Source organism: Frondihabitans sp. PhB161 (assembly GCF_003814635.1).
Lineage (GTDB): Bacteria > Actinomycetota > Actinomycetes > Actinomycetales > Microbacteriaceae > Frondihabitans.
Genome location: NZ_RKQW01000003.1, coordinates 401,875 through 458,848 on the forward strand (window position 1 = coordinate 401,875; position 56,974 = coordinate 458,848).

Annotated in this window: 47 protein-coding genes (2 of these 47 running past the window's edge); 13 read left to right on the forward strand and 34 right to left on the reverse strand. The window is 66.7% G+C overall.

From position 1 onward, the window contains the following. The 4 genes from acnA to dut form a co-directional block, all read right to left on the reverse strand. Positions 1 to 2,509, reverse strand: the 5' portion of a protein-coding gene (gene acnA / locus EDF39_RS13875; RefSeq protein ID WP_055958097.1) for an aconitate hydratase AcnA. It extends 314 nt beyond the left edge of the window; the window shows 2,509 of its 2,823 coding nt (coding positions 1-2,509); its start codon is at positions 2,507 to 2,509; the stop codon falls past the left edge of the window. Between the two features lie 160 nt (positions 2,510 to 2,669). Next, a complete protein-coding gene (locus tag EDF39_RS13880) occupies positions 2,670 to 3,443 on the reverse strand; it encodes a DUF3159 domain-containing protein (RefSeq protein WP_123943966.1) in 774 nt (257 codons plus the stop codon). A 4-nt stretch (positions 3,444 to 3,447) separates the two neighbouring features. Continuing rightward, positions 3,448 to 4,053 carry a DUF3710 domain-containing protein gene (locus EDF39_RS13885; protein WP_055961857.1) on the reverse strand — a complete coding sequence of 202 codons (606 nt, stop codon included), beginning with the start codon at positions 4,051 to 4,053 and terminating at the stop codon, positions 3,448 to 3,450. Between the two features lie 137 nt (positions 4,054 to 4,190). Beyond that, positions 4,191 to 4,691 (reverse strand): dUTP diphosphatase, encoded by a 501-nt coding sequence (gene dut, locus EDF39_RS13890; protein ID WP_123944253.1) that lies wholly within the window; start codon positions 4,689 to 4,691, stop codon positions 4,191 to 4,193. Positions 4,692 to 4,762: 71 nt separating this feature from the next. On the opposite strand from dut, the gene EDF39_RS13895 reads away from it, so the two are divergent. Next, positions 4,763 to 5,218 (forward strand): DUF3093 domain-containing protein, encoded by a 456-nt coding sequence (locus EDF39_RS13895; protein ID WP_055958100.1) that lies wholly within the window; start codon positions 4,763 to 4,765, stop codon positions 5,216 to 5,218. Here EDF39_RS13895 and EDF39_RS13900 read toward each other — a convergent pair. Beyond that, complete coding sequence (locus EDF39_RS13900) at positions 5,193 to 5,486, reverse strand: DUF4193 domain-containing protein (RefSeq protein ID WP_055961860.1); 294 nt, start codon at positions 5,484 to 5,486, stop codon at positions 5,193 to 5,195. The genes EDF39_RS13895 and EDF39_RS13900 overlap by 26 nt on opposite strands. 228 nt (positions 5,487 to 5,714) lie before the next feature. Here EDF39_RS13900 and sepH point away from each other — a divergent pair, with 228 nt between their 5' ends. Both sepH and EDF39_RS13910 read left to right on the forward strand, forming a co-directional pair. Further along, the gene (sepH, locus tag EDF39_RS13905; protein WP_123943967.1) at positions 5,715 to 6,917 is read left to right on the forward strand and encodes a septation protein SepH; all 1,203 of its coding nucleotides are present in this window, start codon (positions 5,715 to 5,717) and stop codon (positions 6,915 to 6,917) included. Between the two features lie 89 nt (positions 6,918 to 7,006). Next, positions 7,007 to 7,612 (forward strand): HD domain-containing protein, encoded by a 606-nt coding sequence (locus EDF39_RS13910; protein ID WP_123943969.1) that lies wholly within the window; start codon positions 7,007 to 7,009, stop codon positions 7,610 to 7,612. A gap of 334 nt (positions 7,613 to 7,946) precedes the next feature. On the opposite strand, the gene EDF39_RS13915 is transcribed toward EDF39_RS13910, so the two are convergent. Next, the gene (locus EDF39_RS13915; protein ID WP_199726215.1) at positions 7,947 to 9,119 is read right to left on the reverse strand and encodes an alkaline phosphatase family protein; all 1,173 of its coding nucleotides are present in this window, start codon (positions 9,117 to 9,119) and stop codon (positions 7,947 to 7,949) included. Positions 9,120 to 9,184: 65 nt separating this feature from the next. On the opposite strand from EDF39_RS13915, the gene EDF39_RS13920 reads away from it, so the two are divergent. Beyond that, on the forward strand, positions 9,185 to 11,668 hold the full coding sequence (locus EDF39_RS13920) for a DNA topoisomerase (ATP-hydrolyzing) subunit A (RefSeq protein WP_123943971.1): 2,484 nt from the start codon (positions 9,185 to 9,187) through the stop codon (positions 11,666 to 11,668). Between the two features lie 617 nt (positions 11,669 to 12,285). On the opposite strand, the gene EDF39_RS13925 is transcribed toward EDF39_RS13920, so the two are convergent. Next, positions 12,286 to 14,397 (reverse strand): type IIA DNA topoisomerase subunit B, encoded by a 2,112-nt coding sequence (locus EDF39_RS13925; RefSeq protein WP_123943973.1) that lies wholly within the window; start codon positions 14,395 to 14,397, stop codon positions 12,286 to 12,288. A 256-nt stretch (positions 14,398 to 14,653) separates the two neighbouring features. Between EDF39_RS13925 and EDF39_RS13930 the strand changes: the two genes are divergently transcribed. Then, the gene (locus tag EDF39_RS13930) at positions 14,654 to 14,881 is read left to right on the forward strand and encodes a hypothetical protein (RefSeq protein ID WP_055958115.1); all 228 of its coding nucleotides are present in this window, start codon (positions 14,654 to 14,656) and stop codon (positions 14,879 to 14,881) included. Positions 14,882 to 14,966: 85 nt separating this feature from the next. Here the strand turns inward: EDF39_RS13930 and EDF39_RS13935 are convergent, their stop codons facing one another. The 5 genes from EDF39_RS13935 to EDF39_RS13955 form a co-directional block, all read right to left on the reverse strand. Continuing rightward, positions 14,967 to 15,710: a type 1 glutamine amidotransferase gene (locus tag EDF39_RS13935; protein WP_123943975.1), complete on the reverse strand. Its 744-nt coding sequence runs from the start codon at positions 15,708 to 15,710 to the stop codon at positions 14,967 to 14,969. Then, on the reverse strand, positions 15,707 to 16,987 hold the full coding sequence (locus tag EDF39_RS13940) for a MurT ligase domain-containing protein (RefSeq protein WP_123943977.1): 1,281 nt from the start codon (positions 16,985 to 16,987) through the stop codon (positions 15,707 to 15,709). The genes EDF39_RS13935 and EDF39_RS13940 overlap by 4 nt, the downstream gene beginning before the upstream one ends. 150 nt (positions 16,988 to 17,137) lie before the next feature. Beyond that, entirely contained in the window at positions 17,138 to 18,427 is a 1,290-nt protein-coding gene (locus EDF39_RS13945; RefSeq protein ID WP_055958124.1) for an RNA polymerase sigma factor, read from the reverse strand. 292 nt (positions 18,428 to 18,719) lie between these two features. After that, a complete protein-coding gene (locus EDF39_RS13950) occupies positions 18,720 to 20,054 on the reverse strand; it encodes a nitrate/nitrite transporter (RefSeq protein ID WP_055958127.1) in 1,335 nt (444 codons plus the stop codon). Between the two features lie 25 nt (positions 20,055 to 20,079). After that, positions 20,080 to 20,994, reverse strand: coding sequence for a proteasome assembly chaperone family protein (locus EDF39_RS13955; RefSeq protein ID WP_055958130.1), 915 nt, complete (start codon positions 20,992 to 20,994; stop codon positions 20,080 to 20,082). 92 nt (positions 20,995 to 21,086) lie between these two features. Here EDF39_RS13955 and EDF39_RS13960 point away from each other — a divergent pair, with 92 nt between their 5' ends. The 3 genes from EDF39_RS13960 to sucB all read left to right on the forward strand — a co-directional run bounded on the left by EDF39_RS13960 (position 21,087) and on the right by sucB (position 25,739). Then, a complete protein-coding gene (locus EDF39_RS13960; RefSeq protein WP_123943979.1) occupies positions 21,087 to 22,577 on the forward strand; it encodes a leucyl aminopeptidase in 1,491 nt (496 codons plus the stop codon). Positions 22,578 to 22,693: 116 nt separating this feature from the next. Continuing rightward, complete coding sequence (gene lpdA, locus EDF39_RS13965; protein ID WP_055958135.1) at positions 22,694 to 24,067, forward strand: dihydrolipoyl dehydrogenase; 1,374 nt, start codon at positions 22,694 to 22,696, stop codon at positions 24,065 to 24,067. An 88-nt stretch (positions 24,068 to 24,155) separates the two neighbouring features. After that, positions 24,156 to 25,739: a 2-oxoglutarate dehydrogenase, E2 component, dihydrolipoamide succinyltransferase gene (sucB, locus tag EDF39_RS13970; protein WP_123943981.1), complete on the forward strand. Its 1,584-nt coding sequence runs from the start codon at positions 24,156 to 24,158 to the stop codon at positions 25,737 to 25,739. Between the two features lie 80 nt (positions 25,740 to 25,819). On the opposite strand, the gene EDF39_RS13975 is transcribed toward sucB, so the two are convergent. Then, complete coding sequence (locus tag EDF39_RS13975) at positions 25,820 to 27,238, reverse strand: hypothetical protein (RefSeq protein ID WP_123943983.1); 1,419 nt, start codon at positions 27,236 to 27,238, stop codon at positions 25,820 to 25,822. A gap of 135 nt (positions 27,239 to 27,373) precedes the next feature. Between EDF39_RS13975 and EDF39_RS13980 the strand changes: the two genes are divergently transcribed. After that, positions 27,374 to 28,093 carry a DUF4191 domain-containing protein gene (locus EDF39_RS13980; RefSeq protein WP_055958144.1) on the forward strand — a complete coding sequence of 240 codons (720 nt, stop codon included), beginning with the start codon at positions 27,374 to 27,376 and terminating at the stop codon, positions 28,091 to 28,093. Positions 28,094 to 28,167: 74 nt separating this feature from the next. Here EDF39_RS13980 and EDF39_RS13985 read toward each other — a convergent pair whose 3' ends face one another. Beyond that, positions 28,168 to 28,596, reverse strand: a complete 429-nt coding sequence (locus EDF39_RS13985; RefSeq protein ID WP_055958147.1) for an RDD family protein — start codon at positions 28,594 to 28,596, stop codon at positions 28,168 to 28,170. Between the two features lie 193 nt (positions 28,597 to 28,789). On the opposite strand from EDF39_RS13985, the gene glnA reads away from it, so the two are divergent. Next, entirely contained in the window at positions 28,790 to 30,214 is a 1,425-nt protein-coding gene (gene glnA / locus EDF39_RS13990) for a type I glutamate--ammonia ligase (RefSeq protein WP_055958150.1), read from the forward strand. Positions 30,215 to 30,548: 334 nt separating this feature from the next. On the opposite strand, the gene EDF39_RS13995 is transcribed toward glnA, so the two are convergent. The 5 genes from EDF39_RS13995 to EDF39_RS14015 all read right to left on the reverse strand — a co-directional run bounded on the left by EDF39_RS13995 (position 30,549) and on the right by EDF39_RS14015 (position 40,164). Continuing rightward, the gene (locus tag EDF39_RS13995; protein WP_123943985.1) at positions 30,549 to 31,982 is read right to left on the reverse strand and encodes a UDP-glucose/GDP-mannose dehydrogenase family protein; all 1,434 of its coding nucleotides are present in this window, start codon (positions 31,980 to 31,982) and stop codon (positions 30,549 to 30,551) included. Positions 31,983 to 32,074: 92 nt separating this feature from the next. Further along, positions 32,075 to 33,730, reverse strand: coding sequence for a glycoside hydrolase family 26 protein (locus tag EDF39_RS14000; RefSeq protein ID WP_233573133.1), 1,656 nt, complete (start codon positions 33,728 to 33,730; stop codon positions 32,075 to 32,077). Beyond that, a complete protein-coding gene (locus tag EDF39_RS14005; protein ID WP_123943987.1) occupies positions 33,723 to 35,282 on the reverse strand; it encodes a glycosyltransferase in 1,560 nt (519 codons plus the stop codon). Before EDF39_RS14005 ends, EDF39_RS14000 begins: the two co-directional genes overlap by 8 nt. A gap of 497 nt (positions 35,283 to 35,779) precedes the next feature. Continuing rightward, positions 35,780 to 38,776, reverse strand: coding sequence for a bifunctional [glutamine synthetase] adenylyltransferase/[glutamine synthetase]-adenylyl-L-tyrosine phosphorylase (locus tag EDF39_RS14010; protein ID WP_123943989.1), 2,997 nt, complete (start codon positions 38,774 to 38,776; stop codon positions 35,780 to 35,782). A gap of 50 nt (positions 38,777 to 38,826) precedes the next feature. Beyond that, positions 38,827 to 40,164, reverse strand: coding sequence for a glutamine synthetase family protein (locus EDF39_RS14015; protein ID WP_123943992.1), 1,338 nt, complete (start codon positions 40,162 to 40,164; stop codon positions 38,827 to 38,829). Positions 40,165 to 40,212: 48 nt separating this feature from the next. Here EDF39_RS14015 and EDF39_RS14020 point away from each other — a divergent pair, with 48 nt between their 5' ends. Beyond that, positions 40,213 to 41,949, forward strand: a complete 1,737-nt coding sequence (locus EDF39_RS14020; protein ID WP_055958163.1) for an NAD+ synthase — start codon at positions 40,213 to 40,215, stop codon at positions 41,947 to 41,949. 118 nt (positions 41,950 to 42,067) lie between these two features. Here the strand turns inward: EDF39_RS14020 and EDF39_RS14025 are convergent, their stop codons facing one another. Continuing rightward, entirely contained in the window at positions 42,068 to 42,244 is a 177-nt protein-coding gene (locus EDF39_RS14025; RefSeq protein WP_123943994.1) for an SPOR domain-containing protein, read from the reverse strand. 201 nt (positions 42,245 to 42,445) lie between these two features. Here EDF39_RS14025 and EDF39_RS14030 point away from each other — a divergent pair, with 201 nt between their 5' ends. Next, positions 42,446 to 42,832: a hypothetical protein gene (locus EDF39_RS14030; RefSeq protein ID WP_123943996.1), complete on the forward strand. Its 387-nt coding sequence runs from the start codon at positions 42,446 to 42,448 to the stop codon at positions 42,830 to 42,832. Next, positions 42,829 to 43,008, forward strand: coding sequence for a hypothetical protein (locus EDF39_RS14035; protein WP_123943999.1), 180 nt, complete (start codon positions 42,829 to 42,831; stop codon positions 43,006 to 43,008). The genes EDF39_RS14030 and EDF39_RS14035 overlap by 4 nt, the downstream gene beginning before the upstream one ends. Here EDF39_RS14035 and EDF39_RS14040 read toward each other — a convergent pair. The 14 genes from EDF39_RS14040 to EDF39_RS14100 form a co-directional block, all read right to left on the reverse strand. Then, positions 43,005 to 43,406 carry a hypothetical protein gene (locus EDF39_RS14040; protein ID WP_123944001.1) on the reverse strand — a complete coding sequence of 134 codons (402 nt, stop codon included), beginning with the start codon at positions 43,404 to 43,406 and terminating at the stop codon, positions 43,005 to 43,007. The two genes, EDF39_RS14035 and EDF39_RS14040, sit on opposite strands and share 4 nt — an antisense overlap. A gap of 10 nt (positions 43,407 to 43,416) precedes the next feature. Further along, positions 43,417 to 45,825 (reverse strand): hypothetical protein, encoded by a 2,409-nt coding sequence (locus tag EDF39_RS14045; RefSeq protein WP_123944003.1) that lies wholly within the window; start codon positions 45,823 to 45,825, stop codon positions 43,417 to 43,419. After that, positions 45,822 to 46,205, reverse strand: coding sequence for a hypothetical protein (locus EDF39_RS14050; RefSeq protein WP_123944005.1), 384 nt, complete (start codon positions 46,203 to 46,205; stop codon positions 45,822 to 45,824). The genes EDF39_RS14045 and EDF39_RS14050 overlap by 4 nt, the downstream gene beginning before the upstream one ends. Continuing rightward, positions 46,202 to 47,653: a hypothetical protein gene (locus tag EDF39_RS14055; RefSeq protein ID WP_123944007.1), complete on the reverse strand. Its 1,452-nt coding sequence runs from the start codon at positions 47,651 to 47,653 to the stop codon at positions 46,202 to 46,204. The genes EDF39_RS14050 and EDF39_RS14055 overlap by 4 nt, the downstream gene beginning before the upstream one ends. Positions 47,654 to 47,656: 3 nt before the next feature. Further along, a complete protein-coding gene (locus tag EDF39_RS14060; protein ID WP_123944009.1) occupies positions 47,657 to 48,145 on the reverse strand; it encodes a hypothetical protein in 489 nt (162 codons plus the stop codon). A gap of 2 nt (positions 48,146 to 48,147) precedes the next feature. Beyond that, positions 48,148 to 48,561, reverse strand: a complete 414-nt coding sequence (locus EDF39_RS14065; protein ID WP_123944011.1) for a hypothetical protein — start codon at positions 48,559 to 48,561, stop codon at positions 48,148 to 48,150. Further along, positions 48,558 to 48,962: a hypothetical protein gene (locus EDF39_RS14070; protein WP_123944014.1), complete on the reverse strand. Its 405-nt coding sequence runs from the start codon at positions 48,960 to 48,962 to the stop codon at positions 48,558 to 48,560. The genes EDF39_RS14065 and EDF39_RS14070 overlap by 4 nt, the downstream gene beginning before the upstream one ends. Continuing rightward, entirely contained in the window at positions 48,952 to 49,596 is a 645-nt protein-coding gene (locus EDF39_RS14075) for a hypothetical protein (protein WP_123944016.1), read from the reverse strand. The genes EDF39_RS14070 and EDF39_RS14075 overlap by 11 nt, the downstream gene beginning before the upstream one ends. Before the next feature lie 32 nt (positions 49,597 to 49,628). Beyond that, positions 49,629 to 51,245, reverse strand: a complete 1,617-nt coding sequence (locus EDF39_RS17840) for a hypothetical protein (protein WP_123944018.1) — start codon at positions 51,243 to 51,245, stop codon at positions 49,629 to 49,631. Between the two features lie 5 nt (positions 51,246 to 51,250). Beyond that, entirely contained in the window at positions 51,251 to 52,297 is a 1,047-nt protein-coding gene (locus EDF39_RS14085; protein ID WP_123944020.1) for a phage portal protein, read from the reverse strand. A 33-nt stretch (positions 52,298 to 52,330) separates the two neighbouring features. Next, complete coding sequence (locus tag EDF39_RS14090; protein ID WP_123944022.1) at positions 52,331 to 53,533, reverse strand: hypothetical protein; 1,203 nt, start codon at positions 53,531 to 53,533, stop codon at positions 52,331 to 52,333. A 969-nt stretch (positions 53,534 to 54,502) separates the two neighbouring features. Beyond that, positions 54,503 to 54,628 (reverse strand): hypothetical protein, encoded by a 126-nt coding sequence (locus tag EDF39_RS17800; protein WP_255410129.1) that lies wholly within the window; start codon positions 54,626 to 54,628, stop codon positions 54,503 to 54,505. A gap of 163 nt (positions 54,629 to 54,791) precedes the next feature. After that, positions 54,792 to 56,711: an AAA family ATPase gene (locus tag EDF39_RS14095; RefSeq protein WP_123944024.1), complete on the reverse strand. Its 1,920-nt coding sequence runs from the start codon at positions 56,709 to 56,711 to the stop codon at positions 54,792 to 54,794. After that, on the reverse strand, positions 56,708 to 56,974 hold the 3' portion of the coding sequence (locus EDF39_RS14100; protein WP_123944026.1) for a hypothetical protein. It continues 48 nt past the right edge of the window; only the last 267 of its 315 coding nucleotides appear in the window; the start codon falls outside the window, past its right edge; its stop codon occupies positions 56,708 to 56,710. Before EDF39_RS14100 ends, EDF39_RS14095 begins: the two co-directional genes overlap by 4 nt.

Consider the following 56,974-nt stretch of genomic DNA (forward strand, 5'->3'; position numbering starts at 1 on the left):
TGATGACGGCCTTGACGCCGAGGAGCGATGTGCCCTTGGCGGCCCAGTCGCGCGACGAGCCGGAGCCGTACTCTTTGCCGGCGAGCACGACGAGGGGGGTGCCCTCGGCGCGGTAGTTCTCGCTGGCGTCGTAGATGAACGACTGCGGGGCGTCGGGCTTCGTGAAGTCACGCGTGTAACCGCCCTCGACGCCGTCGAGGAGCTGGTTGCGGAGACGGATGTTCGCGAACGTGCCGCGGATCATGACCTCGTGGTTGCCGCGGCGCGAACCGTAGCTGTTGAAGTCTTTGCGCTCGACGCCGTGGTCGGCGAGGTACCGGCCGGCCGGGCTGTCGACCTTGATGGTCGACGCGGGGCTGATGTGGTCGGTCGTCACCGAATCGCCGAGCTTCGCCAGCACGCGGGCATCGGTGATGTCGACGACGGGGGTCGTCTCGATCGTGAGGCCATCGAAATACGGGGGCTTGCGAACGTAGGTCGACTCGCTGTCCCATTCGAAGGTCGCGCCCTCGGGCGTCGGGAGCGAGCGCCAGCGGTCGTCACCGTCGAAGACGGCGCCGTACTCGCGGGTGAACATGTCGGTGTCGATCGACTCGTCGATCGTCTTCTGCACCTCGGCTGCCTCGGGCCAGATGTCTTTGAGGAAGACCTCGGTACCGTCGGATCCCGTGCCGAGCGCGTCGTTCTCGAAGTCGAAGTTCATCGAGCCGGCGAGAGCGTAGGCGATGACGAGGGGCGGCGACGCCAGGTAGTTCATCTTGACGTCGGGGTTGATGCGTCCTTCGAAGTTGCGGTTGCCCGAGAGCACCGCCGTGACGGCGAGGTCGTTGTCTTGCACCGCGGTGGAGATCTCGTCAAGGAGCGGCCCTGAGTTGCCGATGCAGGTGGTGCAGCCGTAGCCGACCGTGTAGAAGCCGAGGTCTTCGAGGTAGCTGGTCAGACCGGCCTTCTCGTAGTAGTCGGTGACGACCTTGGAGCCAGGAGCCAGGGTGGTCTTCACCCACGGCTTGGCCTTGAGGCCCTTCTTGCTGGCGTTGCGAGCGAGCAGCCCGGCCGCGAGCATCACTGAGGGGTTCGAGGTGTTGGTGCAGCTCGTGATGGCCGCGATGGCCACGGCGCCGTGGTCGAGCGTGAACTCGGATCCGTCGGCCAGGGTGACCGGCGAGGGCTTCGAGGCGTGCGACGGCGTGGCGGACGAGGCGTGCGTGTGGCTGTGTTCGTGCGCGGTGTCTTCGTCCTGGGGCGTGAGCCCGACGGGGTCGGACGCCGGGAACGTCGCCTCGACGGCCTCGTCGACGCCCGAGTGCGCTTCGGCGTCGGCATAGTTGCCGAGGTCGATCTCGAACTGGCTCTTGGCGACGGACAGCTCGATTCGGTCTTGGGGGCGCTTCGGGCCGGCGATCGACGGCACGACGGTCGCGAGGTCGAGCTCGAGGTACTCGGAGTAGCTGGGCTCGACCGAGGGGTCGTGCCAGAGGGTCTGCTCCTTGGCGTAGGCCTCGACGAGAGCGACCTGCTCGTCACTGCGCCCGGTGAGGCGCAGGTAGTCGAGGGTGACGTCGTCAATGGGGAACATCGCGGCGGTCGAGCCGAACTCGGGGCTCATGTTGCCGATCGTGGCGCGGTTCGCGAGGGGCACTGCTCCGACGCCCTCGCCGTAGAACTCGACGAACTTGCCGACGACGCCGTGCTTGCGGAGCATCTGCGTGATGGTGAGCACCACGTCGGTCGCCGTGACGCCGGTCGGGATCGCGCCCGACAGCTTGAAGCCGACCACCTTGGGGATCAGCATCGACACGGGCTGGCCGAGCATCGCGGCCTCGGCTTCGATGCCGCCGACGCCCCAGCCGAGCACACCGAGGCCGTTGACCATCGTGGTGTGCGAGTCGGTGCCGACGAGCGTGTCGGGGTACGCGCGAAGCACGCCGTCGACGGTGCGGGTGAACGTCACCTGCGCCAGGTACTCGATGTTGACCTGGTGCACGATGCCCGTTCCCGGGGGAACGACCTTGAAGTCTTCGAACGCGGTCTGGCCCCAGCGCAAGAACTGGTAGCGCTCTCCGTTGCGCTCGTACTCGAGCTCGACATTGCGCTCGAGGGCGTTCTCGCTGCCGAACAGGTCGGCGATGACGGAGTGGTCGATGACCAGCTCGGCCGGCGACAGAGGGTTGATCTTGGTGGGGTCGCCGCCGAGATCCGCCATCGCCTCGCGCATCGTGGCGAGGTCGACGATGCAGGGCACGCCCGTGAAGTCCTGCATCACGACTCGGGCCGGTGTGAACTGGATCTCGGTGTCGGGGTCGGCCGACGGCACCCACGACCCGAGGGCCTTGATCTGCGACTCGGTCACGTTCGCACCGTCTTCAGTGCGAAGGAGATTCTCGAGCAGGACCTTGAGGCTGAAGGGCAACTTGTCGAAGCCGGGTACCGCGTCGATGCGGTAGACCTCGTACGTCTTCTCACCGACGGTGAGGGTGCTCTTCGAGCCGAAACTGTTTACGTCTGACACGTGCCGTCTCCCTTGCGCTGACTCGCCCCATCTTCGCCGTGGAGCGAGGAGCTCCACCAGCAAGGCCAGCCTAAGTCCGTGCGTGTGGGGCGGACCGGCCGGAGGCTCAAATTCGAACCCAACGATCTATCTTGATGTCAAGACAAATCTAGCACTCGAATCAGGATCCGGGCGCAGCGCCGTCGGCAGCCACGTCAGAGGCCGACCGGGCCGAATACACCGTCCGCACCAGCAACCACGTCACCCAGAGCATCGCGGCGTAGAACGGCACGCCGAGCAGGAGCTTGAGGGCACCGAGCAGCGCGACGTCGCCGGCGAGGAAGAGCGGCACCTCGACGGCGAGGCGGATGCCGAACAGGAGTACCCACAGCCACGTCGTCAGCGTCAGCACGCGGCGCTTCGCCCGGTCGGCGCGCCAGGCCGAGCCCTCGTTCGTGAGGAGCCCGACGACGATTCCGATCAGCGGCCAGCGGGCGGCGAGCGAGACCAGCAGCACCAGCGCCGACACTGAGTTGATGACGATGCCGGGAATGAAGTTGTCGATCGTGCGCCCCGAGATCAGGGCGAGGAGGGCGGAGAGCAGGATCCCGAGGAGCCCCGCGATTGCCTGAGGCACCGGGCCTCGCTGCACGGCCCTGACCACGACGAACACGACGCCGAGGGCGACGGGCGCCAGCACCGAAGGCAGGAGCTCGTGCGTGATCGTGTAGATGACCAGGAAGCCAAGGCCGGGGAGAATCGACTCGATGAGGCCGCGGACTCCCCCGATCGCCGTCAGCAGAGCATGGCCGGTCGGCACCTCGCCCGGCGCGACCTTGCCGATGCCCGCCCGCTGGGCTGCGGCACGGAGCTGCCCGCTCAGCGTCGCCGCAGGAGCCTCGTCGGCACCCGTGCCGTTCGCCTCCGGCTGCACGCCGTGCGAGTCGCTCGTCACCGGATCAGACCGTCGTCGTGCCGGGGTCGCCCGGGGTCGACTTCGGCATGTGCAACGGGATGAGGTCGCGGGGCGGCATCGGCTCGGTGCCACGGACGACGACGACGCTGCGGAAGAGCTCTTCGATCTTCTCGGCGGCCTCCGGGTCGACGGTCGCGTCTCCGGCGATCACGCCGCGGAGGAACCAGCGGGGGCCGTCGACGCCGACGAAGCGTGCGAGTCGGGTGGTCTGCCCGGGGACGGCGCCTTCGGAGCCCGCCGCGATCGGGATCTCGGCGCGGATCTCCGGCCCGAAGGGGCCGTCGACCTCGGCCGTCGTGCCACCCTGCTTGCGGATCTGGTCGGCGATCTGCTCGCGGATCTCGTGCCAGAGGCCCGTCGACCGCGGGGCCGCGAACGGCTGGACCTGCAGGGTCGACTTGGCGAAGTCGAGGCCTACGGCCACAACGCGCTTGGAACCCTCCTCGACCTCGAGTCGGAGGTGGAGCCCCTCGCGGGGAACGATCTTGACGCCGCCCAGGTCGACGTACGGGCGCACCGGGTTGGCTTCGCTCTCGTCGAGCGGTCCCTCCTCGGCGCGGTCGTCGGGGGCGGACTTGTCTTCGAGGATGAGGTCGGTCTCGGCTTCTTCAGCTTCGACGAGGTCGACTACCTCGTCACCCTCCGTGACCTCGGTCGTCTCGAGCTCGACGGCGTCGACCGACGCCGTCTCTCCGAGTGCTGCTGCCTCGCGGCGGCTCTTTCTGCTCACTTGGTGCCTTCCGTAGTCGTGTCGGTGGTGCTGCCGGTCGTGCCGGCGTCATTTGCCACACCGTAGGCCGTTGCGGCGACGCTGAAGCCGCTCGTACCCGTCGAACCGAATCCGCCTTCTCCGCGGACGCTCTCGGGGAGGGTGTCGACCGGAACGAACGTGGCTCGGACGACCGGCATGACGATGAGCTGCGCGATCCGGTCTCCGATGGCGATGTCGAACGGCGTGCGGGCGTCGGTGTTGAGGAGGGTCACCTTGATTTCGCCGCGATAGCCCGCGTCGACCGTGCCGGGCGAGTTGACGACTGTGATGCCGTGCTTCGCCGCCAGACCCGAGCGGGGTACGACGAAGGCCACGTGCCCGTCGGGGAGGGCGATCGAGACGCCGGTCGAGATGAGCGCCCGCTCTCCGGGGAGGAGTGTGAGGGCCTCTCGACTGGTGAGATCGGCCCCGGCGTCGCCCGGGTGGGCGTAGAACGGGGCTTCGACCTCGCCCAGTGGGGCAAAGGGAACGTCGAGGCTCTGAGTCACGTGTCGAGGGTAGTGCAGAAGTCTGGTCGAATAGTCTCATGACCTCGTACCGCGAACGCCTCTCCCCGCCCCCGCAAGTCTTCGTGGCTCTCCTGCTCGTGGTGCCGGCGTCGGTGCTGGTCTTCCTACCCATCAACGTGCCCGTCGGCTGGGGTGTCGGAATCGCCCTCTTCGTCGGATTCGGGCTGGCGCTCTGGTTCGGCTCCCCCGTGCTGACGGTCGCCGAGGAGGGCTTCCGGGCCGGCCGGGCCATTCTCTATCCCGGTGAAATAGGAGCGGCCGCCGCCTTCTCGGGTGAGGAGGCGACGGCCGAACGCGGTGTGCGTCTCGATGCTCGTGCGTGGACCTTGTTTCGCGGCTGGGTCAAGCCGGTGATCAAGATCGGGCTGACCGACCCCAGCGACCCGGCTCCTTACTGGCTCGTCTCGACGAGACATCCGGAGCGGTTGTCGCTCGCGATCGACGCGATCAGGCCGCGCACTCCAGGCAGATAGGCCCGAGTTTGGTCTCGTGGTCGAGCTGCGAGCGGTGCTTCACCAGGAAGCACTCGACGCAGGTGAATTCGTCGGCCTGAGGGGGCAAGACGACGACCTCGAGGTCGAGGTCGCTGAGATCTTGCCCGGCGAGTTCGAAGCTCCCGGGGTTGTCGGCGTCGTCGACGTCGACCACACCCGACATCTTGTCGGGAACCCGCTCTTTCAGCGCCTCGATCGACTCAGAATCGTCGTCGTTCTTTCGAGGTGCGTCGTAGTCGGTGGCCATGCCCATCCAGTTCTGTACTCATATTCGCCCGAAGATCAGGGTCTGATACCCAAATCGGCGGGCACAGTTTGCACCAATCGATGATCAATAGCAAACCAGCCCGCGCGGCCGTCTTTGTCGTCTCACGCCGCAGCAAATGAACTTGCGGCGCGCCCGCGTTATTCCCCGGAATTCCGGGAGTTCCGTGGCATCCTCACTGGTGAATCGCGACGGCGGAAGGCGTGAGGCATGCAGGAGTTAAAGGTCATCGGAGTGGAGAGCGGCGCGCTGCTCGTCGCCACCGACGCCGGGAGCGAATTCCGGTTGCCCGTCACGCAGTCCCTGCAGTCGCAACTGCGGCAGGCCGGGCCCGACCAGGCCCCCGTCGTGCAGAAGGTCTCGCCCCGTGAGATCCAGTCGAGCATTCGCGCCGGCCGTACCGCCCAGCAGGTCGCCGACGAGACGGGTGCCGACGTCGTCTACGTGCGTCGTTTCGAAGGCCCTGTGCTCGACGAGCGCAATTTTGTGCTCGAATCGGCCCGATCCGTGCCGGTGAGCGTCGCCGGTGGCGTGGACGCCCTCGGTGAGTCCTCGCGGTTCGGCGAGGTCATCGATTCGCGCCTCGACGAGTCGAGTGCCACTGACCGCGAATGGACGGCGTTCAAAGACGCCTCGGTCGGCTGGATCATCCGTGTCACCTACACGACCAGCGAGGTGGAGCGCGACGCCGCCTGGCGTTTCGAGCCCAAGAAACAGTCTCTCGCCCCGCACGCCGGAGACGCCCACACTCTTTCCCGTCAAGACGCCGACCACTCGAGCCTCGTGCCCCGCCTCCGCGCGGTAGCAGCCCAGGCTGAGCCGCAGACCCGGGGTTCGGTTGACACCGAGGCCGCGGCCGGCTCCGACGAGCACACCGGAGACACGGGGCGGTTCGACAGCGGCGCGTTCGAGCCTCTGCCGGATGTGCCCGAGACGGTCGTGCCGGATCCTTCGGTCGGTTCTGCCTCTGCGCGCGCCCGTGACGGTTGGAGTGCCGCGTCGGTGGCTGCGATGAACCGCGCTCCCGAGAGCGAGTCGTCTCACAATCAGACCGCCGACCTGCTCGAGGCCCTGCGTCGACGCCGAGGCGAACGCGAGGCCGCGCGCTTCGACGACGACTCCCCGTCTCGCGCCGCTCATCCGTCGACCGGCTCGATCCGGGTCGTGGACGTTCCGCTCGACGAGTTCGACGACGGTAGCGAGTCCGAGACGTCGAGTGAGCCTGTGCGCCCTGCCGTCCTCCGACCGAAGGTCGTGCCCGATGGGCGACGAGGATCCGAGGCGCCGGCCTCGTCTCCGGCGCCCGAGCCTCGACAGAAGTCGATCCAGTCGCGCGGCCGCAAGGGTCGCGCGTCGATGCCGAGTTGGGACGAGATCGTCTTCGGTGCCCGCTCGGACGACGATCCGGCCTGAGCCTTCTCTGGCGTCCTTTGGCAGGATGCCGACGTTGAGTGGCGTGCCTGCCAGTCGTGGTCGACTTCGTGTGTCCCTACGGTGAGGGCATGACCGATCTCCTCACGCCGCCTACGCCGATCGCAGCGGCTTCCCTCGATGTCGCCCGCCGCTGGCTCTCCCCCGAACTCGTGAACCACTCCGTGCGTTCGTGGGCCTGGGCCTCGCTCCTGGCTCGCGCCGAGGGGCGCTCTTTCGATGACGAGCTCCTGTTCGTCGCGGCCATGCTGCACGATGCCGGTGTCGCGCCGCACTTCGACGCGCACGAGGTCGCATTCGAGGAGGCCGGAGGTGCAGTCGCGGCGGTCTTCGGGGCGGGAGCCGGCTGGTCGCCCGCGCGCTCGGAGCGGGTGCGCGAAATCATCGAGCGGCACATGTGGCGTTCCGTCGACCCGGCGCTCGACGTGGAGGGCTACCTGCTCGAACTCGCGACGACAGTCGACGTGCGGGGAGACGGTGCGTCGCGGTGGCAGGAGGCCGACCTCCGCTCGATCACGGCCCGGGTGCCTCGCCTCGACTTCGGTCGATCCTTCGACGCGTCGATCGCCGCGCAGGCGGCGCGCAAGCCCGAAACGGCTGCTGTGCGGCTGCACGCGAGCGGTGGTGTGGCGGCGGGGACGGCGTTCTGGGATGCGTTCGCGGCGACGGGTTCGTGATGCCGATGCGGGCCGGTGACGTTTCGTGGTCGCTGTGTTCTAGGCGTCAGGTTCCGCCAGCCCGCCAGCCCGCCAGCCCGCCAGCCCGCCGCACCGACCCGACGATCCGCACGAGCGCCCCCCGCCGCCACCGGAGTCGGCCGGCGCTCCTGAATTCAGGTGCCCTCTCGGAGGCGACCTGAACTCCGGTGAATACGAGTCGGTGAATCCTGACGGCCTTACGCTGCCGCCTCACACTCCTGAATGAGTGCCATGGCCTCCTGAGTGGTGACAGCGCACCTCAATTCAGGAAGCAGGCGATGCGCCGCCCACCGCCCTACCAAACCGTGCCGACCTACGCGAACGCCCCGAAACGCGCCAAGGGCACCTGCGTCTCTTCCGCCGACCACGACCCGTGCTGCCCGACCATGCCGCGGCCACGCACGTCGGCGTCGGCGTAATAGGCGATGCCCTTTCGTGCGGCGACGAGCAGATCACCGATCCGGGGCCTCACCGAGGTATCAACCGGGCCGAACCATCCGGCCTCGATCGCCTCGTCGCGCGTGACCACCCACGAGCGGGCGTCCTCCGACTCGTGCCAGGCGGCAACGAGCCTTGAGCGAGCGTCGTCGTCGAGGCCTGGCTCGAAGTGTAGCTGCAGGCAACGCGGCTCTCCCGCGAAGTGCCGCACGCCCTCGACCAGCTCGGGGCGGTGGCCGTATAGAACGTGCTTCGCCGGATTGATGTCGACCATGCCGTGGTCGGCCGTGACCACGACAGCCTGATCGCGCTTGAGGCCCGACACGAGGGTGCGTAGCTGCGAGTCGACGAGCTCGAGGGCGGCCGACCACTGCGGCGACTCCCACCCGTACTTGTGACCGGCGACATCGAGCTCGGGAACGTAGAGGTACGACAGCGAGGGCGCCGCCTCGCGGAGCACCGCGCCCGCCGCCTCGAACCGTGCTTCGACCGATTCGGCCGAGCGGTATTCCGCGCCGCGCAGGATCGCCTTCGTGAGACCGGAGTGGGCGTAGCGGGAGGGGCCGATCGCGAACGCTCGGATGTTCTGCCCGGGCGAGCCGTCGGATCCTGCGCTCGTCTCTGTGCTCTTCTCAGCGGTCACCCGCTCGAAGATGGTCGGCACGCGTTGCCAGGTCGCCGGATCCATTCGCGAATCCCAGCCCGACAGCTGCTTGACCACCCGATCGTGCTCGGGGTCGAGCACGCTGTAGCCGACCAGGCCGTGCTCGCCGGGCAGCACGCCCGTGGTGATCGTGGCGATCGACGAGGCCGTCGTCGTCGGAAAACCAGAGAAGAGAGGCGTCGCGGCCGCTGCCAGAGTGCGCGCGTAGCCGGCGCGCTGCTTCAGAGCCGAGGATCCGAGCCCGTCCACGATCAGCACGACCACCTGGCGCGCCGGCGCGAACCCCAACCTGTTCTCCACACCCCTGAGGGCCGCTACGCAGCTGGGGAGAACGTCGGCCAGGCTCCAGGCCGAGGGGTCTCTCGCCGGTACCATGGTGCTCATCGGCCCCAGTCTGGCACAGCGCTCGGCCGCCGGTTTCGCCCCCGATCCCCCTGCAGTGAGAGTTCATGACGACGACCGACAGCACCGGCTCCTCCCCCACGGGCGAGCGCATCGAAGAGATCGATGTCTCGAGTGAGATGCAGGGGTCGTTCCTCGAGTACGCGTACTCGGTCATCTACTCCCGCGCCCTGCCTGACGCCCGTGACGGGCTCAAGCCGGTGCAGCGCCGCATCCTCTACATGATGAGCGAGATGGGCCTCCGCCCCGAGCGCGGTCACGTCAAGAGCGCTCGCGTCACCGGCGAGGTCATGGGCAAGCTCCACCCGCACGGCGACTCGGCGATCTACGACGCCCTGGTGCGACTCGCCCAAGACTTCACGATGCGCCTGCCGACCATCGACGGGCACGGCAACTTCGGTTCGCTCGACGACCCGCCCGCCGCCGCCCGCTACACCGAGGTTCGACTCGCCCCTGCTGCGATGGCGATGAACGAGGGGCTCGGCGAAGACGTCGTCGACTTCGTTCCCAACTACGACAACCAGCTGATGCAGCCCGAGGTGCTGCCTGCGGCGTTCCCGAACCTTCTCGTGAACGGCGGCTCGGGTATCGCGGTGGGCATGGCCACCAACATGGCGCCGCACAACCTCGTCGAAGTGATCGGAGCCGCCCGGCACCTCATCGAGCACCCGGAGGCGACCCTTGACGACCTGATGGCCTTCGTGCCCGGGCCCGACCTGCCGACCGGAGGCACCATCGCCGGGCTGGCCGGAGTCCGCGACGCGTATGCGACCGGGCGCGGCAGCTTCAAGGTCCGCGCCAAGGTCTCGATCGAAAACCTTACGGCCCGCAAGAAGGGGCTCGTCTTCACCGAGCTGCCCTACATGATCGGCCCCGAGAAGATCATCGAGAAGGTCAAAGACGGCGTCAACGCGAAGAAGCTCACGGGCATCTCCGACATCAACGACTTCAGCGACCGCCACCACGGCATGCGCTTGATCATCGACATCAAGACCGGGTTCAGCCCCGAGGCCGTGCTTGAGCAGCTCTACCGGCACACGCCCCTCGAAGACGGCTTCAGCATCAACAACGTGGCGCTTGTCGAGGGGCAGCCCCGCACACTAGGTCTGAAAGAGCTCCTCGAGGTCTACGTCGCGCATCGACTCGAGGTCGTCACCCGCCGGAGCCGCTACCGCCTGCAGAAGCGCGAAGACCGCCTCCACCTCGTTGAGGGCCTGCTCATCGCGATCCTCGACATCGACGAGGTCATCCAGGTCATCCGCACGAGCGACGACTCCGAGGCGGCGAAGACGCGGCTCCGCGAGGTCTTCGATCTCTCCGACCTGCAGGCCGAGTACATCCTCGAGCTCCGTCTGCGTCGCCTCACGAAGTTCAGCCGGATGGAGCTCGAGGCGGAGCGCGACGAGTTGCTGGCCGCGATCGCGTCGCTTCGCGAGCTGCTGTCCGATCCCGCCAAGTTGCGGGCGCTGGTGTCGAGCGAACTGGCCGACATCGCCGACGAATACGGCACCCCGCGCCGCACACTCCTCACCGAGGCAGCGCCGTCGGTCGCCTCGACTCGCAAGAACGCCCCCGTCGTCGAAGTCGCCGATGTCCCGACGCGCGTGTATCTGTCGACCACTGGCCGTCTTCTCCGAGTCGACCTCCAGGATCCCGCGGCCGCCGACACCGAGTCCGGCGCAGGGCCCGTCCCCCCGTCGCGCCGCACCAAGCACGACGCGATCCGCTCCAGCGTCACGACGACGACCCGGGCCGAGATCGGCGCGGTCACCTCGACCGGTCGTCTCATTCGCTTCTCGCCCGTCGATCTACCGGCCGCTCCCCCGACGTCGGTGCAGCTCGGCGCGGGCGTGCCGGTCAAAGATTATCTGGGCCTCTCGTCGGCGAGCTCTCCCGCCTCCGAGAAGGTGCTCGCCCTCGTCTCGCTCGACTCCGCCGACCCGGTCGCTCTCGGCACGGCTCAGGGCGTCGTGAAGCGAGTCACGCCGGGCGCCTGGCCGTCGAAGCCGGAGTTCCCCGTGATTGCGCTCAAGCCCGGCGACTCCGTGGTGGGCGTGGCGCAGGGCCCCGACTCCGACGAGCTCGTCTTTGTCACCACCTCGACGCAGCTGCTGCGCTACCCCGCTGCCCTCGTTCGCCCCCAGGGCACGGCCGGTGGCGGTGTCGCCGGTATCTCGCTGGCGGCCCGGGCGACCGTGCTGTTCTTCGGCGCCGTCCCCGCCACGGCATCCGCCGTCGTCGCGACCATCTCGACGTCAGCTGCGACCATCGCCGGCGCCGACCCGGGCCGGGCCAAGATCAGCGACTTCGCCGACTACCCCGCGAAGGGTCGAGCCACGGGTGGCGTTCGGGCCCATGCTCTGCTCAAGGGCGAAGACGGGCTTTCCGTGGCGTGGGTCGGCGTGGCGCCCGCCATCGCGGTGGCCGCCGACGGCGGCGTCCGTAAGCTGCCCGAGACGCTCGCGAGGCGCGATGCCTCGGGCACACCGCTCGACACGGTCGTCGGATCGATCGGCGGCGCGGTCTCGTAGCTTCGGCTTCGCGGCAGTTTGGCGTCTGGCCGAGGTTGGTGCCGGGTGAAGTGACGCGGTTCAGCCTCGTCCACGTGGCGCTCCGCGTCAGGTTGGCCGATCCGCGTCGGTTTGGTGTGCGGCGGAGGTCGGCGCCGAGTGAAGTGACGCGGTTCGGCCTTTTCGACGTGGCGCGCCGCGTCGAGTTGGCCGATCCGCGTCGGGTTGGAGTGCGTCGGGGTTGGCGCGGGGCGAGGTGACGTGAACCGGCCGACGGCACACCGCCGCGGCGCGCGAGGTCGGCCGATTCGCGTCGGTTTGGTGTGCGGCGGAGGTCGGCGCCGAGTGAAGTGACGCGGTTCGGCCTTTGCGACGTGGCGCGCCGCGTCGGGTTGGCCGATTCGCGTCGGGTTGGCGTGGGGTGGGGTTGGCGCCGGGCGAGGTGACGTGAATCGGCCAGTGTCACACCGCCGCGGCGCGCGAGGTCGGCCGATCCGCGTCGGTTTGGCGTGCGGCCGAAGTCGGCGCCGAGTGAAGTGACGCGGTTCGACCTTTTCGACGTGGCGCGCCAAGGCAGGTTGGCCGATTCGCGTCGGTTAGCAAGCAGCACCAGCACCAGCACCAGCCGCACCAACCCCCTACGTGTCGATCCGCTCCCGCGCCAGCCCGGCACCCTCGATGATGAACTCCTTGCGGGGCGCGACGTCGTTGCCCATCAGCAGTTCGAAGACCCGGCCGGCGTTCTCGGCGTCTTCGACCTTGACGCGGCGGAGCATGCGGCCGGCGCGGTCCATCGTGGTGGTGGCAAGCTGCTCGGCATCCATCTCACCGAGGCCCTTGTAGCGCTGGATGGGATCCTGGTATTTCTTGTTCGTTCTCTTCAGGCCGGCGAGAACGCCCTGCAGCTCTTGCTCGGAGTACGTGTAGATCGTCTCGTTCGGCTTCGACCCGGGGTTGATGACGACGACGCGGTGCAGCGGGGGCACGGCGGCGAAGACTCGGCCGGCCTCGATCATCGGGCGCATGTAGCGGAAGAAGAGGGTGAGCAGCAGGGTACGGATGTGGGCGCCGTCGACATCGGCATCGCTCATGATGATGACCTTGCCGTAGCGTGCCTGGTCGAGGTCGAACGAGCGACCGGAGCCGGCGCCGATCACTTGGATGATCGACGCGCACTCGAGGTTCGACAGCATGTCGCTGACGGAGGCCTTCTGCACGTTGAGGATCTTGCCTCGGATCGGCAGGAGCGCCTGGTACTCGCTGTTGCGGGCAGCACGGGCTGTTCCGAGTGCCGAGTCGCCCTCGACGATGAAGAGCTCGCTGGTGCCGACGTCGTTCGAGCGGCAGTCGACCAGTTTGGCCGGCAGCGACGACGATTCGAGCGCGTTCTTGCGGCGCTGGGTCTCTTTGTGGGCGCGCGCGGCGATGCGTGACTTCATCTCGACGACGATCTTGTCGAGCACGGCTGCCGTCTGCCTTTTGTCGTCGCGCTTGGTCGAGGCGAACAGGTCGGCCATCGCCTTGGCGACGACGTTCGACACGATGGCGCGCACGGCCGGGGTGCCGAGCACCTCTTTCGTCTGGCCCTCGAACTGCGGTTCGGGCAGCCGGACGGTCAGCACAGCGGTGAGCCCCGCCATGATGTCGTCTTTCTCGAGCTTGTCGGTGCCGACCTTGAGGCGACGGGCGTTGGCGTCGACCTGCTGCTTGAGGAACTTCAGCAACCCCGCGTCGAACCCGGCCTGGTGCGAACCGCCCTTGGGCGTCGCGATGATGTTGACGAAGCTGCGCGTGACCGTTTCGTAGCCGTCGCCCCAGCGGAGAGCGATGTCGACCTCGCACTCGCGTGCGACCTCGGTCGACACCATGTGGCCTTTGTCGTCGAGCACCGGCACCGTCTCGGTGTATTTGCCGGTGCCCTGCAGTCGCCAGGTGTCGGTGATCGCCTTGTCGGTGGCGAGGAAGTCGGCAAACTCCGAGATGCCGCCCTCGTACGAGAACAGCTGCTCGACGGGCTCGCCGTCTTCGGTGGTGGCCGTCGTGATCGGGCGTTCGTCGCGAATGCGAATCGCGAGGCCCGGCACGAGGAACGCCGTCTGCTGGGCCCGGCTGACGAGGTCTTCGAGTCGGAACGCCGCGCCCTTGGTGAAGATCTGACGGTCGGCCCAGTAGCGCACCCGAGTGCCGGTCGCCCCCTTGGCGGCCTTACCGGCCACCCGGAGCACACTCCCCTTCTCGAATGGCGCGAAGGGGGCGTCGGGCGCGGGGGCGCTCGTACCGTCGTCGAAGGTGCCGGGCTCGCCCCGATGGAACGACATCGCGTGCGTCTTGCCGCCACGGTCGACCTCGACGTCAAGCCGCTCCGAGAGCGCGTTGACGACGGACGCGCCGACCCCGTGCAGACCACCGGACGCTGCGTAGGATCCGCCTCCGAACTTACCGCCGGCATGAAGCTTCGTGAAGACGACCTCGACGCCCGTCAGCCCGGTCTTCGGCTCGATGTCGACGGGGATGCCTCGCGCCGTGTCGCGGACTTCGACGCTGTCGTCGGCATGGAGGATCACGTCGATCGACGAGCCGTGCCCACCGAGCGCTTCGTCGACGGCATTGTCGATGATTTCCCAGAGGCAGTGCATGAGGCCGCGCGAGTCGGTGGAGCCGATGTACATGCCCGGCCGCTTGCGAACGGCGTCGAGGCCCTCGAGCACTGAGAGGTGACGGGCGGAATAATCGGATGCAGCGGCGGCCACGGGACTCCTTCTGGCGACAACGGCACGCGGCCCGAAAAGAAAAGACCCGGACACGCACCGATTCAAGAATACGGGGCTCAGTGTTCTCTCACCCTCCGACACCCCCTCCGAAGCGGTCTGGGAGCCGCCCCCGGATTGGGGAGACGAGATTCGCTTCGCGGCGAGCGAAATCGGCCCAAATGTCGCACAAACGAAACGTTCGCGTGTTTTGATGGCATCTACCTACCCACGCACCACCGTTCTGGAGGAGCATCACATGTCTCAGATGGCCACCGACCACAACGCCGTCGATGAGCTCGGCCCCCAGTACCAGCTGTCCGGCGCCGACCGTTGCGACAGCTGCGGAGCCCAGGCGTACATTCGCGCGACGATGGCGACGGGTGAGCTTCTGTTCTGTGCTCACCACGGCGCCAAGTTCAAAGAGAAGCTGCAGCCCAACGCGCTGGAGTGGCTCGACGAAACCGCCAAGCTCACCGCCCACTAGTCTTCGTTTCACCAAGAAGGCCCGCTCTCCTCCTTGGAGTGCGGGCCTTCTGCCGTGATCGACTCGACGCGAGCTTGCCGTTCGGCTACATCGCTTTGAAGGCGCGCTCCAAGTTCTTCTCGATCACGAGACGTGATTGACGGGCGTACTCGTCGAGGGTCGCGTGCGCGGGCACTGCGGTATAGACACCGCCGATCCGCGAGACGGCCGAGGCGAGAACGCGATCCGTCAACTCCGGGTTGAGCGGGAGAACGGGGCCCTTCAGCTGGGTTCCGAACGAGGATCCGCGCGACACCCCCTCGGTACCGTCGCCGTTGCCGCCACCGGTGACGACCGTGCCAAACGCTGAGGCGCCAGCCGCGAGCTCGAACCGGGTCGCGTGGTCTTCGAACCCGAAGAGCGTGAGCGAGGGCCCCGAGTACGCCGTCTCGACTCGGAAGTAGTTGGCTCGACGCTTTGCTCCGCGGTGGGCCGAGGCATCGAAGAACCCGAGGCCTTCGAGGTCGGCACCTTCGCCGGAGATCCCCCGCGAGAGGAGTTCCATGCCGCCTCCGATGGCGACGACCGGCATACCGGAGTCCGCCCAATCGCTCAGCGCCTCACGGAACCGGAGGGCATCCGAGTGGATCGAACGCAGCGTCGATAGCGGCCCGGAACCGATCACGACGAGGTCGGCCCCCACGGGGAGGGAATCGCCCGGCCGGTGCTCGACGAGCTCGACGTCGAGGCCCGCCCGACGCGCGCGCTCGGCCAGAGCCACGACGTTGCCGCCGTCACCCGAGACGCCGAGCTGTTCCGGGTAGAGCTGCAGAAGGGAGAGGGTGGTCATGCGCGCTTCTCCAGATCGGGGTAGCCGAGCATCTTGCGGGCGATCATCATCTGCTCGTAGTTGACGATGAAGTTCTTGGTCTTGCTGGCGGGGGCCGGGAGCGCCCTCATCAGCTCGATGGCCTTCTCGATACGAGGCTCGACGGTGCCGATCGGAATGCCGGCGTGCTCAAGGCGGAGCGCGATCTGCCAGGCCTTCTCCCCCGACACCACGTCGACGTGGTCGAGAGACGAGAAGTCGACGTCGTAGATCCACGAGATGTCGGGCGTGCCCTCGTCGATCGCCAGCAGCACCTGCTCGGGGGCGTCCGTGAGGGCATCGAGGTTGAGCTGTAGGCTCGCCGCGTTCTTGAACATGACGAACTCGGCTTCGTCGGTGCCGATCTTGAGTCGCTCGCCACGCCCGTAGGCAGGCTTCATAGCGGCGAATGCCGCCACGGCTTTCGACTCGTCGAACTCGGACCCTAGCGCGACACGCGCCGTCTGGATGGCAGCGGCCGCGTCGACCGCGTAGTGCAGGCCCTTGGCGGGGAGGCGGATGTCGAGGGACGAGGATCCGCCACCCGTCGCTCGGCTCAGCGCGATGGTGGCACCCTGCGCCGACAGCGCCCTGACCTCGGCCTCGGCGTGCAGTGGCGCGGATCCTTCGGTCTGGCCGCCGAAGGCGGAGGCGTTCTGGAGGCCGTGCGGCGCCTCGGCCACGAGCTCGGTGGACGCACCGAAGCGGGTGACGTCGAGGGTGCTGCTCGTGAACGGGCCGAGGTACTCGTCATCGCGGTTGGTCACGACGTGGGTGCCCGCTGTGGCGGCCGTGTCGGTCATCATGTCGGCGACGCGAGAGGTCTCGTAGAAGCGGTAGAGCTGGTCGACCTGCACGTTGAGCATGAGCACGGTCGACGGGTGGAGGTGCCCGGAGAGCTCGACGGCGAACGCCTCGTCGACCTCGAGCACGCCGACGTCGGCCTTCAGTTTGCCGAAGATGCTGACCTCGGAAAGGAGCGCCGACGCAATGCCCTGGGGCAGGTTGGCACCGGTCGGGTTGGTGAAGACCCGGAGCCCGTGCGCCCGCATGACGTCGGAGAGCATGTGCGTGGTCGTCGACTTGCCGTTCGAGCCCAGCACGAAGAGCACGCCGCGGTCGAACTGCTTCGTCACGTCGGTGAGAAACGAGGGAAGCAGTTTGAGCACCAGGTAGCCCGGATACGCCGACCCGCCCCCTCGGGCTCTCGCGATGATGCGGACGAGACGCCCGAGGAGGATGGGGAGAACGTACTTCATCGGATTCCTAGGGTCGTCGGCTTCGGTGAACGCGATGCCGGTTTACTCGAGGCGGTCGAACGCTTTCGATTTACTCGAGGCGGTCGAAAGCGGGAGCAGCGCCGGACGGCCGGAGCTTGTCGGAGGTCCGGTGCCGCGGACGCTTTCGGCCTATTCCAAATAGTCGCGGAGAGACTGCGACCGCGACGGGTGACGAAGCTTCGCCATCGTCTTCGACTCGATCTGACGGATGCGCTCGCGCGTCACGCCGAAGGTGTCGCCGATCTGGTCGAGAGTCTTCGGCATGCCGTCGCCGAGGCCGAAGCGCATGCGAATCACGCCGGCTTCGCGCTCGGAGAGGCTGTCGAGGAGCGACTCGAGCTGCTTCTGCAGCATCGTGAAGCCGACGGCGTCGGCCGGAACGACCGCTTCGGTGTCTTCGATGAGGTCACCGAACTCGCTGTCACCGTCTTCACCGAGCGGGGTGTGGAGGGAGATCGGCTCGCGGCCGTACTTCTGCACCTCGACGACCTTCTCGGGCGTCATGTCGAGTTCGCGCGAGAGCTCTTCGGGAGTGGGCTCGCGGCCGAGATCTTGAAGCATCTGACGCTGAACGCGGGCCAGCTTGTTGATGACCTCGACCATGTGTACGGGGATGCGGATGGTGCGCGCCTGATCGGCCATGGCGCGCGTGATCGCCTGACGGATCCACCAGGTGGCGTAGGTCGAGAACTTGAAGCCCTTGGTGTAGTCGAACTTCTCGACCGCACGGATGAGACCGAGGTTGCCCTCTTGAATGAGGTCGAGGAACTGCATTCCGCGACCGGTGTAGCGCTTGGCGAGGCTGACGACGAGGCGGAGGTTGGCGCCGAGCAGGTGGCTCTTGGCACGCTGGCCGTCTCGCGACACCCAGCGCAACTCGCGCTCGAGCTCTTTCGAGAGCCCGGTCGAGTTGGCCAGCTTGTCGTCGGCGAACAGACCCGCCTCGATGCGCATGGCGAGCTCGACCTCTTCGGCCGCATTCAGCAGCGCGACTTTACCGATCTGCTTCAAATAGTCTTTGACCGGGTCGGCGGTGGCGCCGGTGATGGTCGACGAGTAGACGGGGATCTCGTCGTCGTCGTCTTGCGAGATGACGAGCGCCCCGGTCGGCAGAACCTCTTCGGCGGCCTTGACCGCGGTGTCGGCGCTGTCGTCGGTCGACTCGGTGTCGTCGCCGTCGACCGCCTCGACGGCTTCGGCGGCAGGTTCGACGTCGGACTCGTCGTCGTCGCTCTTGGCCGTCTTCTTGGTCGCCTTGGCGGGGGCCGCCTTCGCGGTCGCCGCCTTGGCCGGTGCCTTCTTGGCGGGCGCCCGCTTGGCGGGTGCCTTCTTGACCGGGGCCGTAGCGGCGTCGGTCTCGGTAGTAGTGGAGGTCTCGACGGTTTCGTCGGCGACGGTGGCCTTGGTGCGAGTAGCCATTGGTGCACCTTTCACTCGGGCTTCGTAAAGCTGGGGAGGTGCCCAATGTCACTGATCCGGGTCGAAGACGCCCCCTGGCGCCATCAATTGGGCACTGTCTGTCTTTTCAGGCAGAACTCTGCTTTCAGGCCGAACTCCGCTTACAGGCAGAACTCCGCTTTTCGGCAGAACTAGGACCCATGTCAAGCCCTCGACATTTCGCCGAAGACAGGAAAGGGTCCGTGAGTAATTATTGCACGCCGCAGGCCGAACCGTTTACAGGGCCGCGGGATCCTGGTAGTGGAACAAGTCGTCAGCGCCCCGCGCGAGCGCGCATCCTTCGTGACAGTGCAACCCAGACCGGTCCCACTTCTATTCCTTCTTCGAGGTGCATGCGGCGCCTCGTGCGACGCCGATCGACGATGAGACCGGCGACGCCGAGCCCGATGACGACGTACTGCACCAGGAAGGCGATGCGGAAGCCCGACCACGAGAAGAGCGGTGACGGGTCGCCCACCGCGACACCGTGAGAGTGAACCGCGTCGAGTACGACCCCGATGAGGAACATCATCACGAAGCTGGCGAGGAATCCTCCGACATTGACGATGCCGTTCGCGACACCGAGGCTTCGAAGCGGATTGAAGGTGCGCGCGAAGTCGAACCCGATCAAGGATCCCGGCCCACCGGCCCCGAGGACGACCACCAGCACGATCACCAGCCAGTGCGGCGGAACCCCCGGCCAGGCCAGCACGGCCGTCCACACCAGGCCGATGATCGAGACGATGCCGAGAACGAGATTCGAGCGGCGAAGGGGGAACCGCGCGCTCAGGAGGCCGAGGATCGGCCCGGCCACGACGCCGGTGATGACGAGCAGGGCAAGAAGCCCGGACGCCTCGCCCCTCGAGAATCCGAGACCGCCGACCAGCGCGGGAACACCCCACAGCAGACTGAAGGTCGTGCCCGACGACTGAGTGACGTAGTGCGACCAGAATCCGAGACGGGTGCCCGGCCTCTTCACGCTCTCGACGAGTTGCCTGCCCGCGGTGGCCCACGACGAGACGACCGGCTGCCCGACCTGCCCCGCCGGCGCGTTGCGCACCACGCCGAGCAGAACGATCACCGAGAGCACGGCGACGGCCGCGGCGCTGAGGAACGCGGGAGACCAGCCGCGCGAGTGCAGCACGACCGCGAAGGGGACGGCGGAGAGGATCTGCCCCACCTGGCCGATGTTGCCGGTCCACTGCGAGACCTGCGGCAGAATCGGGCCGCGGAACCACGACGGGAGCAGCCGGATTACCGAGATGAAGGTGAGCGCATCACCGGCACCGACGAGCATGCGTCCCACTATGGCGAGACCGAGATGGGGCGGCGAAACGCCGACGACGGTCTGGCCGAGAGCCAGCACCGCGGCGCCGACAACCAGCAGCGCGCGCGGCCCGACACGATCGAGCATCACGCCCACGGGAATCTGCAGAGCCGCGTAGACCACGATCTGGGCGACGGCGAGAGTCGAGAGGGTCGACGCCGAGATGTCGAAGACGTGCTGGGCGTCGACGCCGGCGACTCCGAGGGACGAGCGCTGGAGCACGGCCACCACGTAGGCGAAGACGGCTGCGCCCCAGACGAGCCAGGCGCGCTTGGAATTCACCCGACCAGGTTACCGACCCGTCAGGTCACGCCTCGTCGTCGCGGGGGCGCGAGGCCAAGAACTTCTCGAGCTCGGCGGCGATCGAATCGGCGCTCGGCACCTGCCCGTCGAGGCCGACGAGCGGCGACGGAAGCGGGTTGCCCTCCATGTACGTGTCGTGGCGCTCTTCGAGCGTCTCGACGAGACGGCTCAGCTCGGTGTTGCCGGCGACCTGCTCGTCGACTTTGACCAGGAAGTCGCGGCCCTGCTCACGCAGGTCGTCGGTCGGGAAGATGAGGCCGGTCGCTGCGCTGATGCTCGAGAGCGCCGTCACCGCGGCGTCGGGGAATTCCGTGTCGGCGAGGTAGTGCGGCACGAGCAGCACGAACCCGGCGGTGGGGTGACCGCCCGAGGTGAGCCGGTGCTCGACGAGATGAAGGGCGTTGGCCGGTGCCTGCGTCGTGGGGCGCCAGACCGACAGCGACTCGATGAGATCGGTGCGATTGCCCGAGACGGTGACTCCGAGTTCGCGCGTGTGCGGCACCGGCATCGGGATCGCCTGCACCCAGGTGGTCGTCGCCATCTCGTAGCGCTGGATCAGCTGGATGACGGCACTCGTGAACTGGTTCCAGCGGAAGTCGGGTTCGAAGCCGGAGAGAAGCAGGAAGGGCTGCCCGATCTCGTCTTTCATGAGGCGGAGCGTCAACGTCGCCGCCTGGTAATCGGAAATATGATCCTGGTCAAACGTGATGATGGGGCGCCGGGCCCGGTAGTCGAGGAGGACGTCGGCGTCGAAGGTCGCCACGATCTCGCCCTCGAGCGACTCGGTGAGGTACTGGGTCAGCTGCGCGACCGTCGATCCGGCGTCGGCGAAGCCGGTCAGGCCGGCGACCAGCGGCAGGCCGGTCGGGATACCCGTGGCACCGGGAGAAAGCTCGTACAGGTCTGCGGGTTCGGACATCCTTCAATGCTAGGCACGGGCGGTCGACGCCACGCCCTTCGAGGGAATGCTGACAGCGAACGTGCCGCCCGGACTCCCATAAAGTGGCTGGTATGACCGTTCCGAAGCTCTCCGTCTCATCCGAACTCACCGCAGCCGACGTCTTCGTCATCGGCGTCGTTCCCGGCACGGGCGACGACGCTCCCACCCTGCTGTGGGATGCACCCGAGCTGGCCGATGCGCTCAAGGGTCTCGGCGTTTCAGGCGGACGCGACGAGGTGACGAGGTTGCCGGCCTCGTCTCTCGGATCCTCGTCGTCGTCGGTCTCGCCCGTCGCGACCATCGCGCTCGTCGGGCTCGGCGCCGCCGTCTCGATCGAGACGCTCCGGTACGCCGCAGGTTCTGCCGCGCGCCAGCTCACCGGCCGCACCCGCGTCGCCTTCGGTCTTCCCGTCGCCGACGACGCCGAGGCCCTGGCCGTGCTCGAGGGTGCCGCCATCGGCGCGTATGCCTTCGACTCGTACCGCCATTCCTCTGCGAGCGACGCCAAAAAGGCCGTCGCCGAGGTCGATCTCGTCACGGCCACCACCATCGATGCCGCGGTGATCGCCAAGGCGGCAGCCGTGGCCCAGGCCGTCCACACCGTTCGCGACCTCGTCACCACTCCCCCGATCGACCTCTCGCCGGCCGCTCTCGCCGACGAGGCCGTGCGCCTCTCGGCCACCAAAGACGTCACCGTCACTGTGCTCGAGGGCGACGAACTCCGCGAGGCCGGCTTTGGGGGCATCGTCGGAGTGGGGCAAGGATCCGCGCGCCCGCCCCGCTTGGTCAAGGTGCAGTACGCGCCCGCCGGGGCCGCGAAGCACCTCGCCCTCGTCGGCAAGGGCATCACATACGACACGGGTGGGCTGTCGCTCAAGCCCGCCGGCGCGATGGTCGGAATGAAGTACGACATGACCGGGGCGGCCACCGTCCTGGCCGTGACGCTGGCAGCCGCCGAACTCGCCCTGCCGGTCCGCCTCACCGCGTGGCTCTGCATCTCCGAGAACATGCTCGGCGCCGACCCCATTCGCCCCGACGACGTCCTGACCATCAAGGGCGGCACCACCGTCGAAGTGACCAACACCGACGCCGAGGGTCGCCTCGTGTTGGCCGACGGCCTCGTTGCCGCCAGCGAAGAGCAGCCCGACGCCATCGTCGACGTCGCCACGCTGACCGGGGCGCAGGTCGTCGCACTCGGCATGCGCTACGTCGGCGTCATGGGAACCGACGACTTCGCGCCCCGAGTGGTCGAGGTCGCCGACGCCGCCTCCGAGCCGTTCTGGCGGGTGCCGCTGGCGCCCGAGCTTCGCACCCGGCTCAACTCCGACGTGGCCGACCTGGTGAACGCGACGCCGGGCAACACGGCCGCCGGCATGCTGCTCGCCGGGGTGTTCCTGAAGGAGTTCGTAGGCAAGAAGGAGGGCACCGACGAGCTCATCCCGTGGGCGCACCTCGATATCGCCGGGCCGAGCGAGAACAAAGCGGGCGGGTACGGCTTCACGACCAAGGGCGCGACTGGCATTACCGTGCGAACCCTGATCGACCTGGCCGCCTCGTTCTAGGTGGCGTACTAGGCTGACGGAGGCGGGAGAAACCCGCCTTCTTGCAGGGCCAGGCCGGTGTCGCCATCGAACGACGCGGTCTCGGGCACTGATCGAATGCACGAAGGAGTTGCTGGGTGTCGGAACAGAATTTTGACCTTGTAGTTCTCGGCGGCGGTAGCGGCGGGTATGCCGCTGCGCTGCGAGCGAGCGAGCTCGGCCAGTCGGTCGCGATCATCGAGAAAGACAAGGTCGGCGGCACCTGCCTGCACCGTGGCTGCATTCCGACCAAGGCCCTGCTTCACTCGGCCGAGGTCGCCGACGTCTCACGTGAGTCGCTGAAGTACGGCGTCGACGTCGACTTCCAGGGCGTCGACATCGCCCGGGTCACGACCTACCGCCGCGACATTGTCGAGCACAAATACAAGGGTCTCCAGAGCCTCGTCAAGGCCCGTGGCGTCACGACGATCGCGGGTGAGGGGCGACTGACCTCGCCGTCGACCGTTCAGGTCGGCGACGACACGATCACTGGCAAGAACATCGTCCTGGCGACCGGCTCCTATTCGCGCAGCCTCCCCGGTCTCGAAATCGGCGGCCGCGTCATCACCAGTGAGCACGCCCTTGAGCTCGATTACATCCCGAAGAAGGTCGCGATCCTCGGCGGCGGCGTGATCGGCGTCGAGTTCGCCAGCGTCTGGAAGTCGTTCGGCTCCGATGTGCAGATCATCGAGGCTCTCCCCCACCTCGTGCCCAACGAGGAGGAGTCCGTCTCCAAGTCGTTCGAGCGGGCGTTCCGCAAGCGCGGCATCAACTTCTCTCTCGGCATCCGCTTCCAGAGCGTGTCGCAGAACGACGACGGGGTCGTCGTCACCCTCGAAGACGGCAAGACCTTCGACGCCGACATCCTCCTCGTCGCTGTCGGCCGCGGCCCGGTCACTCAGGGCCTCGGCTACGACGAGGTCGGCGTGAACATGGATCGCGGCTTCGTCCTCACCGACGAGCGCCTCGCGACCAACGTTCCCGGCGTCTATGCGATCGGCGACATTGTTCCCGGCCTCCAACTCGCCCACCGCAGCTTCCAGCACGGCATCTTCGTCGCCGAAGAGATCGCCGGGCTGAAGCCCGTCGTGATCGACGACGTCAACATCCCCAAGGTCACGTACTCCGATCCGGAGGTCGCCTCGGTGGGTCTCAGCACGGCGAAGGCCACCGAGAAGTACGGCGCCGACAAGATCGCCGCCTACGACTACAACCTCGCAGGCAACGGCAAGACGTCGATCCTCGGTTCGGCCGGGTCGGTCAAGGTCATCCGCGTCGTCGACGGTCCGGTGGTCGGCATCCACATGATCGGCGCCCGCGTCGGCGAGCTCATCGGAGAAGCGCAGCTCACCGTCAACTGGGAGGCCTACCCCGAAGACGTCGCTGGCCTCATCCACGCTCACCCGACTCAGAACGAGGCACTCGGCGAGGCCATGCTGGCCCTCGCGGGCAAGCCCCTCCACGCGATGTAGCGCGGCGGTGCACCCCGCACCGGCAGTCGTCAGCACCATCCCCGCACCACCACAGTTTTTATAACAGAACCGCAGAAGGAGCCCCCTGATGAGCGAATCCGTCAACCTCCCGGCACTCGGCGAGAGTGTCACCGAGGGCACGGTCACCCGCTGGCTGAAGAACGTCGGCGACCGCGTCGAGGTCGACGAGCCGCTGCTCGAAGTATCGACCGACAAGGTCGACACCGAGATCCCGTCCCCCGTCGCCGGTGTGATCGAAGAGATCCTCGTTGCCGAAGACGAGACGGTCGAGGTGGGTACCGCCCTCGTCAAGATCGGCGATGGTAGTGGTTCCGGCGCTCCTGCCGAAGATGCACCCGAGGCCGAAGCGCCCGGAACGGGCCCCGCGTCGACCGACGACACCCCCGCGACCGCTGCGGCCGGCGGCTCCTCCGAGTCGTCCGAGGGCTACGAGGGCCCCGCTGACGACGTGGAGTCCGCTTCGGCCGAATCCGCGGCTGGCGACGACTCCTCTGAGGGGCTCGAGGCGGAGGTCCCCTCCGACTCCGCTCCCGCTCCGGGTGAGGGTGCGCCCGCCGAGGCGCCCGCTCCGGCGGAGTCGGTCGACCCCGCCCCCGCGGCCGCTGCTCCGGCGCCTGCCGCTGCCGCGCCGGCTGCGCCGGCTCCGGCCGCTCCCGCCGCGTCTGCTCCCGCAGCCGCTGCTCCCGCTTCCGCCCCCAGCACCGGCGCGCCGGTCGGATACGTGACTCCGCTCGTTCGCAAGCTCGCCGGCGAGAAGGGTGTCGACCTGTCGACCGTCTCCGGCACCGGAGTCGGCGGACGCATTCGCAAAGAAGACGTGCTGTCAGCTGCCGCTGCGGCCGAAGAGGCCGCCAAGGCCGCTTCTGTACCGTCGGCCTCCGCGGCACCGTCCGCTCCTGCCGCTTCGTCGAAGTACGAGCCCCTCCCGGTCTCCGACCTCCGCGGCACGACCGTGCCGATGACCCGCCTCCGCAAGGTCGTCGCGCAGCGCGCCGTCGAGTCGATGCAGTCGACCGCACAGCTCACGAGCGTCGTCGAGGTGGACGTGACGAAGGTCGCGAAGTTCCGCGACGCCGTCAAGGGCGACTTCCTCGCCAAGACCGGTAACAAGCTGTCGTTCCTGCCCTTCTTCACCCTCGCCGCGGCGGAGGCTCTCCAGGCCTACCCGAAGCTCAACGCGACCGTCGACGGCGACTCGATCGTCTACCCCGACACCGAGAACGTCAGCATGGCCGTCGACACCGAGCGCGGCCTTCTGACCCCGGTCATCAAGAATGCCGCGTCGCTCGATCTGGCCGGTCTCGCCGCCTCGATCGCCGACCTCGCCGGTCGTACCCGCGACAACAAGCTGACCCCCGACGAGCTCTCCGGTGGCACCTTCACGGTGACCAACACCGGTTCGCGCGGCGCCCTGTTCGACACCCCGGTCGTGTTCCTTCCCCAGGTTGCGATCCTCGGCACCGGCATCGTCGTGAAGAAGCCCGTCGTCGTCACGGCCGACGGCTCGGAGTCGATCGCGATTCGCTCGATGGTGTACCTGGCCCTCTCGTACGACCACCGCATCGTCGACGGTGCCGACGCGGCCCGCTTCCTCGTCGCGGTCAAGAACCGCCTCGAGGGCGGCGACTTCCAGGGCAAGCTCGGCATCTAACGGCATCAGCCCCGACACCGACTTTCGGGCCAACCACCACCGTTCGGCGGTGTTGTGCTCGGAAAGCGGTGTCGTCGGAATCAGCCCGAGTCGATCGACCGCAGTCGCCAACCGGCCTCCGTCTTCACCACGAAGACGGAGGCCGGTTCGTCGTTGCTCGACGTGGCGTCGAAGAGCACAACTCCACCCAGCCGGTTGATGGCCGTGCCGACGACGATCTCTGGCACGGATTCGAGAAGCGCAGGATCCGCCACCACCCGCTTATCCTCCGCCAGCGCGGCTGACCCGGGTTCGTCGACACCCGCCAGGCACTCGGCGTCGAGCGCTCGGAAGCAGTCCGCCCGGAGCCGGAGCAGGAGACGAACTGCTCTGTCGGCGTCATCGCCGGCCAGGACAGCTTCAACCCGGTCGTGGCGATCGGCTCGGGGGCCAGGCGGCGGCGACGTCGAAGGCGTTGGGGTCGCTGTCGCCCTCCCCCCAGGAGTCGTTCCTGTGGCCCGACCCGGCGGGCCCGAGCCTTCCGCAGACGTCGCGGCCACGCCCTGATCGTCGTTGGCGCTACCGGCACCTCCACCACCAGCACCTCCACCACCGACTGCGAGCCCGATCGCCGCGCAGCCGACAACGGCGCCTGCCAGAACCCACACCCGCCGCCGCACCTGTCGCGCCGCTGCTCCGGCCTGGGCAGCGAGCTCGAACGCGCGCCCTCCGGCGGATGAGCGGTGGGCCCAGGTGCGAAGCGTCGCCAACCCCGGCACGAGATCATCGAGCGGGTGCATGGTCTCCACCTCGTCGTGCACCGGCACCATCTCGAAGGGAGCCTCGTCGTCGAGCGCGACGGGGGCGGCGAGATCGAAGAGCGCCTCGACGAGCTCGTCGAGCGTTGTCGACTCGTCGCAGAGCTCCGTGAAGCGCCGCCGCTGGTCGGCCCCGATGCCCGAGCAGACGGGCAGCACCTGGTCGATCGCGCGACGCCCGGCTGCCGTCGCCCCGCCGGGTGGGCGGGCGAGTCGCTGCGGACCCCGTGCCGGGGCGGCGCGCACACCCACTACGACGGCTGCGCCGTGTCGATCGAGCAGCACGTTGCCCAGGCCGACGCCACTCACGAGGTCGACGTGGCGTGCCAGGGGTGACCGCTCGAGATGCTGGAGCGCCATAAGCACCGGAGCGAGGAGCGTCACGGCCTCCCCCGCCGCGAGCACCCCACGATCGGCCACGAAGGTCGCGGCCGACCGGGTGCCGAGTCGAGGCAGGATCAACCCGAGAGAATCGGCGCCCGCCACGAGGGCGACGTCGATCAGAGGAACCACGTGCCGATGGGCCGCCCCCGAGAGCGCGACGGCCTCGGCCAGCGCGCGCGAGGCGGCGCCGTCGCCACGATGGATCTTGACGACGAGCGACGAGGATCCGACCCCACCGAGCCACTCGTACACATCGGCATTCACGCCCGCGGCGACGAGTTCGCCGAGGCGACTGTCGCGGGATCGGGGTGAGGTCATCCCTCGATCGTGACCGCTTCGGATCCTTCGGTGACCGATCATTGTCAGTCTGGGGAGAGGACGCTCGGCTGTCCGGCCTGGGGAGACGAGGCCTCAGGAGGTGCGGCGAGGCCCGGAGACCGTATCCTAGACAGCATGGCACGTAGCAAGTCCGCGGAGAACGCATCTCCGACCCCCGCAAAAGAGCCCGGTCGCATCAAGCAGATGTACCAGGTCTTCACCATGACCCGAAAGCACGACCCGAAGTCGATCTGGCTGATGCTGGCCGCCTTCGTCGTCCCCGTCGTCGCCGGTGTCGTGCTCGCGCTCGTGGCGGGCGGCAACATCCTCGGGCTGATCCTCTACATCATCGTCGGCGTTCTGCTCGGTGTGCTGCTGTTCATGATCGTGCTCGGCCGTCTCGCCGAGAGGGCCGCCTACTCGCAGATCGAGGGCCAGCCGGGTGCGGTCGGCGCCGTGTTCAAGAGCGGTCTCCGTCGTCAGTGGCGTGCCAGCGAGATGCCCGTCGCCGTGAACGGTCGCAGCCAGGCCGCCGTCTACCGTGCCGTGGGTCGCCCGGGCGTCGTGCTCGTCACCGAGGGCACTAAGGGCCAGACCCAGCGCATCGTCGACGAAGAACGTCGCAAGGTTGCGCGCATCACGCCAGGAGTGCCAATCACGGTCTTGAGCGTCGGCCCCGATGGTGACTCGATCCCGCTGCACCGCCTCGCGGCCCGGATGAACAAGGTCAAGAAAGCGATCGACCGCAACGAGGTGCTCGCCGTGTCGAACCGGCTCGACTCGCTCGGCCAGAACAAGCTGCCGATCCCCAAGGGCGTCGACCCGATGCGCGTGCGCTCCGGCCGACCACGCTGACCTTCACGTCGCGACTGCGAAAGGGCACCCGACCGAGTTCGTCTCGGTCGGGTGCCCTTTTCACTGGCGCGAATCTAGATACGTACGAGCAGCGTGCCGGCGGCTCGATCGTGCAGGCCGCGCTGATCCTGGTCGTAGATGACAGCCGGGATCACGAGGCACAGCAGCACCGTCCGCACGACCGGACGCCACCAGCGCACGGCACCACCCGTCTCGGGCACCACGCGCATCCGTGTCGCGAGGTGGCCGATGCTGCCTCCGACGGTGAGGGTGAACCCGATCTGCATGACCGCGAAGACCGCGAGCGTCGCGAACTCGTTGTAGTGGAAGAACGCCACCGAGACGATCACCGCGAGGAGCCAATCGATGATCAACGCCACGACGCGCCGACCGAGGCGGCCGACCGAGCGCGGGCCCGTCTGCGGCAACCCGAGGTCGAAACCCGGCCAGGGCGTCGACTTCTTCGGTTCGGGCGGCAGGGGCGGAGGGGCGGAGCTCGACATGGAGACGAGCCTATCGAGGCGCGGATGCGGGGGTGCCGGGAGCGGTCGGGCCGGATCCTGACGCCCTCTCGGAAGCGACGCGTAACATGCCGGAAACATTCTGGTCACCGCGGCGAAACGGCCCGTCAATAGCCTCATGACTGGAGGCGTCCCGCTTTCGCCCACGTTCCACGCCCATTGGAGACCTTCGCGTATGTTCAAAGATTCTTCCGAGGTGCTGAGCTTCATCAAGGACACTGACGTCAAGTTCCTTGATATCCGCTTCACCGACCTTCCCGGTGTGCAGCAGCACTTCAACATCCCCGCATCCACGGTCGACGAGGAGTTCTTCTCCGTCGGTCAGCTCTTCGACGGCTCCTCGATCCGCGGCTTCGCGTCGATCCACGAGTCCGACATGCAGCTCATCCCCGACGTCACCACGGGCTACGTCGATCCGTTCCGCGCCGAGCGCACGCTGATCCTCGTCTTCGACATCTTCAACCCGCGCAACGGCGAGCTCTACTCGCGTGACCCGCGTCAGGTCGCCAAGAAGGCCGAGCGCTACCTCGCCTCCACCGGCATCGCCGACACCGCGTTCTTCGCCCCCGAGGCCGAGTTCTACGTCTTCGACGACGTCCGCTACGAGGTCAAGCAGAACGCCTCCTTCTACTCGGTCGACTCCGAAGAGGGCGCCTGGAACACCGGCCGCGCCGAAGAGGGCGGAAACCTCGCCAACAAGACCGCCTACAAGGGTGGCTACTTCCCGGTCTCGCCCGTCGACAAGACGGCCGACCTCCGCGACGACATCAGCCTCAAGCTGATCGACTCCGGCCTCGAGCTCGAGCGTGCGCACCACGAGGTGGGCACCGGCGGCCAGCAGGAGATTAACTACAAATTCGACACGATGGTCCACGCGGCCGACGACATCCTGAAGTTCAAGTACATCGTCAAGAACACCGCCGAGCTCTGGGGCAAGGTCGCGACCTTCATGCCCAAGCCGCTCTTCGGCGACAACGGCTCGGGAATGCACACCCACCAGTCGCTCTGGAGCGATGGCAAGCCCCTGTTCTACGACGAGAACGGCTACGGCGGACTCTCCGACATCGCCCGCTGGTACATCGGTGGTCTGCTGAAGCACGCCCCCGCCGTGCTGGCATTCACGAACCCCGCGATCAACTCGTACCACCGCCTGATCCCGGGCTTCGAGGCTCCCGTCAACCTGGTCTACTCGGCCGGTAACCGTTCGGCTGCCATCCGCATCCCGATCACGGGCACCAACCCGAAGGCCAAGCGCATCGAGTTCCGCGTCCCCGACGCGGCGTCGAACCCGTACCTCGCCTTCGCCGCGCAGCTCATGGCCGGCCTCGACGGTATCCAGAACCGCATCGAGCCTCACGAGCCCGTCGACAAAGACCTGTACGAGCTTCCCCCGGAAGAGGCGAAGAACATCCCCCAGGTTCCGGCTTCGCTCGACGCCGCCTTGATCGCCCTCGAAGAGGACCACGAGTTCCTCACCAAGGGCAACGTCTTCACCGAAGACCTCATCGAGACGTGGATCGCGTACAAGCGTGAGAAAGAGATCCTGCCGATGGCGCAGCGTCCTCACCCGTTCGAATTCGAGATGTACTTCGGCGTCTAAGTCGTCGTGCCTTCGGGGCCCGCACTCTTTCGAGGGTGCGGGCCCTTTCGCGCGCGGGGCCGGCGCACTTCGTAGGCCTGCTGCAAATTTGAAGGAGAAACAGCCCCGCCCGGGCCAGTTCTCGCCGATCCCGGGCCGTCGCAGCGAGTTTCTCCTTCAAATTTGCAAGTGAGGAACGGACGCCGGCCGGGACGAGGGGGCCACCGCAGAGGGCAACGACGAAGACCCCGCCCCGACGCGAGTCGGAACGGGGTCTCACTGGCGTATCGGGTTGCGCCAGATCGAGCGGGTCCGCACGCATCACCGTGCAGCATCCGCCCGGGCTCGAGAACCCCTAGAGGGCGAGCGCGGCGCTCTCGAACGCCTGGCGCTGACGCGGCACCGTGCGTCCGCCAAGGGGCCGGACCTCCCAGCCTGCGGCCGACCACACCTCGGTGTCGAGCGCGTTGCGGGCGTCGAGCACGATGGGGTTGGCGGCGAGCTCGGCCAGGTGCCCCGGGTCAGCGTTGACGAACACGGGCCACTCCGTCAGCAGGAGCACGGCGTCAGCGTCGGTCACGGCCTCGTCGAGGCTGTCAGCGAACGAGAGCGTCGGGAAGCTGCGCTGCGCTGTCGCGGAGGCCTCAGGATCCACCACGAGCACCTGGGCACCCCGCAGGTGCAGGGCCGCGGCGACGTTGAGGGCCGGCGAGTCGCGTACGTCGTCGGTATCGGGCTTGAAGGCGGCCCCGAGAATAGCGAGCTTGCGGTTGAGGACGGAGCCGCCGCACGCGTCGATCGCCTGGTCGATGACCCGCTGGCGCTGCTGCATGTTTATCTCGTCCACCTCTTGCATCAGGCCGACGACACGGTGGGCGCCGAGCTCGTTCGCCCGAGACATGAGCGCACGGATGTCTTTCGGCAGGCAACCGCCACCGAAGCCGAGGCCGGCGTTCAAGAACTTGCGGCCAATGCGATCGTCGTAACCGAGCGCGTCGGCGAGAACGCGGACGTCGGCCCCGGCGACCTCGCACAGCTCGGAGATCGCGTTGATGAACGAGATCTTCGTGGCGAGGAACGCGTTGGCGCTGACCTTGACCAGCTCGGCCGTGGCGAGGTCGCACGAGATGACGGGGGTGCCGGTCGCGATTGGCTCGGCGTACACCTCGCGCAGGATCGCCTCGCTCTTCGCGTCGGTGCCGCCGAACACGATGCGGTCGGGGCGCAATGTGTCTTCGACGGCGTGGGCCTCGCGGAGGAACTCGGGGTTCCAGACGACCTGCGTCTCGACGCCGGCCGGCTTCGCGTCGGCGACGAGCTTGCGGAGCTTGGCTGCGGTTCCGACCGGCACCGTCGACTTTCCGACGATGATGCCGTCGTGGCTCAGCGACTCGGCGACAGCCTTCGTCGCGGCTTCGACGTAGCTCAGGTTCGCGGCGTGGCTCCCCCGGCGCTGCGGCGTGCCGACGCAGATGAAGTGCACGTCGGCCATCGACACGGCGTCGGGCAAGTCGCTCGTAAAGCGGAGGCGGCCGGTGCCGACGTGCTTGACGATCAGCTCGGGCAGGCCGGGCTCGAAGAACGGCACGCGGCCGGCGCTGAGCGCCTCGACCTTCGAGGGGTCGGTGTCGACGCCGATGACGTCGAAGCCCATCTCGGCCATGGCGGCCGCGTGAGTCGCCCCGAGGTAGCCGGTGCCGATCACCGAGATGACGGGCTTGAGGCCCTTGCCCGCAGCCGCTGCGTCGGTCGACGGAAAGACGTCGCTGGTCTTCTTGGGAGTGCTCATGGTGATCTCCTAGGTGGGGCTGTTTCTGTCGAGGGGTGGGGCTGGCGGACCAACTGGGCGCCAGCCCCGAGGGTGTTGCTGAGCGAGTGACTCTAGGGAGTGGACTTCACCGGTCTCAGCGAGTATCTGATGTCTGAACGAGCAATGCCGGCAGAGAACGCCTGCAGAGCCGTCGAGGTCGAGTTCAGGCGCCAATCGTTGGTAACGAGCTGGTTGTTCAGAGTCGTGGTGACCGTCAGGCTGAACCAGGAGAATCCGATGATGTCTTTGTTCTCCGGCAGCGAGAGCGCGGTGAACAACTTGTCGATCCAGCCCGCCTTGAGGCCCCCGCCCTCGGTGGCTCCGATCTCCGCCAGGAAGATCGGCTTCGAGGTGTCGGGCACATTCCGGAGAAGAGCGAGCGTGTCGGCGAAGGTGTCCTCGAACGAGCCGTCCTGGGGCCCGTCGCCCGACGGACGTTCGTACCCGGACATCCCGATCCAGTCGACGTAGGCGTCTCCCGGATAAAGCGACTTCGTGTATTCGAGCGTCTTGTGCGTCTTGGTGAGGTTGTTGACGCGGTTCGGAGCCCAGATCCAGTTGACGTAGGCATTGGCGCCCTGGGCGGAGAAGATGTCGTGGACGTGCTGCCACATGTCGACGTACTGCCCGGCCGAATTGCCGTTGACGGAGTTTCCGTGGCCGTCGTCTTCCGACCAGGGGTACCAGGTCGCGTTCATCTCCTGGTCGAGGCGGATGCCGACGGGCTGTCCGTTTGCGACGATGTCGGCGGCGTACTTCTTCAGGTAGGTGTCGAAGTCGCCTCGGATGATGTTGCCGAGGGAGTACTCCGGCTGATCGGCCTGGTTGTTACCGGCCGTCGACGACTGCGATTCCCAGGTGATGATGGGCAGATCGCCCTTGGCCCAGGAGCGCTGGACGGCGTCGGCGCGGAAGTCCTTGTCCCATCCCTGGAAGTAGCCGGCCGAGTTCGGCTGAACGCCGACTTTCGAGCTGACGTCGTCGAACTCCGACCAGCTGAACGGCGACTGCGCGGTGTAGAGGCCGAAGTAGCGGTTCGTCGGGTTCTTGATCGAGGCGAGGCTCGGGGTCGTCGGCACGATGGGTCCGATGGGTGTGTCTCCCCCGCCGGAACCGCCGCCCGAACCTGTTCCGCCACCGTTTCCTGTACCGGTGCCGTCTCCCGACCCTGCACCGGTGCCGTCTCCCGATCCGGCGCCGGTTCCTGTTCCTGTTCCGGAGTCGGTGCCCGTCGACACTCCACCGTTGATGCTGCCGCCGCCGAGAGTGGCGGCACCGCTGTCAGCGGTCTTCCCTCCGTCTGCGGCGAGCTGGCTGGCGAGCGAGTCGGCTTTGCCCGACGTCTGAGCTTGGGCGGCCTTGGCGTTCGACAGCTTCGACGACAGCGACTCCGACTTACCGTCGGCCGCCGCCAGCTGCTTCTTGAGCTCGGCGATCTCGGTCGACTGATCGGTGAGCTGCGACTTCGACGACACGAGCTGCGTGAGTAGGTCGGCACGATCGTTTTTCAGAGCCATGTTGGTCGAGATCGGCTGGACGACGTCGCCGACGACCTTGCGCACCACGTTGTCGGTGGGCGACATCCAGACCATCCAGGAGATGAGCCCGAGGAGGACGACGATCGCGGTGGCGCCGAGGGCGGAACGGCGGGAGTTCTTCTTGCCGGTCGACCAGAAGGCCCCACCCGTGCTGAGCGGCGTGACTCCGCCGGATGAGTAGTCAGACAATGAAGAGAGCCTCCAGGATAATGATGACGGCACCGATCAGGTACGGCCATGCGGCTTTCGGGTTGAGCTTGCGTCGGGCGGGCGCCTTAGCGGTGGGAGCGGCCGAGACGGCCGTCTTGGCCCGGCGGCGGCTCTTGACGAGCACGGTGCCGGATTCGGGGGCGTCGGACGTGCCGAAGTCGAACAGGGTGTCGACGGTGGGCTGGCCGGGAGTATCGGTGAACTGCGCCTCGAGGGCATCGAGGGGTGTCTCCATCGCGTCTTCGCGGCGATCCACCTCGTGCTGGACCTCGTCGGTGACTACCCCACCGGAGTAGGCCCCGGCTCGGGTCCCCCAGCCGGCCGAGTGGCCCATGCGGAAGAAGCCGATGATGCGGATGGGCATTAGGAAGAACGTCGACACGATGATGAAGACGGGCAGGCGGATGAAATCGCCGGGCTTTTCGGAGAGGTGGCGCATCTGCCGGATGGCCATGCTGAGCACCGACGAGGCGACCATCAGAACGACGATCGCGACGACCCCCGATCGGAATCCGTATTCGTGGAGGATGCCCGTGTAGAGGTTCGTGCCCTGGTGCGTGGCGGCGTTGTAGATCCAGCCACCGACGACGCCGAGGAGGACGAACGGCAGGACGATGTCCATCGCGAAGAAGAACGCGAGCATCGGGGCGTGCCCCAGCATCCACGGCATCATCCGGAGGGTGTTGTACTGGCTGCCGCGAGCCCAGCGGAGCTGCTGCTTGAACAGCTTCTTGATCTGGAGCGGTGCGTCCGTGTAGACGAGGCTCGTGTACTGGTACACGGTGCGGTAGCCCTCTTTGAGCGTGAGGTTCGTGAGGGTGCGGTCGTCACTCACTTCGAGGAAGACGCCCATGAACTTCTCGGTCATGAACTTGTCCATGACGCGGACGAGGATCTCGCGGCGGAACGCGATGGTGCGACCGGGAAGGCACCCGATCTGGCCGAGCACGCTCTGAGCGGGCATCGAGTAGAGCGCGCGGCTGTTCTCGAGCCAGTCGGCCCAGCGGGTGATCCAGGAGCGCTCGGGCTCGAGGATCCGCTGGCGCGTGGTCACTCCACCAACGTTGGCCTGCGCGAACGGCTTGAGCAGCTCCTCGAGCGTGCCCTCCGTCCACACGGTGTCGGAGTCGACCAGCACGGTGATGTCGCCGGTCGAGAGCTCCGTGCCGATCATGACAGCGTTGCGCTTGCCGGGGATGGGGGTGTGAGTCCACTGCACCAGCGGGGCGAACTCCTCGCAGATGCCCTGCAGCACCGGGTTCGGCTTGCCGTTGATGACGACGATGATCTCATCGGGTTTCTGCTCGACCATGCGGCCGATGACGTCACGGAAGAGGTCTTCCGGTTCGTCCACGACGGGAACAACGACGCTGGTCGTGCCGGTGTAGTGCCCGGTGAAGGGGCGGTAGTTGCGCGAGATCACGACCTTGATGATCCAGAGGACCCAGATCATGATCGAGTAGACGGTGAAGAGATAGACCTCGGGGTGACCCTGGATCTCATGACGGATTTGAAGGATGAACGTGAGCACGATGCCGCCTGCTGTGGTGGAAAGGGGGTGGCTTCCGCGTCATCGGGGAATCGGTCGTTCGGGTAGTGAATTTCTAACCCATGGCCGGGGGCGTTTCAAGCTGTCCCTCACAGTGGGGTGGCATTGGCCGGTTCGGGGTACGTCGAAGTCCCCCGAATCGTGTCGCCCAAAGTGCCGACAGGTGATTGGTCGGTATCGAGGTGCGAGGGGTCTCTACCGCGGGGTCGAGCGGATCGCGGGAGGGCGGATCCTTGGGTGCGATAAAAGTGCTGATCAGAGCCAAGGATCCGGGTGTGTTCCGAGGGGTCTTTCTGAGTGGCCCACTATTGCGGTTGCATTTCGGGCCTCTCACCACCGGGTGATCGGGCGACTCACGTGCGTAACCTCCTCGTCATCTTGTTCGGGGTACAAGGGGTGATTTCGGGGTACGGGTTAACCCGGTGAGAGCAATCCTCACGCAGAGTGCATCTCGGGCGTGTCGAGCTCGGAGGAGCGCGTCAGCTCGTTGGTCGAGGCGACTTCTCGATGCCGTAGAAACCCGCCTCGAACACCTGACGCGACCGACGCGTGACCGCCAAATAGTCTTCTTCGAGGTCGGATGCCGAGCCCGCGGGATACTCGAGCAGTCGGGCGACGGCCTCGAGCTGCCGACGGTCGGAGGGCAGCAGGTCGCTGGTGCGGGAAGTCCAGAGCATGACGGCGGATCGGGCCCGGGAGGCGATCAGCCAGGCCTCCCGGAGGCGCTCGGCGTCGGACTCGGCGACGAAACCGGTGTCGACAGCAGCCTGCAGAGCGCGGAGCGTCGAGGTCGTACGCAGCGCCTCGACGGAGCCTGCGTGCTGCAGCTGGATCAGCTGCACGAACCATTCCACGTCGCTGAGAGACCCACGACCGAGCTTCAGGTGCCTGGTCGGGTCGGCGCCCTTCGGCAGGCGCTCCGATTCGACCCGGGCCTTCAACCGTTTGACCTCGCGGACATCCTGCTCAGACAGCGATTGGGGGTACCGGACCGTGTCGGCGAGGGCCTCGAAGGCGACGCGCAGGTCGGCGTCGCCCGCGACCGATCGGGCGCGCAGAAGGGCCTGGGCCTCCCAGGTCAGAGCCCAGCGGGCGTAGTAGGCGGCATAGCTGTCGAGCGATCGGGCGACGGGGCCGTTCTTGCCCTCGGGGCGGAGATCGGCGTCGAGGTCGAGGGGCACGAGAGGGTCGTCGGTGAACCTCTTGAGATCGGCGACGATCTGCGACGCCCGCTGCTGCGCCGAGGGGGTGCCGGGATCGGATCGGAAGACGTAGAGCACGTCGGCGTCGGAGCCGAACCCCAGCTCTTCTCCGCCGTACCTCCCGAGCGCGATGACGGCGAACTCGAGGTCGTCTCCCCCGTGTCGGAGTCGATCGTCGCGTCGGGCGAGGGCAAGTGCACCCGAGATGGCCGCCGACATGATGTCGGACAGGCCCTTGCCGAGCTGTTCGACCGTGATGACACCCACGATCGCCCCGAGCGCGAGACGGAGGATCTCGCGGCGACGGGCGGTCCGGAGGACGGTGGCTGCCTGGAGCGAGGTGTCGTGACGCGCCACCGTCGCCATCGCCTCGTCGAGCAACGTCGGCAGGGCCCGGGGATGCAGATCGGCGTCGTCTTCGAGCCAGGACGCGGCCTCGGGGATGCGCTCGAGCAGATCGCCCGCAAAGCGCGACGACGACAAGACCGTGGTGAGTCTCTTTGCGGCGCCCGACGAGTCGCGGAGCATGCGGAGGAACCAGTAGCTCTCGCCCAGTCTGTCGCTCAGGCGGCGGAACGCCAGCAGGCCCAGATCCGGATCGGTGCCCTCGGCGAACCACTGCATCATTGCCGGCAGCAGGTGCCGCTGGATGCTGGCGCGGCGAGAGACCCCCGCACTCATCGCCGCGATGTGACCCAGTGCCCCCTTGGGGTCGCGGAAGCCGATCGCCTGGAGTCGAGCTATGGCCGACGTCGTCGTGAGCGCCAGCTCGGCATCGGGGCGGCGAGCCACAGCCGAGAGGAGAGGGCGGTAGAACAGCCGCTCGTGCAGGCTGCGGACCCTCCTCTTGATGGCGTGCCAGTGCTCGACGAGCCCAGCCGCGCTGGTCGCCAACCCCGTGGCCCGGGCGAGAACGCGGAGGGCCTCCTCGTCGGTCGGCATCAGGTGCGTCCGTCGCATTCGCGAGAGCTGAATGCGGTGCTCGAGCAGGCGGAGTTCGCGGTAGTCGCGGTTGAATTCGGCCGCCTCGGCCCGTCCGACGTAGCCCTCTGCCGCAAGGGCACCCAGCGCTCCCAGGGTCGAGCGCTGTCGGATCGACGGGTCGTTCTGACCGTGCACGAGTTGCAGCAGCTGGATGGTGAACTCGATGTCGCGCAAGCCCCCGGGGCCGAGCTTCAGCTGCTGATCCACCTCCGCGGCCGGGATGTGCGCTGTGACTCGCTCTCGCATGCGCTGGGTCGACTCGACGAAGTTCTCGGTCGACGCGATCGACCACACGAGGGGCGCGAGCTTCTCGACGTACTCCGAGCCGAGTTCGCGGTCGCCAGCGATGGGCCGGGCCTTCAGGAGTGCCTGGAACTCCCATCCCTTCGCCCAGCGCTCGTAGTAGGCGAGATGCGACGACAGGGTGCGAACGAGGGCGCCGTTCTTTCCTTCCGGTCTCAGGTTCGCGTCGACCTCCCAGAGGGGCTCCTCGGGGGCGAGGTCGGAGAGCGTCCGGGTCGTGTGAATCGCGAGGCGGGTCGCGATCTCGACGGCGCGAGCGGACTCGAGGCCATTCGCCCCTTCTGCGACGAAGACGACGTCGACGTCGCTGATGTAGTTCAGCTCGCGGGCGCCCGTCTTGCCCATGGCGAGGATGGCGAGCCTCGTTCGGGCGACCTCGTCGGCGGGGAACGCGACTTCTCGGCGGGCCACGTCGAGGGCTGCCTCGAGCGCGGCACCCGCGAGGTCGGCCAAAGCCGACGCGACCACGTCGAGCCCGGCCACGGGGTCGTAGAGCGTGAGGTCGAAGGCCGTGAGCGAGACCAGGCACTCGCGGTAGGCGACCCGCACCGCCGTGCGGGCGGCATCGCCGGTGAGGTCGCCGACGGCGGACAGCAAGTCGCGCTCGTAATCGTCTTGATGCGGGACGGTCCAGACCTTGCTGAGCAGCGCGCGGAGCGATGCCGGACGCCGGACCAGGAAGTCGGCGAGACCCTCGGAGGCACCCAGCACGAGCATGAGGCGATCGCCCGGACGCTCGTCGGCGCGCGTGGGGCTCGGGAGGGTCTCCGCTCCGAGAAACACCCGTGTCTCGTCGGGGGCGCGCTCCATCAGTCGACCGAGGCGGACGAGAGCCTGATCCGGGTCTGCACTCCGAGAGATCGCAGCGACGTAGCTCTCGACCAGGGGCTCCCGGTCGATCAACTCGTCGAGGCGATCGCGACTCGCCCGGAGATCGGCGAACCCCAGCCGTGCCAGATCGGAGAGCGCGGTGGCTGATCGGGGCACGGTGGGGCTCGTCGTCGTTGTCGGTGTCGTCGTCCGTGAAGACGGCTCGGCTAGAGCATCTCGAGGTTTGAACGCAGCTCGAACGGCGTGACCTGCGCTCGGTAGTCTTTCCACTCCTGGCGCTTGTTCTTCAGCACGTAATTGAAGACGTGCTCGCCGAGAGTCTCGGCCACGAGCTCGCTGTCTTCCATGAGCGAGAGAGCGTGGTCGAGGCTCGCCGGCAGCTGGTTGTAGCCGAGAGCACGGCGTTCGGCGTCGGTGAGGCTCCAGACGTTGTCTTCGGCCTCGGCGGGGAGCTCATAGCCCTCCTCGATGCCCTTCAGGCCAGCGGCGAGCAGAAGTGAGAACGCGAGGTAGGGATTGGCCGCGGAGTCGATGGCGCGGTATTCGACCCGGCTCGACTGACCCTTGTTGGGCTTGTAGAGCGGCACGCGTACCAGGGCGGAGCGGTTGTTGTGGCCCCAGGTGACGAAGCTCGGCGCCTCGTCGCCACCCCAGAGGCGTTTGTACGAGTTGACGAACTGGTTGGTGACGGCGGTGATCTCGGGGGCGTGCTTCAGCAAGCCGGCGATGAACTGGCGGCCGATCTTCGAGAGCTGGTACTCGGCGCCCGCCTCGTAGAAGGCGTTCGCGTCGCCCTCAAACAGCGAGAGGTGCGTGTGCATGCCCGACCCCGGGTGACCCTGAAGCGGCTTCGGCATGAACGTGGCGTACACGCCCTGCTCGATGGCGACCTCTTTGACCACGGTGCGGAAGGTCATGATGTTGTCGGCCATCGTCAGCGCATCGGCGTAGCGAAGGTCGATCTCGTTCTGGCCGGGGCCGGCCTCGTGGTGGCTGAACTCGACCGAGATGCCGAGGTCTTCGAGCATGCGCACCGAGCGTCGGCGGAAGTCGTGAGCGGTGCCACCCGGAACGTTGTCGAAGTAGCCGGCCGTGTCGACGGGCACGGGGCCCTCCGGGCCGATCTTCGACGACTTGAGCAGGTAGAACTCGACCTCGGGGTGCGTGTAGAAGGTGAAGCCGCGGTCGCCCGCGCGCGCCAGGGTCCGCTTAAGCACGTTCCGAGGATCCGACACACCCGGCGCGCCATCGGGCGTCGCGATATCGCAGAACATCCGGGCGGTGGGGTCTTGGGTGCCGCGCCAGGGAAGGATCTGGAAGGTGGTGGGATCGGGGTGCACCAGCACGTCCGCCTCGAACGACCGGGTGAGGCCCTCGATCGCCGAGCCGTCGATGCCGACGCCCTCGGCGAAGGCGCCCTCGACCTCGGCGGGCGCGATGGCCACCGATTTGAGGGTGCCGATCACGTCGGTGAACCAGAGTCGGATGAACTTGATGCCCCGCTCTTCGATGGTGCGAAGAACGAAGTCTGTTTGCTTGTCCATTCAGGCCCTTTCTGATGCCGGCTCGAAGCCATTAGTAGGCTAGTGGCTATGCCCCGACTCCGCTTGGCGCTCGCTCAGACCAACCCCGTCGTGGGGGATCTCGCGGGCAACGCAGACCAGATCGTCGAAGCCGCTCGCGCGGCCCGAGCAGCGGGAGCCGACCTCGTCGCCAGCGGTGAGATGAGTCTCACCGGCTATCCGATCGAAGACCTCGCGTCGCGCCCCAGCTTCTTGAAAGCGTCGAGGCACGCGGTCGAGCAGCTCGCAGAGCGGCTGCAGGCCGAGGGGCTCGGCGACCTCGCCGTCATCGTCGGGCATCCTGACGGTCCCTTCGAACCGCGACTGCTCGACACGTCGAACGCCCCCACGGCGATCGCCAAGAACTGCGCCAGTGTGTTGCAGGGCGGGCGTGTCGTGACGACCACCGCCAAGTACCACCTGCCGAACTACTCCGTCTTCGACGAATACCGCGTCTTCATTCCCGGCGACGAACTGCTCGTCGTCCGTCTCAAAGGCGTCGACGTCGCCGTCATCATCTGCGAAGACCTCTGGCGTGACGGCGGCCCGGTCGGGCGCGTCATGGAGGCCGGTGCCGGCCTCCTGCTCGTGATCAACGCGAGCCCCTGGATCGCCGACAAAGACGAGGTGCGCCTCCCCCTCGTGACCCACCGCGCCACCGAGAACGACACCGTCGTCGCCTACGTGAACATCGTCGGCGGTCAAGACGACCTGCTCTTCGACGGCGACAGCGTCGTGGTCGACGGCTCGGGCGCGATCCTCGCCCGGGCGCCGCAGTGGAAAGAACACCTGCTCGTCGTCGATCTCGACCCCGAGCAGTCGACCGGCCGCACCATGCCGGCCGGCATCCGCCGCGTCGACGTCGACACGCGACCCGTCGGCCAGCTCGACGCCGTCGCGCCCGACATCGCCGAGCTCCCCGACGACCTCCAGCAGCTGTGGGAGGGCCTCGTCGTCGGCACCCGCGACTACATCGAGAAGAACGGCTTCAGGTCGGTGATCCTCGGCCTGTCCGGCGGAATCGACTCGGCCGTCTGCGCGGCCATCGCGGCCGACGCCATCGGTGGCGATCGCGTCTACGGAGTGTCGATGCCGTCGCAGTGGTCGTCCGACCACTCCCGCAGCGACGCCGACGACGTCGCCGAGCGCATCGGGGTGCAGTACTCCACCGAACCCATCGCCGATCTCGTCGCCCCGTTCGAGCGGCAGCTGAAACTGACCGGGCTCGCCGCCGAAAACGTGCAGGCCCGGGCGAGGGCGCTGATCCTGATGGGTCTTTCGAACCTCCACGGGCACCTCGTTCTCACGACCGGCAACAAGACCGAACTCTCGGTCGGCTACTCGACCATCTACGGAGACTCGGTCGGCGGCTTCGCCCCGATCAAAGACGTGCCGAAGACGATGGTCTGGGAGCTAGCGAAGTGGCGCAACCGGCATGCCGAGGCGCAGGGCTTGCGCGGCCCGATCCCTGAGAACTCCATCACGAAGCCGCCGTCGGCCGAACTCCGCCCGGGCCAGGTCGACGAAGACACGCTGCCGCCGTACGAGATCCTCGACGGTATCCTCGACGCCTACATCACGAAGGCTCTCGGGGCGGCCGACGTCGTCGCGCTCGGGTACGACGCCGACATCGTTGCGGAGGTGACGAAGCTCGTCGATCGGTCGGAGTGGAAGCGCCGCCAGGGTGCGATCGGGCCGAAGATCTCGGGCATGGCCTTCGGGCGCGACCGCCGACTGCCGATCACGTACCGCCCGACGTCGCTGTAGGCGGCGCCCGGGCCTTAGCAAACGCTAAACGGACTAAGCGACGTGCCGCGGCACGTCGCTTAGTCCGTTTCAGGTGGCCTCTACCCGTTGTGAGGGCGCGGCCACCGCTATGTTCAGCTCAGCGATCGCCGGCAGCCTCTTCGGCGGCCCACTTGTCGCTGTTTGCCTTGATGCGCTCGAGTGCGTGCTGGGCCTCTTCGCGGGTGGCGTAGGGCCCGGCCCGGTCGACGGCGGGCGAAACCATGCCCTCCTCGACCTGATGCGTCTTCGTGTTGAACCAGAATTCTTCGCTCATGATTGCGAGCATACGCCCAATGCTGATAACCCCGGAAACAAAGGGATCGGAGGCTAGTGGGTAGTAGGTGGGTATAGGTGGCTCGCAGATATTCCGCGGACTTTTCGCGGACTAAACCTCGCGAGATAGACGACACCCGTTGCCGATGCTAATCGACGACCAACTCGATGGGGCTGGCCGCACGCCAGTAGGGTGCTCTCTATGGAGTGGTGGGGATATGCGACCAGTGGGCTTGGGGCAGCCCTCGGGCTTTTTGGGGCAATTCGCGGATGGCGTGCGGATCGTAGAACGCAGGCCCTCAGCCAGCCTTGGACCCTCGATCATTTTCAAAATGACGCCTGGCTGCTCACGAGTCGGCTCCCCACGGATGCCCATGGCGTGCGAGTAGCCCTCGAAGGGCATATGAGCATCGTGGAGACCGACGGCGACCTCAACCGGGTCGTCCCTTCCGGCTTCGTCAAATTCATTATCTTCAAGCCGGGCACGAGCGGTGGGACCGGAATGCAGGTGACCTGGCGACAGGGCGTCTTCCGTTGCGAGAGAACTGCTCGCATAGCCATGCAGCCGAAACCCGCGGCCTCGAAATGACTGACTGGCTGTCCGCGTCCGGCGCGGCCGAGTACGCAGGCTGCCACGTCGAGACGGTGCGCGACGCACTGCGCGCTCAGGAGCTCAGGGGCGTGCAACGAGTCAAGGCCGGCACCTGGCGCACCACCGCCGAGTGGGTCGACACCTGGCTCGGCCTTGACTCCCCCGGCGCCTAGGCGACGGCGGTCCAGTAGAACGCCGCGCCCCGGTTCTGGATGAGCGGAATGTCCTTCACGTCGCTGCGGTAGCAGACGACGATGAAGCTGTCTGAGTTGCGCTCGGCGATCACCTCGTGCTGCGCCTCGGGGTACTGGCCATTCGCGGCGGTCGTGACGGTAATGCCCTTGGGCACGACGCCGAGACCGTGGCCCACTCGGATCCGGCCCGAGTTGCTGGTCTGCTCGTTTACGAAACCGCCGTCCAGCCGCATCCGCTTCTGGAGCGCGGTCACGTCCTGCATCACGTCGGCGATGTCGTCGCCTCGCTGGTTGTCGTTCTGGTAGCCGAGCTTGCGGTCCTGAGTGGATGCGTAGACGGCGAGGCCGGCTGCCGCTGCTTTGTCTCCGATTGCCAAGGTACTTGTCCTATCCGTTGGCCCAGCTCGAACCGGCTGGGAGGCTGTCCCACGAGAGTCCTGCGGCCTCGTAGGCCCAAGAAGCTGTGGGTATTTGAATGAGTCCGCGAGTGAAGACGCTCATGTCGTCCGCGCCGATCGACCACTGCACGGCCGACACGTAGCCGACCTGCGGGAGGTCGTTCGACGGTGGTGTGATGTCGCCCGTGGGCACAAGGTCGTCACTCGGGAAGAGATCGTCACTCGGGTAGAGCGGCGTACCTACGGGCCCGTCGATGGCGGACTGGCTGGGCAGAGTGGTCGAGATTTGCTGCGAGGGGGTGACGGACCAGTCCTGGCGGGCAGTCAGGTCGAGGGCGTGCCCGCGACCGTTGTTGCGGGTGACTGCATACTTCGCCGCGCCTGGCCCCGGGTACGGGCGGTTGACGCTGAACTTGAAGGGCGACGTGGCACCAGGCAGGGCGAAGGAGTCGAAGGCGGTTCGGGGGCTGCCCTTCCGGTCCAGCCACGAGTACTCGACTACGGCCGCGTCGATAAAGAGCGGGGATCCGTCGATGGCAGTTGCCGATCGGTCGATCGAGTCGTTCGCTCCGTAGATGTTGAAGTCGCTGGCCATAGTGACGAGTCCGGGCGGGTTAAAGTCGTTGTCCACGAGCTGCCAGACCCGCTTCTCGTCGCAGAAGAGGCGAAGGCCCGCCTGGTCGAGGATCGGCTCGAGGAACTCCCAAGCCGACTCCCCCGGGTTCCATACGAGCGAGTCAGTCGAGCGCTCGTATGCCGCGGCCCGGTTCGATGTTGAGCCGCCTGACGTACCGTTCCAGCCGTAGGCGTAGGTGTCGGTGGCGGTCGTGCTGCCGTCGAAATACTCGGGCAAGTAGTCACCCTCGACCAGCATTGCCCCATCGATGTCGAGCACGTTCCCGGAGGCCCAGTTGGTGCCGTTCGGGGCCCAGGTGTCGACGTAGACCGTTGCGGCACCTGCGGGGGCTACGGCGCCGCTGATGGTGAGCCGGTTCCAGGCGAACACGACATTGACGTTGGGCGCGCTGAACGTGTTTGACGAGATGACGGAGCCTGACGAGCTAATCCAGGCAATGCGGATCCGGGTCGGCTGGCCGCCCGATTTGTTCGTGCGAACGTAGACGCCGGCTGAATAGGCGAGGCCAGCGGTAACGCCGGTCTTGGTGATGCGAATGCCGCCCGCCGTGGTCGCGTCGGTGCCGTAGACAAGCCGGGCGTAGCCATTGCCCGCACCGGGCGCTCCCCCGTCCGTCTTCTGCGTCAAGGATCCGTTGGTACCGATGGTGCCGAAGGTCGTTGTGTTCGCGAGGTTATTCAGGAACGACGGGTTTTCGATCTGGTTCGTGACGCTGTAGATCGGGGTGAAGTCGGCGTCGGTCGTGCCGGCTGCCAGGGTGCGCCCGGAGGCGTGCTTGACCATGTAGGCGACGATCGAGCGCACGGATCCCGCTCGAGCGTAGTTGCTCGTGTCTGCAGCGTTTGCGATGAGCCGATCGTCTTGGAGCGTCACATCGTCCGAGGCGATCTTGAGCGTCACTGTGTCGTCGACGTGGCTGACCTGCGAGGAGCGCACCAAGCCATTGAACGTGCGGACCGTGCCCGGTAAGCCGATGTTGGTCTCGGTGGCCGTGAGGGTCACCCGGGGGCTGTTCGTCGGGTTCATCTGGTTGTAGATGGCGGCGCTGGGGCGGGAGACGGTGAGCTCAATGCCCATGTAGGGCTGGGCCCCCTCGTCCAGGCGCACGCTGCCATCGACGATTGAGAGCGGGTACGTGGCGGGGTCGGCGTAGTGGTCCGGGATCTGGTCGACCCAAGCGTTTTCCACCACGGAGACGTCATCGAAGTAGCCCAGGATCCCGGTCTGCGGTGAGTCCAGAGTGAAGCCCATGGAAACGATGGCCTGCGTCTTCGCTGGCACGAACCGTTCCGTCACCAGGCGCATCATCGTGCCGGGCGTGCTGGTCTTCTTGACCGCGACGCCGCCCGAATTCGAGTAGCCGTACGCGCTCATGAAGACCGTGCCGGCGAAGTTGGGGCGGATCCAGACGCCCACGCTGTAGGTAAGACCGGGCGTGAGGTCGTAGATGAATCGCGAGATGTTGTATTGCCGGGTGGTCGAGGTTGAGGCGACGCGGGTGCCTAGGTCGTAGGCCATGGCGCCGCGGCCGGCGTGTGCTGCAGCGCCGTAGCCGAACGCCGTCACCTTCGCGCCGGGCAGGTCGGTGGCGGTGAGGGTCCAAGCGTCGGGTGTGTCGACCGGCGATGCTGTGTCCGCGAACGACTCGAAGTCCTGGCTGTAGACGGTCCTGGCGGGCATCTGCACATCGTGGGCGGGCACGTCGATGCTCCGCACGGTCGAGACGAGCTGGGCGCTGTAGTCGTGGGTACTGATGGTCATGAAGCGACCTCCTGGAAGTCGACCGAGAGGAGCCACGCATCGCGAGTCTCGTCCTCGAGCGCGCGGCCGACAGCGCCACTCACGACGTAGGTCATGGCGACCGACGCTCGGTCGGGATCTGTGAGCTCGAAGAGTCCTGCCGCGGCGTGCAGATCTTCGGCAGTGGCCGAGAGCGACTCGGCGTCCCCGGAGGCAAAGAGCATGGTCAGCGTCCCGCGACGGAGGGAGGCGGGCCGGAGAGTGATGTCGGGGTAGGCGCGCCCGATGACAGAGTGAAAAAGCGTCTGCGAGTCGCGCGTGGATTCGAAGCCTGTTACGAGGTCGGGGGCGATGGCAGTTGCTTCGTCAATCGAGGCAGTCAGTGGCGTGATGGTGGTCATTTGACGCGGACTCCTGAACCGACCGTGGTCGGGATGAGCGAGACAGGGAGGCGGGGCGGGTTTCGTTCGAGGGCGCGGAGATGGGCGGCGAGCTCGGAATTATCGGCCACGAGCTTGACCTTCTGCGTCGCCACGTTTGCGTCGAAGTCCGACTGCAGCTTGGTGTTGAAAGAGGACGATGCGGCGGCGCCTAGGGTGTCCCAAGTGGCCGCGAGCTGGTCTTTCTGCTTCTCGGGTGCCTTGATGAATGCGGCGATAAGCGGGGCCGCGTCGGGGCCGAGGTTCTCGAGGTATTGGATGGCCTTGTCGTGGCCGGCCTTTGCAAGGTCGCCTTGCGCGGTGGCCATGTTCTTCTGGTAGTCGAGGACCGCGCGAGCGTTCTCCTCCATCGCCTTTTGGTAGGCCGTCAGGTTGAACTTGCCGTCTTTGACGTACTTCTCTACGTCCGACCCGGCGGAGGTGAGAGCACCCTGCACGGAGTCGGCGTAGGCCTGCGAGGCCTCGCCTGCGGTCGCGAGGTCGTCGGCGCCGGACGAGTAGTAGTCCTTCGCCGCGGTGGCCGCGTCCTTCTGGGTCTTCTGCACCTCGAGGAGCTTGCCGATGGTCTTGCCCAGCTCGCCCTGCCGTTTGTTCTCGGCCTTGGTGTAGGTGCCGCCGTTCTCGGCAATCTGCTTGGAAAGGCGGCCGAGCTCTTCGCGGGCCTCCTTCAAGGCGGACTTGGTGGCCTTCGCGGAGCCGGCGTTCGCGAGTTGATAGTCCTTCACGTCGACGCCGGCCGCCTTCGCCTCTCGACGGAGGGAAGTCAGGTTGTCTTTGCCATCCTCGGTCTCGGTCGCGAGGGCCCGCATGGCGTCGGCAATGTAGTTGACCGACACCTCTCCGACCTTGCCGGTCTCGATGAATTCGCCAGCAAGGTCAGAGGCGGCTTGCTTGAGCTCGGCGGCGCGCTCTTTGTCCTTCTCCAGGGCCGACGAGATGAGGCCCATGCCGGACGCGACGGCAACACCCGCGAGCACACCAGCCGGACCGAAGCCGGCGAACATCTCGGCGGCGAGACCCTGAAAGCCATCTGCGATCGAGGAGGCCGATCCGTCGAAGCTGGCCGCAACCTCGATGGCGTTCGACCGACCCGACTCGCCAATCTCGTCCAGCCCCTCGGAGGACTCGCGAGCGGCGTGCGTGGTGTTCTCGGAGACAGCACGCGAGCTGCGCGACGAGCCGTCCTCGATCTCTCGGTTCAGCTTCTGGTAGTCGCCGCGCAGATCCTCGGTGGAGCGCTGCTGGTCCCGCATCGAGCGTTCGAGGTCATCGCCCGCTTTGTCCCCGGCCTTGGCCATGTCCTCGAGAACGTCGGCAACGCCGTCGAGCGGCTCGATGACCCCGCTCTTGATGCCGCGCGAGAAGTCGCGGGTGTCGGATGCAACGCCGATGGTGAAGCCCTTGGGCATGATCTATTTCCCTTCGATGACTTCGTGAAGCGTTCGGACGACGGTTTGCGCCCAGAGGGACGCGATGCGGGGAATTACTTCGGCTGCGGCCGGGTAGACCACGTAGCCCTTTCGGTTGCGCGGACGGAACTGGCGTTTGGTGTGACGCTTCTTCGACGTGAGTGTCTGACGGGAGCTCTCGCGATCGGCGCCGAACTCGACCGCGTGTGCGATCTCGTAGGGCTTGGTGCCACCCGCCAGGGACTTGCCGATGGTCGCGGACTTCAAGGTCACGTTGCCCCGGCTAACGGAGACGCGCGCGGTGTCTGACAGCACGCGCGTCTCCATGCGGTTGGTGACGCTGGCCCGGACCGCCTCTTTCCAGACCGGCTCCGCCATTGCGCGCGTCGCCTTGTTGATCTGAGTGGCGATTTCCCGGTCCACGGTCTTGAGGCGCAGGACAACCGCTTGCAGCTCTTTCGAGCCGTGCAGGCTGATCCTGAGCCCCGCCACGGCTAAGCCTGGGTGGTCGTCTTGCGGGGGCGACCGCGCACACCGAGCGACACGGTGCCAACCCCTGTCGAGTCGATAGCGCCACCGATGGAGCCGGGCGTGATGATGATCTGAGCGTCGAAGCCGACGCCGCCGACCTCGGGCTCGAAGTGGACGGCGACCGTCTCGCCCTCGTGGTCGAGTAGGTAGTTCGAGAGGCTGGCCGGGGTATCCCAGTCCTGGGCGTAGGACAGGTTGCAGACCCATGTGGCCGAACCGATCGACGAGAAGACGCTCGAAGGAGTAAGGCCCTTCCAGGTGACCGTGGACGCCGTGGGCACGAACTCGACCGACGAGACGTGAGCCTCGTAGTTGTCGGTGCCGACTTTGAGGTCAACGTCTTTGAGCAGGAACGGTGATACGGCGATGGTGGTCATGGTCGGGCTCCTTTGGCGTCGGTCTTGACGCGCGTAACGGGGATGGAAATGTCGATGTCGTAGGCGAGGTAGGCGTTATCGGCGTTCACCTGGGTTGCCCGGCTCCACTTGAAGTCACGCGTGTCGTCAATAGCCGCGAGAAGGAGCACGAGAGCGTCATCCAACGAGCCTTCTCGGCTGCTCGGATTGTCGGACGGATCCACGATGGTCATCGTGTAGGTCACGAGGCGCTTGCTGTTCGGGGCCTCGGGCATCTTCTCGATGCTCTGAAGCGTGAGGCGCACGGTCGTGCGCGGTAGTTGCTCGAATGCAGCCGTGTAGTCGTACCAATCCCACTTAGCCGGGACGAGCGGCTTGAGTGAGTCGATAACGAACTTGCGGAGGTCAACGTCAGCCGACAACGGGGACACCTCTCTTGGGTCGAACGAGGTTCTTGGCGGCGCCGGAAAGGCTCGGCCACACGGTGACGGAAACGGCGAAGTCTCCCTGGCCCTGCTGGCTCTCGGCGCTCGCCGTGACGGCATTCCAGATGTTTCGGGCCTGCATGAGTTGGGCCCGCTTGAGCGAGAGGCTGTAGGCCTCTGTCTGCGCGAAGGTTGCCGGCGCGTAGTCGAGCACCTGCTGGAGAGAGACCTTTAGGAGCTCGTAGAGGTCTGCGTCCTCGATGCCGTTCGAGCCCTTCCAGCCGATCCGCGCCGTCTCGAGAGTGTGTTCCCAGGTGACCGGGTACTCCGTCTCGACGACAATCGGATGCGGCGCGAGCCGGAGGCGAGCTCCGGGGCCCGTGAGCGTGACCAGAACGTCGAGCACGCCGGGGTCGTTGGCGATCGCGGTCTCAGGCCAACGAACGCGCACCTCATCGTCGAGCAACTCGCATTGGAAGAAGTCGCCGCCGACGACTCCCCCGCTGTAGCGATTCCGCAGGACTGCGGTAGCCGTTGTGAAGGAGGTGAGGTCGAGCGGGTCACCCTCGCTGTCGACCGGCTCCAGGACGATGTCTTCCGTGGGGATGTCTCCGACGCGGTAGCTGGTCATGACCTCACCTCCTTCTTCTGATCGGTCTCGGGTTACGCTGCGGCGTTGCCGAACAGCTGGAAGCCGTCGGCGTACTCGATGAGGCTCTGGCTGTAGCCGTGGACGGCCTTGTCGATGCCGCCTCGAGCGATGTCGATGGCGTCCACCGTGAGGGGCGAGGCACCGGGCAGCTCGTTCAGGTGGGCGGCGTCGTGCGCTCCGACGAGCACCTCACCGGCACCCAGGACACCGAACTTGTCGCGGAGCACCTGCACGCCGTCGGCGGTGCCGTCCTGGCGGTTGGCCGAGAACGTGATGTACTCGGGCACCTTGTCCTTGGGCGTGAAGCGGAGCTCCTTGAACACGTCCGGAGCGACGATAACGAACGAGGGCTCGACATCGGTGTCGTCGAGCGAGTCGACTGCCGTGATGAGCTTGGTGATGCTGTCGTTGTACTCGACGTGCTGGCCCGAGGCGACCGGGACGGCGGTGCCGGCTGCGGCGTAGAACTTCTGCAGTGCCCACTTGTCGGTGACCTTGGCGTAGTCGGAGAAGAAGCGCTTGAGGAACGCATCGATGACCTCGTTGTTGCCGGGGATGTCGAAGAACTCGCGAGCGATGTCGACGGCAACGGCCCAGCGCTGGAACTCGCTGGACACGAGCGAGGTGGTGCCCGTTCCGGTCGGCACGCTGGCCTTGTTGCCGGAATAGGGTTGCACGAGCGGCTCGGCCGCATCGAGGACGAAGCCCTTCTCGTCCATGTTGGTGAGGTTGCCGTTTTTCACGAGTGACCAGAACTTGCGCTCGTAGGTCTTCTCGGTCCAGATCTCGCCCAGCCACGCGGGCTGAACGACCCCGGCACCCGGCAGCGCGCCGGCACCCGAGGTCTTGATGTCTGCCAGAGCGGCGAGGAGCGTGTCGTCACCCTTGCGAGCAGCTCTGAGGGCTTCGAAGACGCTGGTTGCTTTGGTGGGGACTACCGACGCCTGAAGCGTGGCGGGAGCGGTTGCAGTGGCCACGGGCGTGGTCTCCTTCGGTGTGGTGGGGGGCTTGGTGCTGGTCGTGTAGGGGGTGACGGTGGCGTTCCCGGCCTGGTCGGCGGTGGTCACGTCGATGCGGAGCGGGAGCACATCGGTGGCGATGGCCACAGAGCCGTCGTGCTGCGTCTTGACGTCGGTGGGCTTGACCTCAGGGTCGACCTCGGCCGGAGGGAGCTCTTCGGTGTCGGGCGCGAGGGCGGCGAGCAGGGTCGCGGACGGGAACGCGCCCTCCTTGACGAACGCGGCGCCGTGGATGTGGCCGCCGATGGCCCGGCCGTTCTTGATCTGAATGGCGGCCTCGACCGAGAGGTTGCGACGCGCGTTCGGGTCGCCGGCCTTAGCTGCGAGGAGCTCGTCGCCTTCGGCACCCTTGGCGACTCGCCAGGATCCGTAGACGCCGTGCTCGGTCTCGGTGAGCGTCAAGGTCGATGCGACGGGCTTCGAGTGGTCGTGGTCGAGGTTGGCGTTGAGGACGCTGTAGTCCTCGGGGAGCTTGAGTACCCCACGGTCGATGGTGAGGCGGCCAAGGTTGGTCTGGCCCTGCTCACCGAAGGGCAGGAGGAGGCCGGAGACGACTCGCTCTTCCCGGTTGGCGGTCAGTGTGCCCGCGTAGATCTCGATGTTGGTCATGAGGTTTAGTCCTCCATAGGGGCGCCGGTGGGCGCGGGGTCGAGGGTGTATTGCTCGTACTTGTCGAAGCGCACGCGGGTGCCGCGGGGCACCACGTCGTCCTGGCTGAGCCGCGCTTCAATCGGGCCGGTCCACTGCGGGAGCGCGAACTCGTAGAAGAGGTTTCGGTTGCCCTCGGTCGTCGTGTAGGTGAGCGAGGCCTGCGTGAGGGAGCCGTCGATCATGGTCGCGGGGATTCCAAGGTACGAAGAGACATCGGCCTTGGTCGCGTTCCGACCGGTCGTCATGAGCTCGGGATCGGACTGGCCGAAGACCTTCATGTCGATGCCCTGAGGCAGGAAGCCGACTGCGCCGTTCTCGTTATTGCGAGCGCTCGACCACTGCTTGACGTACTCGTCTACCTCGTCCTGCGTGAGGTTCGAGTCGTCGGTGACCTGAAGGAGGATGAGCGGGATCGGGTTGCGAGCCTGGCGGTGCCACGCGCGCTCTACGTCCTGCGCGCCTCGGAGGTTCTTGGCGCCGACATTGAGGAGGCCCGGAAAGATTGGGTCGAAGACGATGCACTCGGTGTCCTCGAGAGGTTCCTTGCGCCCGCTGAGGTAGATCTGACCGTCTTTGGCGGACCAGAGGTCACGGGGGCAGTACTCGGCTTCGAGGATCCTGCCGTCTGCGCCGCGGGTGGTGAGCCAGACGGCGTTGCCAAAGAAGATGAGGTCGTCCACGGTGAAACAGAGCCGGTCGTAGGGACTCACGGCACCGTTGGTCCGGTAGAGCCACGACGGCTGATCTTTCACCAGGCCGAGCTCGTCGAGGGCGCGGAGTGGGAAGCGGGCGACTGAGCTAGTCAGGAGGCCTTGAGCGCGGACGACGGCGGGAACCTGCATCGCGGCTGACCGGCTCAGCGGAAGGTCCACGCCGTCCACCCCGAACACTTCAGCGACGACGATCGAGCCGAGCTGTGAGGAATCCGCGTAGGGCGACAGGATGTTGACCGGAGACGAGAGTGCCGTCATGCGGCGCTTGCTCAATCCGAGCCGGTCAAGGAATCCCATACATGTAGCTTACGGCTGATTCCCAGCTAACCATCAGCCGAAGCTCGGCTTGAGCTTCGGGCGCGGCTTGGCCTCGTCGTAGTAGTAGAGCGCGAGGGCTGCGGCCTCAAGTGGCGTGATGTCCGCGCTGGGATCCTTGCGCGGTCGCCCGAAGCCCCATTTGTTCGACGTGGCCGTTCCCCGCTTGACCGCGACTCGCACGGCCTCGTCGAAGGCGGGCTGCGAATAATGCCGCATGTTCATCGCGTCGAGCTCCTTGACGAACAGGCTGGCGGCGGTCGAGACCGGACCCCAGAGCTGCGGAGCCATGCGCGGGCGCGGGCGCTCTCGGGCGAGAATGTCAGCCTCAACCGTGGTCGCGCTCGCCTGCCCGTCGTGCACAATCGCGACCCTGTGCTCCCGGGCGACGGCCAGCGCCCGCGCCACGAGACCCGCGGGGCGCGTCGAGTGCCAAAGGAGGCCGACGTGCGCCACACCGTCCACGCGCCATGCAGCGGCGAGGGACGCCCCGAGCCCGTCCGGGTGCACCGACATCGCGAGGCCGAACGTGTCGGGCACGCTGGGAAGAGCGCCGTCGTCGCCCGCCAGCGTCCAAAGCTGCGAGTTTATGAGGCCCGTGGCCGCGCCGGAGTTGCCGAAGATGGACAGGTACTCAGCCGCGAACTGCGCCGGCGTGATCTTCTCGTAGTTCGCCTGCATCTTCTCGAGCGTCGTCAGCGTGCCGATGCCGGGGTGTGCCGCGAGCACGAGCGGGACAACCAGATCCCAGTCCTCCAGGTCGTCCATGTTTGTCGAGTCGGGCGCGGCGTACTCGATGATGGCCGTGCTGGCCTTGCCGTCGCGACCGTCCTTGAGGGTGTCCCAGAGGAGGTTGCCGTCGCGGAACGGTGCGGCCGTCCCAGCCACGATGATCTGCGCATCTTCGCGCGTGTCAGTCGTCGGCAAGATCGCGCCGAGGAGGTCTTCGGTCATAGCGGCGGTGGCCTCGCCGGCCTCGTCCAGGATCACGAGGTCAAAGCTGTCGCCGCGGTAGGACTCTCCCATCGGAGGCAGCACCTGGAAGATGGAGCCGTTGTCGAACTCGATGCGCTCCGAGCCGCCGGCCTTGCGGATCTTGAACGGGCGCGAGTCGGGGTCCGGGTAGACCTTCTCGAGTACGGGCACGATGTCCTTGCGGAAGCGGTCGCGAGCCTTGCCGCCCGACGTGCACGCCGTGTAAGCGACGGCGTAATCCATTCGCTCAGCGCAACGGCCCAGCGCGAGCGCAAACAGCGAAGTCGTCTTGGCGGATCGACGGGGCAAAAGCACGCCGACGAACTGCTGGCCCACTGCGCACACGTCCGCAAGACGGAGTTGCTGCGGCTTGAGCTCTCGCGCGCGACCGACCAACCCCATGAGGCGAGCGCCAGAAATGAACTCCTCTCGCTTCGCCAGATCGGAACTGAGTTCCGACTGATTGAGAGGGGATATGCCCGAGTCTCGAACATCTTCCCAAGGACCGGATACATATGCCTTGGAGTCCATGGACGGGGACTCGGACGACTTCTCAAAACCTGACATATCAGCAGCCATCAGCCGCCCACTTCCTATGAGCGAGGCGGTCGGCCTCGGAGTAGTAACCGTTGGCGATCATGCAAGGGTGCTCGTCGTTCCAGGTCATCCAGGCCCACGGGTCGGTGGGGAAAGGCTGCCCCGGCCTGCACTCGCCACAGTGGACGCACTGCACCCACCACTCGGTAGCGGTGCGTCGGAAGTCCACCTGCTTCTTATGCATGAGTCACCACGGGAGCCACCGGGTATCGTCCGCCTTGGCCTTGGCTTGCTTGGCCGCGCCCATCTTGCCGCCCGCCGATCGGTTGCACGCCCTGTGGCTGGGCCCCAGGTTCTCGGGTGCGTCCATCATTGGTCGTGTCCACCCTTCGGCCTTGGCCTTGCTCACGCTGACTCGGTGCCCTACGTCGAACACCTGCCCGGTCGTAATGGGCCGGCCGCAGTCCACGCACACGGCGACGCCAGCCCGGATCTGCGCGGCGTACCTGGGGCGCATGACTGAGATGAGCTTCTGCCACTCGGCCCCGCGATGATGATCTGACACCCACTAATTGTCCCAGCGATTACCAGCTAACTCACAGGCTGTCGTCAGTGGAATGAGCGCCGCACCCGGAGGGATGGGCCTGGTGCGGCGCTCCTGCTTCAGGCTTGGTCTTAGTTGGAAGGTGCCGAGTTGTAGACGGCTGCCTCGATATTGGACTGGTTTCCGGCGATCTCTTTCAAGACCTTCGTTTGCTTCTCAAGCTCGCGAACGACGTTGCGAAGCTCGTTGATTATCATTTGGTCTGACACGGTGCCTCCCGGCGGTTAGGTGTGCTGAACCCTAGCCGGAGCCTCCGACACCGCTGCCGTTTCTGAGGGGGAGTGAACGAGATTATTCACTCCCCTCCATTCGCTCCCGCCCCAGAGGGGGGCGTAGGGCCTGAATGAATGGAACGGGGGCCTAAACCCCGGGGCTATCCCAGACCAGGCGGATGTAGGGCGCCTTGTTTGACTCTCCATTTTTTCGGATAAGCCCGAGCTCGAGCGCGCGCTGGCGGCAGGCGTTGAACTCCTTGTCTGATCTGTAGCCAAGGGCCGTCTTCATTTCTGACGACTTGTACTCCTGGTTTGGGGTCAGCCGAGCGACCCGTTCCTTGACCTTTTCGTCACGCGCCATAGCGTCGTCGTCTGACAGTTCCGCGACCACGACATGCCCACCTACCCGCATGAGATGGAGGTCAGGCGTGGTGCGCTCTTCGGCGTCCCGCTGCTTACCGTGGCGTCCAGCGTCCGTGGAGAGTGTGAAGCTGTCACGGTTGCCGGCGCCGATGATGAGCGTGTCTGAGTCGTCCCGGAAGGCTGAGGCGCCGCGGTGCTTGGACGAGCGGTTGCCGCGGGCGTCGGTGCTCTCGGTCGTGTGCGCGATGAGCAGGATCGTCACTTCGGGTCCGCAGTCGCGGAGGCGCTTGAGCTCGCGGTAGATGCCCGACACCTCGGCGTTGTCGTTCTCGCTCTTCACTGCGAAGGAGCTCGCGAAGGTGTCGATGATGACTAGGCGGTATTGCGAGGATCGGATGCGCTTCTCGATCTGCCTGAGCGTCGGCACATTCAGCGTGGCTCCGGGTACGAAGTGGATGTTGCCGCCCGTTGTGCCGGGCTCGTAGCCGTGATGGATGTCCCAGGCCCGGATGCGCTTGTCGAGGTTCGCGAAGCCCTCGGCCTCGATGAAGAGCACCTCGCCTTGGGCCACCTCGTGATCGAGCCAGGTCTCATTGGTGCCCATGCAAAGGGCCCAGTCGAGGGCGATAGCCGTCTTGCCGACACCACCCGTGGCCGCGAGCGTCGCGACCGTGTTCGAGTACAGCCAACCGTCGACCAGTGGTGCGGACGGCTTGATGAGTTCGAGGTCGGCGCGGGTGAGGATCTGCAGCGGCGGTGAGGTGCGCATCTCTTCGGCGAGTTGCTGCACCTGCTCGCGACGAAGGATGTCCCGGGCGTCGCGAAGGAGCGACTCGTCGATCGGTGCGTCCGCGGTCTGCTCGGGCAGCGCGCCGAACTGAGCCTCCATCGCAGGCACGAACGCCCACGGCTCGAACGCGCCGAACTTGGAGACGGCCCCCTCGAGCGAGATGTCGAACTCGCGACGGTTCTCGGGAGTGTCGTACTCGCCTCGGAGCCATGCTGTCTTGAGCGCACTGAGCGCGAGAGCAATGCCGGCGTCACCATCTGCGCCGCGACCTACGATCTGCCGCTGCAGGGCAATGAGCTCCGCATGGCCGAAGTCGGTCTGAGGAATTGACGCGACGACCGCGGCAACTTGGCCTGAAATCGGCCCCTTTGCGCAGAGCTCGACCCACTCCCCCACGGCGCCATCGAATGCGCCCGAGGGTGGTGCGACTGGGCGCGGACGGGTGAGCCATTCCGGCGCGGGCGCGGGTGGAAGCGCAGCCTGCTCGAGGCTCCCCCACCAGATCGTGTAGCCAAGGCCGGCACACCGGTCAACGTGCCGCATGCCGTCGTAGGTGATCTCGCGAGCTAGGCCGGTCTCGCTTGTGTCCCGGTAGACGTAGTGCGCACCACCCGAGCGCGTCGAGTAGGTGATGGTGTCGGGTGGGGTCAGGCCCCTCTCGCCGAGGGAGTCGAAGCCGGTCTCGGATCCGTGCACGTCGATGTCGAGGACCACGACGTTGCTGCGGCCGTTGTCGATACCGACCAAAGGTGCGTTCGGGTAGTCGACCGAGAACCATGTGGCGATGACCTCGGGGTCCTGCGACGAGTCGTGAAAGCCGTGAGGGGTGAGTGGGATCTTGTTGGGCCCGACAGGTAGCACGTAGTACCCGTTGGCGGCGAGGGTGAGCGCGAGGTGGAGCGGCTCGGTCATGCGCGCCGCACCAGGCGTTCGATGCGCTTCATGAGCGGTGGGCCATAGGTGAGGACTTCGCGGGCATCGCCCCGTTGCCACTGATAGATCCACTGTTCTTGAGCGACGAGTGATGTGAGGGCGTCGAGTTGGGCGGGCGTGTTTGGGCCGGGCGTATCAAGGATGAGGTTGGTGACATCGCTGGCGGCGAAGCTAAACGAGTTGACCGCGATACGCATCGCCTCAGGGTCAGCCGTCTCAGTCGATTGCCCCGTGGGCAGGAG

What these genes read in the sequence shown, in the direction of transcription:
- EDF39_RS13985 (WP_055958147.1), bottom strand. Translation starts at nt 28,596, where the DNA reads ATGTCGAGCTCCGCCCCTCCGCCCCTGCCGCCCGAACCGAAGAAGTCG.
- EDF39_RS14030 (WP_123943996.1), top strand. Translation starts at nt 42,446, where the DNA reads ATGGAGTGGTGGGGATATGCGACCAGTGGGCTTGGGGCAGCCCTCGGG.
- EDF39_RS13995 (WP_123943985.1), bottom strand. Translation starts at nt 31,982, where the DNA reads ATGAGCACTCCCAAGAAGACCAGCGACGTCTTTCCGTCGACCGACGCA.
- EDF39_RS13900 (WP_055961860.1), bottom strand. Translation starts at nt 5,486, where the DNA reads ATGGCCACCGACTACGACGCACCTCGAAAGAACGACGACGATTCTGAG.
- EDF39_RS13915 (WP_199726215.1), bottom strand. Translation starts at nt 9,119, where the DNA reads ATGAGCACCATGGTACCGGCGAGAGACCCCTCGGCCTGGAGCCTGGCC.
- EDF39_RS14085 (WP_123944020.1), bottom strand. Translation starts at nt 52,297, where the DNA reads ATGGGATTCCTTGACCGGCTCGGATTGAGCAAGCGCCGCATGACGGCA.
- EDF39_RS13935 (WP_123943975.1), bottom strand. Translation starts at nt 15,710, where the DNA reads ATGACCACCCTCTCCCTTCTGCAGCTCTACCCGGAACAGCTCGGCGTC.
- EDF39_RS14025 (WP_123943994.1), bottom strand. Translation starts at nt 42,244, where the DNA reads ATGAGCGAAGAATTCTGGTTCAACACGAAGACGCATCAGGTCGAGGAG.
- EDF39_RS13940 (WP_123943977.1), bottom strand. Translation starts at nt 16,987, where the DNA reads ATGAAGTACGTTCTCCCCATCCTCCTCGGGCGTCTCGTCCGCATCATC.
- EDF39_RS13980 (WP_055958144.1), top strand. Translation starts at nt 27,374, where the DNA reads ATGGCACGTAGCAAGTCCGCGGAGAACGCATCTCCGACCCCCGCAAAA.
- EDF39_RS14050 (WP_123944005.1), bottom strand. Translation starts at nt 46,205, where the DNA reads ATGACCACCATCACGCCACTGACTGCCTCGATTGACGAAGCAACTGCC.
- EDF39_RS13920 (WP_123943971.1), top strand. Translation starts at nt 9,185, where the DNA reads ATGACGACGACCGACAGCACCGGCTCCTCCCCCACGGGCGAGCGCATC.
- EDF39_RS13910 (WP_123943969.1), top strand. Translation starts at nt 7,007, where the DNA reads ATGACCGATCTCCTCACGCCGCCTACGCCGATCGCAGCGGCTTCCCTC.
- EDF39_RS14045 (WP_123944003.1), bottom strand. Translation starts at nt 45,825, where the DNA reads ATGACCATCAGTACCCACGACTACAGCGCCCAGCTCGTCTCGACCGTG.
- EDF39_RS14035 (WP_123943999.1), top strand. Translation starts at nt 42,829, where the DNA reads ATGACTGACTGGCTGTCCGCGTCCGGCGCGGCCGAGTACGCAGGCTGC.
- sucB (WP_123943981.1), top strand. Translation starts at nt 24,156, where the DNA reads ATGAGCGAATCCGTCAACCTCCCGGCACTCGGCGAGAGTGTCACCGAG.
- EDF39_RS14015 (WP_123943992.1), bottom strand. Translation starts at nt 40,164, where the DNA reads ATGGACAAGCAAACAGACTTCGTTCTTCGCACCATCGAAGAGCGGGGC.
- EDF39_RS13930 (WP_055958115.1), top strand. Translation starts at nt 14,654, where the DNA reads ATGTCTCAGATGGCCACCGACCACAACGCCGTCGATGAGCTCGGCCCC.
- EDF39_RS17800 (WP_255410129.1), bottom strand. Translation starts at nt 54,628, where the DNA reads ATGATAATCAACGAGCTTCGCAACGTCGTTCGCGAGCTTGAGAAGCAA.
- EDF39_RS13895 (WP_055958100.1), top strand. Translation starts at nt 4,763, where the DNA reads ATGACCTCGTACCGCGAACGCCTCTCCCCGCCCCCGCAAGTCTTCGTG.
- EDF39_RS17840 (WP_123944018.1), bottom strand. Translation starts at nt 51,245, where the DNA reads ATGACCAACATCGAGATCTACGCGGGCACACTGACCGCCAACCGGGAA.
- EDF39_RS14020 (WP_055958163.1), top strand. Translation starts at nt 40,213, where the DNA reads ATGCCCCGACTCCGCTTGGCGCTCGCTCAGACCAACCCCGTCGTGGGG.
- EDF39_RS13945 (WP_055958124.1), bottom strand. Translation starts at nt 18,427, where the DNA reads ATGGCTACTCGCACCAAGGCCACCGTCGCCGACGAAACCGTCGAGACC.
- sepH (WP_123943967.1), top strand. Translation starts at nt 5,715, where the DNA reads ATGCAGGAGTTAAAGGTCATCGGAGTGGAGAGCGGCGCGCTGCTCGTC.
- glnA (WP_055958150.1), top strand. Translation starts at nt 28,790, where the DNA reads ATGTTCAAAGATTCTTCCGAGGTGCTGAGCTTCATCAAGGACACTGAC.
- EDF39_RS13975 (WP_123943983.1), bottom strand. Translation starts at nt 27,238, where the DNA reads ATGACCTCACCCCGATCCCGCGACAGTCGCCTCGGCGAACTCGTCGCC.
- EDF39_RS14055 (WP_123944007.1), bottom strand. Translation starts at nt 47,653, where the DNA reads ATGCCCAAGGGCTTCACCATCGGCGTTGCATCCGACACCCGCGACTTC.
- EDF39_RS13960 (WP_123943979.1), top strand. Translation starts at nt 21,087, where the DNA reads ATGACCGTTCCGAAGCTCTCCGTCTCATCCGAACTCACCGCAGCCGAC.
- EDF39_RS14065 (WP_123944011.1), bottom strand. Translation starts at nt 48,561, where the DNA reads ATGACCACCATCGCCGTATCACCGTTCCTGCTCAAAGACGTTGACCTC.
- EDF39_RS13955 (WP_055958130.1), bottom strand. Translation starts at nt 20,994, where the DNA reads ATGTCCGAACCCGCAGACCTGTACGAGCTTTCTCCCGGTGCCACGGGT.
- EDF39_RS14090 (WP_123944022.1), bottom strand. Translation starts at nt 53,533, where the DNA reads ATGGATTACGCCGTCGCTTACACGGCGTGCACGTCGGGCGGCAAGGCT.
- EDF39_RS14095 (WP_123944024.1), bottom strand. Translation starts at nt 56,711, where the DNA reads ATGACCGAGCCGCTCCACCTCGCGCTCACCCTCGCCGCCAACGGGTAC.
- EDF39_RS14075 (WP_123944016.1), bottom strand. Translation starts at nt 49,596, where the DNA reads ATGACCAGCTACCGCGTCGGAGACATCCCCACGGAAGACATCGTCCTG.